Raw genomic sequence first — 42,958 nt, 5'->3', positions numbered from 1 at the left:
GCGGCCGGGGCGTCCACCGGCGCGGCCTGCTGCTGCGCTTTGCGCGCCCGGGCCTCAGCCTTACGCGCTTCGCGGGCGGCAATTGCCTCGCTGTTGTCAGGTTTGGCGCCGGCCTGGATCACGATCGGCTGCGCGGCATCGCGCTGTTTATCCCGTACCCGGGCCAGGGCGGCGCTAATCGCCTCCTGATCTTTGGCGGCAGGCTGAACGGCGGCTTTTTTATGCCGCTCGGCGCGCGCAGCTTTCTCACGCTCCAGGCGCGCCTGTCGGGCCTCGAATCGGGCTTTGGCTTCCGCAGCGCGCTGCTCTTCCTGACGAATCGCCGCGATCTCGGCCTTTTCCTGACGGAAGTACTGCACCAGCGGAATATTACTTGGACATACCCACGCGCAGGCGCCGCACTCGATGCAGTCCGCCAGATTATGGGCAGTGGCTTTATCGTGCTGCTGACCTTTGCTGAACCAGTACAGCTGCTGCGGCAGCAGATCGGCCGGGCAGGCGTCAGCGCAGGCGCTGCAGCGAATGCAGCCTTTCTCTTCCTGCGGTTCGCCCATCTCGCTGGCGGAAGGCGCCAGCAAACAGTTGGTTATCTTCACCACCGGGACGTCGAGCCACGGCAGGGTAAAGCCCATCAGCGGGCCGCCCATGATCACCATTGGCTCGGCGCTGGGGCAGAAGCCGGCATCGTTCAATAGATGGCGCACCGGCGTGCCAAGACGCGCCCAGACATTGCCCGGTCTGGTTACCGCTTCGCCGGTGAGGGTGACCACGCGCTCGGTTAACGGCTCACCGTCAATCACCGCGCGTTTCACCGCATAAGCCGTACCGACGTTCTGCATCAGCACGCCAATGTCCGATGAACGACCGCCGTGCGGTACCTGTTTGCCGGTGAGAATTTGGGTGAGCTGCTTGGCGCCACCGGAGGGATATTTGGTGGGGATCACGCGCAGCGAAATGCCATGGGCGTCGCAGAGCACCGCCCGCAGCATTGAGATGGCCTGCGGCTTATTGTCTTCAATGCCGATCAGCACTTCTTCAGGCTGCAGTATATGAGCGAGGATGCGGATACCCTCGACAATCTGCGCTGCGCAGTCCTGCATCAGGCGGTCATCCGCCGTGATATAGGGCTCGCACTCGGCGGCGTTAATGATTAGCGTTTTAATTTTATCTCCGCCACCGCGCAGTTTACTGCCGGTGGGGAAGCCTGCGCCGCCGAGGCCAGCAACGCCAAACTGGTGGATACGCTCGATCAGCGCTTCACGCGTGCGGGTCTGATAGTCGCTCCAGCCATCGCGCTCGATCCAGCGGTCTTCGCCGTCGGCGTCAATGATCACGCTCATCTCCGCCAGCGCCGACGGGTGCGCGGTAGTGTGCGGAGCGATGGCGGCAATGGTGCCGGAAGTCGGGGCGTGAACGGGCAGCATTCTTCCCCAGCCGCGGGTCAGCGGCTGGCCGCGCAGCACCCGGTCGCCCACTTTAACGCACAGTTCGCCCTCGGCGCCAATGTGCTGCTTCAACGGGATAACAAAGCGCTGCGGCAGGGAAACCTGACGCAGCGGGGTGCCGTTAGACTGGGTTTTCATTTCAGGCGGGTGAATACCGCCGTTGAAATCCCAGACCTTGTCTTTTCGGAAAGCGGAAAATAGCTTAAACATGTTGTTCCACAGGAATATTTCGCACCGGGATCGTATGCAGATCCCATTTCCAGGTCTCCGGGGTGGTGGCCACCGGAACGAGTGAAATGCACTGGGTCGGGCAGGGGGCGACGCACAAATTGCAGCCGGTGCACAGGTCGCTCATCACGGTATGCATGGCGCGGGTCGCCCCAACGATGGCATCCACCGGACAGGCCTGGATACACTTGGTACAGCCAATGCAGTTCGGCTCGTCAATTAGCGCGAGCATGCGGGCCGGCTCCGCTTCCTGTGCGTCGCCGTCGACAGGCTGCGGGTCGACGTTCAGCAAGGCGGCGATTTTTAACATCACCGCTTCGCCACCCGGCGCGCAGCGGTTTATTTTCTCACCCTGTACGCCGACTGCTTCCGCATAGGGGCGACACCCAGGGTACCCGCACTGCCCACACTGGCTCTGCGGCAATAGCTCATCAATTTTTTCCACCACCGGGTCGTCCTGCACCGCGAAACGACGCGAGGCGTATCCCAGTATTAAGCCGAAAATCAGCCCTAACAGGCTGATGGCGATCACGGCTATCCAGACTGCGCTCATTACAACTTCACCAAACCACTAAAGCCCATGAAGGCCAGAGACATTAAACCGGCGGTAATCAGCGCGATGGCATTACCGCGAAACGGCGCGGGGACATCGGCCACCACCAGGCGTTCACGGATCGCCGCGAACAGCACCATTACCAGCGAGAAGCCGACGGCGGCGGCAAAGCCGTACAGCGCCGACTGCAGGAAATTGTGGCCCAGATTAATATTCAGCAGCGCTACCCCGAGTACGGCACAGTTGGTGGTGATCAGCGGTAGAAATATCCCCAGCAGGCGATAGAGCGCCGGGCTGGTTTTACGCACCACCATCTCAGTAAACTGAACCACCACGGCGATAACCAGAATAAAGGCCAGGGTACGCAAATAAACCAAATTTAGCGGGATAAGGATCCAGGTATCAATCAGCCAGGCGCAAATAGAGGCCAGGGTCATCACGAAGGTGGTAGCGAGCCCCATCCCCATTGCGGTTTCCAGCTTTTTGGAAACCCCCATAAACGGGCACAGACCAAGAAACTTCACCAGAACGAAGTTATTGACCAGGACTGTACCAATAAAGAGCAGTAAATAATCAGCCATCATGCGACCTGAAACGAAAAAAAGCCGCTTATTATCGAATAAAACGATACCAGCGACAACAGGTTAAGTGTGGGGGTATTACGGATTAACAAAAGTCCGTTTTACCCGCTGCGAACGGCGAAAATAGGGCGCCAGCAGCGCAGCGGCCAGCAGCGGAAACAGCAGCTGACGCAGGGCAAGCACATCCGAGACCGGCGAGAAGGCAAAAGCCTTTATCGCCAGCAGCAGGGTGATGAGCAGCCAGATAATATAGTGTTTCGGCACCATCGAGCGCCGCTTGAAAAAGGCGATAGTCAGCCAGAGCGTGTAATACCACATGGCGAGGGCAAACAGCAGCGAGGCGACCCACAGCGCCATATGGCCCGCGCTCATGGCGCGCAGTAGGGTATAGGTCTGCGGCGACATCAGCGCATTGGCAAAAAACAGCAGCGATAACGAGGCGCTCAGCAGCGCCACCAGCAACCAGGCCAGCGGAGCCAGCAGCCATCCGCCGATGCGCTCTGCAGATTGAGACGTCATGTTTCTCCCCTATTCAACGCCAGTGAATAAAATCAGGCCGGGAAGTATAAGCAACTGGCGTGAAGGATGACAGCCTTACTGCACGAATCGCCAAACGGATTTAGGAACCTGGCCCACATCGAACAATTTACCACCGGAGACCAGCTCTGCGCGACGATGATCGGCGGCGCGATACATATTCACGATCTCCTGGGTGTCAGTCAGGGAGTAGTTAAGGTGATCAAATAGTTTTTCAAGGCTTTCCAGCGAACTGATTTTGCGAAATTTTAATAAGTAGTCCAGCACGGTCATTTTCGTATCCATTTTATAATCGGAATTATTGCGTTGAATATTATCAGCATTCACTAAACCTACTCTCAACCAACGGCGCCTTCTGCTGGGGCCGCGTGGAATGAATCAGGTTATATAAACCCATGACAAGGGGCAAAGCCAGCCTTGAAGAGCAGGGAGAAGTTTAAGAATATTCTAAAATCAGACCGGGCGCCGAATGGCGCCCGCAAGAGAAGATTAACGCTGTTCGCCGTGACTGGCAATAACAGATTTGTACCAATAAAAACTCTTCTTTCGTTTCCGCGCCAGATTTTGCTGGTGATCGACATAGACAAAACCATATTGCTTTTGATAGCCGTTGAGCCAGCTCAGCAGATCGATAAATGACCAGGGGTAATAGCCGCGCACATCTGCCCCCAGCGCCAGCGCTTTTTCGAGGGCGCCAATATGGCTGCTGAGATAATCAATCCGCGGGTCGTCGACCACTTCCCCGTCAATAATCGGGTCCTTCGCACCGAGGCCATTCTCGGTGATATATATCGGAATATCGCCATAGCGCGCCTTAATCATCATAATGCCGTCAGTTAGCCCCTGCGGCCAGATTTCCCAGCCCCATTCGGTATATGTACTCTGGGGATTACGCACAAAATAGAATAATCCCTCCACGCCAGGCTCGCCGCCGGTAGCGATCTCAGGCGGCTGGGCAGATACCGTTTCCCGGCGATAGTAATTCAGACCGATAAAGTCGCAGCGGTTGTCACGGAGCAGCGCGTCGTCGCCTGGAGCAAAGCGAGGTACCCCCCACAGCGCCTGGGTCTGCGCCAGCAGGTCGGCAGGATAGGTGCCTTTCAGCACCGGATCGTACAGCCAGTGAGTATGGATGGCGTCAGCCAGTTCGGTGGCCTTAATGTCCGCCTCGCTGTCGGTGAGCGGGGTATGCGGTTGCAGTACGTTGACGAAGCCAATCTCGCCGGCCACAGCCATCTCGCGAAAGGCCTTCACCGCCAGCGCATGGGCGATAAACACGTGGTGGCAGGCCTGAATAGCACGCGCCGGATCGCGGACCGCCGGGGGATGGAGGCCGTTAATGTAGCCGTGCCCAATGAAGACAATGGTTTCGTTGAAGGTAGCCCACAGCTTCACCCGTGAACCAAAGCGCGCATAGCACAGGCGGGCGTACTCGGCGAAGGCCTCGGCGGTAGTGCGCGCTTCCCAGCCGCCCTCATCCTGCAGGGCCTGCGGCAGATCCCAGTGATAGAGGGTGATCATCGGCTCAATATTGTGCGCCAGCAGTTCGTCGATCAGATCGCTGTAAAACTGGACTCCCGCTTCATTCACCTTACCGCGCCCGGCGGGCAGCAGGCGGGGCCAGGAGATGGAGAATCGATAGCTTTGCAGGCCCATCTCGGCCATTAACGCCACGTCTTCGCGAAAACGGTGATAGTGGTCGACGGCAATATCGCCGGTGGTGCCTTCAAAGGTGGTACCCGGCAGATGAGAGTAGATATCCCAGATTGACGGTCCTTTACCGTCGGCGTCGTGTCCTCCCTCAACCTGATACGCTGCGGTAGCGGCACCCCATAAGAAATTGTGCGGAAAAGCGGCCATGAAAAAGCTCCCTGTCTGATGATAAAGGGAGTGTAATAAAAGCGCGAACATATGTGCAACCGGTTTCTGAAACCGGTTGCACAGTTGCGAGGCGGGTCACTGTTTTAACGCGGAGCTACTTCGTGTGCACCACATCCGCTGGCGGTGGGGACTGATAGTTATCTATATGGTGTGCGATAACCAAAAGCAGTGCCGAAATACCAAAAACAATCCAGCCAATAAGTTCTACAATACGGGTAAAAACAGTTGTCATAACACTTCAATATCCTTTGAACACAGCGTGAAATGTTACTCGATGGTCAGCAGATCACAAGGGGTATCTGTCTGATTTCTCACACTTGCATGTAAGTCGCAAAATAAGGAATGATAAGTTTTGCTCACGGTTTGTAAAATTATTCTCATTAACCTGGTGTTGATATCAGTTGCATAAGCGAGGCGGTAAGATGAGCGATGCGATCCGGGTGGGGCTGGTGGGGTTCGGTTACGCCAGCAAAACGTTTCATGCGCCGTTGATCGGCGGCACGCCGGGTATGGCGCTGAAGGCGGTCGCCAGCAGCGACGCCGATAAGGTCCATGCCGATTGGCCTGGCGTGAAGGTAATGAGTGCGCCGGGGGATCTGCTGGACGACCCGGATATCGATCTGGTGGTCATCGCCACCCCGAACGACACCCACTTTCCGCTGGCGAAAGCGGCGTTGGAGGCGGGAAAGCATGTTGTGGTGGATAAGCCCTTTACCGTGACACTGTCACAAGCTCGCGAGCTGGAAAGCCTGGCGAAGCACTGCGGTCGGATACTTTCGGTGTTTCATAACCGGCGCTGGGACAGCGATTTCTTAACGGTCAGCGCGTTGATCAACGAAGGTCAGCTGGGGGAGGTGTGTTACTTCGAGTCGCATTTCGATCGCTTCCGACCACAGGTGCGCCGGCGCTGGCGTGAGCAGGCGGGTCCTGGCAGCGGCATATGGTATGACCTCGCGCCGCATCTGCTCGACCAGGTCGTGGTGCTGTTTGGCCTGCCGGTAAGCATCACGGTGGACCTCGCGCAGCTTCGGCCCGGCGCGCAATCCACCGACTATTTTCACGCCGTGCTGGCCTATCCGCAGCGGCGGGTAGTGCTGCATGGTACGTTACTCGCCGCCGCGGAGAGCGCGCGCTTTATCGTCCACGGCTCGCGGGCCAGCTATATTAAGTACGGTCTTGACCCGCAGGAGGAGCGGCTAAAAAACGGTGAACGGCTGCCGCAGGAGGACTGGGGATATGATATGCGCGACGGTACCCTGACCCGCGCTGAAGGGGATGAACGTAGTCAGGAGAAATGGCTGACGCTACCGGGTAATTATCCCGCCTACTATGCCGCTATCCGCGACGCGCTTAACGGCGTAGGGGAAAACCCGGTCCCGGCCAGCGAGGCGATTCAGATAATGACCCTGATTGAGTTGGGTATCGAGTCGGCCAGACATCGCGCCACGCTCAGCCTGGTCTGAGGAGGAGCCCGGCAGCACGGCTGCCGGGCCGGTTATCAGCCTTTGGCAACCCGCTGAATGAGGGCGGCTTTTTCCTGTTCGCCGAGGAACGCCAGGGTCAGGCCGTTGATCTGCGCCTGACGGATCTGCTCCCGGCTCAGCCCTGCCGCCGGCGCCGCCACGGTATACTCGTGAATGATGTCCACACCCTGGACCGCCGGATCGTCGGTGTTGAGGCTCGCCAGCACGCCGTGCTCAAGGAACTGCTTCAGCGGATGCTGGGCCAGGGAGGCCACGGTGCTGGTTTGCACGTTCGAGGTCAGGCAGGATTCAATCCCGATGCGGTGCTCGGCCAGGTAGTCCATCAGGGCTGGATCCTCTACCGCTTTAACCCCATGGCCGATGCGCTCCGCGCCCAGCTCACGAATGGCCTGCCAGATACTTTCCGGGCCGGCCGCTTCGCCCGCGTGGACGGTGATATGCCACCCGGCGTCGCGGGCCTGGTTAAAATGGTTGCGGAACAGCGTACCCGGGAAGCCGAGCTCATCGCCGGCGAGGTCGAGGGCAGTGATGCCCTCGCGGTGGGCGAGCAGCGCCGCCAGCTCTTCCTGACAGGCGGCTTCGCCGAAGGTGCGGCTCAGAATACCGATCAGCCGGGCGTCGACCTGGAAATCGCGGCATCCCTCTTGAACCCCGGCAATTACCGCCTCTACCACGCCGTCGACCGGCAGCCGGTGGGTCATCGCCATATAGCGGGGAGAGAAGCGCAGCTCAACGTAGTGCAGGCCATTTCGCGCCGCGTCTTCGACGTTCTCATACGCCACGCGGCGACAGGCTTCCAGCGAGGCCAGGACCTTTACCCCCCAGTCGAGCTTGGCGAGGAAACTAACCAGATCGGGCTCAAGGCTGGTGACCTGGACGTGCGGACGCAGCGTGTCGAGGGTGGTTGCGGGAAGAGCGATATTAAATTCGCGGCCAAGATCGAGGATGGTTTGGGCCCGGATGTTACCGTCAAGATGACGATGAATGTCGGTTAATGGCAATGAGGAATCAATCATGGTCGCACTCTTTTTTTAGTTAAAGTGCACGTCATTATACAACATGAACATAACTGTTTAAAAGCATTGAAAAAATGTATGCGATACAAATAGCTGGCAGCAATCAGGTCAGTGTTACGGTCTTTTTGACTGGCCCCTTTAAAACGCAGAACGAATATCATGATTGACGCGATCCTGACCAGATCAGAAATGCACACGCGCTGACCGCGGCGCCCGCAAGGCAGACCGCCTGCCATCCCCAGTGGGAATAAAGCTGTGTGGCAACGATAGCCCCTGCCGCGCTGCCCAGCGAATAAAAACACATGTAAGCCCCAACCAGGCGGCTTGCCGCTGCAGGCCTGGCGGCAATGATCAGGCTCTGGCTGGAGACATGAACGGCCTGTACCGCAAAGTCCAGCGCAATGACGCCAGCTATCAGCCAAAGCAGAGAGGTTTCGGCATAGCCGATAGGAAGCCATGAGATGGTCAGCAGCGCCAGCGCCAGGCCGGTAGTGCGCTGAGCCCATCCCTGGTCAGCCCACTTGCCCGCTCTGGCGGCGGCCAGCATGCCAGCGAAGCCGGCTAAGCCAAACATCCCCGTCTGGGTGTGCGAGAGGGAAAGGGCGGTGAGCGGCATGACCATGGTCGTCCATAGCATGCTGAAAGCGGCGAAGATAAATAGCGCCAGGATCCCGCGCTTTCTCAGTTGCGGCTCGGTGAGGGACAGCTGAAACACGGACTTCAATAAGGAAAGGTAAGTCGGCTTTTGCGGCTGCGGCTGCTGCGGGGGCGAAGGCATGATTTTCCAGACGATCCCGGCAATCATCAACATCAGACAGGCAGCCGTGAGATACACGGCTCGCCAGCCGGCGATATCGGCTATCGCGCCTGAGATAAACCGAGATAACAGGATACCTGAAACAATGCCGCTGGTCAGGGTACCCACCGCCTGGCCTCGTTTCTGCGGCGTCGCCAGTATTGCCACCCAGGCCACCAGCACCTGCACCACAACGGCCATCAGGCCGACGATCAGCATGGCGCCAAGCAGAGTTACTATATTGGGGGATAACCCTGCCGCGACTAACGCCGCTACTGAAAGCAACAGTTGACTCATCACCACGTATTTACGGTTCAACCAGTCCCCGAGCGGAACCAGGAACAGCAGGCCAATGGCATAGCCCGCCTGCGTAGCGGTGATGACGCTGCCAATCATGCCTGGCGACACCTTCAGGCTGACCGCCATCGAGTCGAGTAAAGGCTGTGCTGAATAAACATTGGCTACTGCCAGCGCGCAGGTTAGTGAAAACAACGCTGTTATCCCTGTGGTCAGCATCGTGTCAGGGACTGACGCAGTTTGGATCCTTTGGCCGGTACATCTACTTGCCTTACATTTCATAAGAGACCCTCTGTCTGGTTGCTTTTTAAAACTAGTGTGCCTATAGAATTAGCCTTGCTGGTTTTTTTTTGCAACTGGTAAAGGTGAGGATTAAGCTAGATCAGTAGATAAATTGATAAGGAGCGTGCAGATGGCAAAGCAGGAATCACTTAGAACCAGTGAATGTCCGGTGGCGAGAACGTTGGAATCAATTGGTGAACGCTGGTGCCTGATGATTATCCGCGAAGCATTTGACGATGTGCGGAGATTCAGCGAGTTTCAAAAAAATTTGGGGCTGGCCAAAAATATCCTTGCCTCGCGGCTGAAGCATCTGGTTGATATCGGTATTTTCGAGATTTTACCGGCATCGGATGGCAGCGCATACAAGGAATATGTCCTGACTGAAAAGGGGCGCTCCGTGTTTCCCATTGTTGTGGCGCTGCGGCAATGGGGAGAGCGTTATATGTTTGAGCAAGGGGAAACCTATTCGGTCCTGCTGGATAACGCGCACGGCCAGCCCCTTCAGTATCTGGATGTGCGTTCCGCTCAGGGGGATAAACTGCAACCAGGCGACTGTCATCGCCGGCGCATTGTGTCAGATACCCGCGCCGAATAATGGCGTGAAGAATTTGCAGGATACCAGCGAGAATACGAGCGTGCCGCTAAAGTGTCATGGAACAATCCTGACGTGTTTTTTTGCGAACTGCTTCTGATGCCAAAGCTCCGGACGCGTGAAAGTGACCCACCGCCAACCGCAGGAGGCGGTGTATAACCATTTACAATTATATTTTATTTGAATGTATTCATGTTACATATTAAATTCTGCTTACTTTATCGACGATGAGGCAAGGATGCGGATGTGGAGAGCGTAATCCATAACAATATTGAGGGTTTTCTGCTGTTGTTATTAAGCATGTGGCCGATTCTGCTGGTGGTATTCATTGGTGTCGCAATTTCATTCTATACCATGCTGTTACGCAAGACGGCGCTGGCCTGCCTGCTTTTCGCCCTCGCCATCGGCGCCGCAGGCTGGAGTCTCGCTTAGCCGCTGGCCTCAGGGTTTATCCAGCAGGCTCATACTGGAGGTGGCGGCGCCATCATTCAGATTGGCGGGCGAATGCCAGTCGCGGCCCGCCAGCGCACTGTCGCTCTGTCCGCTGCCGACGCCTTGCTGCGTCGACAGCGATGAACCTTCCAGTGCTTCATCCGCCCCTGACCGATCGGGCAGGGAACTGGTATAGCCGCCATTATTCGAGTACGTATCCATGCCGTTGACTTCGTTAGGCACCGTGTCGGTAGTCGTACCGTCATCGTTAATGCAAAACGAGCCGCCAATGCCGTTTGGCTGACAGTCTGCAGCAAAAGCCGGACTGGCCAGCGCGGTCAGTAGCAATAACGGTAAGCCGATTTCCTTCATTCTTATCTCCCAGGGCCGTGTGGTCTGCCAGACATTCTGTACTATAGCGGCGGCAGTAGCGCGGTAAGTAACAAAACTGTGTAATTTTGTAATGACCGGTGGACGGTTTGTCGTTCGGCCAGGAAAGAGCGTGCGCTAAGCGTGGCATAGCGGCTCGGCAGAAAGCGGTAATCAATTGTTAATTCTACGTAAAGGTTAATGAAAATTTAAGGGAACGCCGCTATGTTGGCAGCATCATACTTTCCATAAAGGATATGCCATGCGCGATAAATATTCCGGCCTGCAGATTGGGATTCACTGGCTGGTTTTTTTGCTGGTAGTAGTAGCCTATGCGGCGATGGAGCTGCGCGGGTTTTTCCCCCGCAGTGAGCGGCCATTGATTAATATGGTGCATGTTTCCTGCGGGATCACCATTTTCGTGCTGATGGTGGCGCGTCTGCTGGTGCGGCTGAAATCGCCGGCGCCGCCGATCGTACCGAAACCATCGCCGATGATGACCGGTTTCGCCCATCTTGGTCACCTGGCGATCTATTTGCTGTTCATTGCCTTGCCGTTGATCGGCATGGTGATGATGTACTGGCGCGGTAACCCCTGGTATGCCTTTGGTCTGACCATGCCGTATGCCCCGCAGAGCGATTTTGAGCGGGTGGATACCCTGAAGGCGATCCATGAATGGTTGGCCAATGCCGGGTACTTTGTGATTGGCCTGCATGCTCTCGCCGCGCTGCTCCATCATTACTGGTTGAAGGATAATACTCTGCTGCGAATGATGCCTCGTAAGCGCTAAATCATCCTCTTTCACTTCCTGACCCCGTCCCGCGACGGGTTTTTTTTTGCCTTCACCGCTAATAGAATATAGTATACCCCCCTATATGATACGGAGGCGTAATCGTGCCACATTCACCTGAAGATAAAAAACGGGCGCTCAGCCGCGTAAGACGCATCCGCGGCCAGGTCGAAGCCCTTGAGCGCGCGCTGGAGTCCGGCGAGCCCTGTATGACTATTCTGCAGCAGATCGCCTCGATTCGCGGGGCGGCGAACGGCCTGATGGGCGAAATGGTGGAGATCCACCTGCAGGACGAGCTGGTCAGCGGCGACACCACCCCTGAGCAGCGGGCCGCGAGAATGGCAGAGGTCGGTCATCTGCTACGATCCTATTTAAAATAACATCACGACGAGGAAGAGACAGTTATGAAATCACGCGCAGCAGTGGCCTTCGGCCCCGGTCAGCCGTTAAAAATCGTTGAGATTGACGTCGCGCCGCCGAAAAAAGGCGAAGTTCTGGTGAAAATCACCCACACCGGGGTGTGTCATACCGATGCCTTCACCCTCTCCGGTGACGATCCGGAAGGTGTCTTCCCGGCGGTGCTGGGCCATGAGGGCGGCGGGATTGTCGTGGAAGTGGGCGAGGGCGTCACCAGCCTTAAGCCGGGCGATCACGTCATTCCGCTGTATACCGCCGAATGTGGCGAGTGCAAATTCTGTAAGTCGGGTAAAACCAACCTCTGTCAGGCGGTGCGTGCCACCCAGGGTAAAGGACTGATGCCGGACGGCACCACTCGTTTCTCGTACAATGGCGAACCGATCTATCACTATATGGGCACCAGCACCTTCAGCGAATATACGGTTTGCGCCGAGATTTCGCTGGCGAAAGTCAATCCGCAGGCGCCTTTGGATAAAGTGTGCCTGCTGGGCTGCGGCGTAACCACCGGTATCGGCGCGGTGCATAACACGGCGAAGGTCAAGGCCGGGGATAGCGTCGCGGTCTTTGGTCTGGGCGGCATTGGTCTGGCGGTGATCCAGGGTGCGGTGCAGGCGCAGGCCGGGCGCATTCTGGCGGTTGATACCAACCCGGATAAGTTCACTCTCGCTAAAGAGATGGGCGCGACCGATTTTATCAATCCGAACGACTACGATAAGCCGATTCAGGATGTGATTGTTGAGCTGACCGACGGCGGGGTGGATTTCAGCTTCGAGTGCATCGGCAATGTAAATGTGATGCGCGCGGCGCTGGAGTGCTGCCATAAAGGCTGGGGTGAGAGCGTGATCATCGGTGTAGCCGGCGCCGGGCAGGAGATCAAGACCCGTCCGTTCCAGCTGGTGACCGGCCGCGTGTGGCGCGGTTCCGCCTTCGGCGGCGTAAAAGGGCGCAGTCAGCTGCCGGGAATGGTGGAAGACGCCATGGCGGGTAAAATTCGCCTCGATCCGTTTATTACCCATCGCCTGCCGCTGGAGCAGATTAACGAGGCCTTTGATCTGATGCATGAAGGTAAATCGATTCGCACCGTGATCCACTTTGGCGACCAGTAATCGCCGACGCTGAAGGCGAATCGTCACCCATAAAAAAAGGGCCCGGATGGGCCCTTTTGTGTATGTCGATCAGTGATGGTCTGGGAGCGCGTAGGCGATGATGTAATCGCCGCGATCCGGTGACTGGCGGGCGCCGCCGGCATTGATAATGATGTACTGCTTACCGGTTTTCGGTGAGACGTAGGTCATCGGGCCGGACTGGCTGCCGACCGGCAGACGCGATTTCCAGATCTCTTTGCCGTTCGCGGTATCAAAGGCGCGCAGGTAGAAATCCTGGGTGCCGGCGAAGAACAGCAGTCCGGACTGCGTTGCCAGCGATGCGCCAAGGGTCGGCATGCCGATTGGAATTGGCATGTGCATACGTATGCCCAGCGGCCCGGTGTCTTCTACGGTGCCAACCGGCACCTGCCACACCAGTTTCCCGGTTTTCAGATCCACCGCGGACATGGTGCCGAACGGCGGCTTCTGGCACGGAATGCCCAGCGGCGACAGGAAACGTTCGCGCATCGCGCCAAACGGCGTGCCTTCCATCGGCACGATGCCCATCTCGATCCCGCTGGCGTCTTTCGCCACCTTCGCGCGCGGCACCATATAGTTGGCCAGGCCCAGACGCATATCGTTGACAAACATCAGGCTGTTGTTTGGATCCAGCGAAACACTGCCCCAGTTCATGCCGCCGAGCGAGCCCGGGAACTGCAGGGAACGATCTTCACCTGGCGGGGTAAAGACGCCCTGATGGCGCATCTCTTTGAACTGAATACGGCACAGCAGCAGGTCGATCGGTGTCGCTCCCCACATATCGGACTCGGTCAACGTCTGGTTGCCGATCATCGGCATCCCTACCGAGTAAGGTTGCGTCGGCGAGTAGCGTTCACCTTTGACGTTGCCCGCCGGCACCGGACGCTCTTCCACTTTGGCCACCGGCTCGCCGGTCTCGCGGTTGAGCATAAAGATCATGCCCTGCTTGCTGGTCTGCACCAGCACCGGGGTGGTGCCGCCCTTGCCGTCAGGCAGATCGTACAGCAGCGGCTGAGACGGCAGGTCAAAGTCCCACAGATCGTGGTGTGTGGTCTGGAAGTGCCAGCGCACCTGGCCGGTGGTGGCATCCACAGCCACGATAGAGGAGCTGTATTTATCGTCCAGCGCGGTACGTTCGCCGCCAAAGAAATCTGGCGTGGCGTTGCCGGTGGGCAGATAGATCAGATTCAGCTTCGCGTCGTAGGACATCGCCGACCAGACGTTTGGCGTACCGCGCGTGTAGGTCTGGCCTTCCGGCGGAACACCGGTCAGCGCTGGATTGCCCGGATCCCACGCCCATGCCAGTTTGCCGGTGTGGACATCAAACGCGCGGACCACGCCCGGCGGTTCGCCAGTGGAGTAGTTATCCGCGACGCGGCCGCCCACCACCACCACATTGCCCGCCACCAGCGGGGTGGAGGTCTGCTGATAGTAACCCGCTTTCACTTCACCCATGCCGACGCTGAGGTCGACAATACCGCGATCGCCGAAGTTTTCGCACAGTTTGCCGGTATCGGCATCAATGGCGATCAGGCGGGCGTCGATGGTCGGCAGGAACAGACGACGGGAACAGGCGGCCGGCTGCGTGCCTGCCGCTGGCGCGGTTTGCGCCTGGCTATCTTCGTAATAGCCTAAGCCGCGGCAGCGCTGCCAGTTGGGTGAAGAGGATTTGGAGTCATAGCGCCATTTCTCTTTTCCGCTGTCCACATCCAGCGCCAGCACTTTACTGTAAGGGGTACAGACATAGAGAGTATCGCCAATCTGCAGCGGGGTGTTCTGATCTTCTGCGCCCGAGCCGTTGCTCTGTGGGATATCGCCCGTATGCGCTACCCAGGCAACCTGCAGCTGGTTGACGTTTTGTTTGTTGATTTGGTCGAGGGCGGCGAAACGGTCGCCGTGGGTGGTGTTACCCCAGTGCGCCCAGTTTTTCTGCTGTTCGCCTGGCGCGACGGGCTTGACTGGTACCGCTTCAGTCGCGCTGACCAGCGGTGCGGATTTGAACATCCAGCCAAAGCTCACCGCCAGCGCCACGGCGAGAACGGCGGCGACGCCATAGGCCGGGCCTTTTTTCGCCGGTGGGCTGGCGAGGAAAGGCCAGACCAGGGCGGCCAGGAAGGCCAGTACGCCGAGCGCAAACAGGCGCGAGAAGAGCGGCCAGTAGTTCCAGCCAGCGTCACTAATCGCCCAGATCACCGAGGCGATAAACGCCACGGCGTATAACAGAATACCGCCGCGGCGGTTGCGGAAAATCAACACCGCCGCGATGACCATGACCACGCCCATCAGCGCGAAGTACAGTGTACCGCCGACGAGGGCCAGTTTTGCCCCAAGAATACCCACAGCCAGACCGATGATGAGCATCAGTCCGGCGAGAAGCCACTGCAGGATCCGGGGGAATCCGCGCGGCGCGTTGCCAGTTGCCATGTAATCTCCTTAACCACACCAGCCACCTCACTGTGAACCAAATGAAACATGTTGCTTTTGAATCATTTTTGAATGAAGTGGTTTTAACCTTCATAAAGCTGTATTTGTTGCTTGATTAGATTTCGAGTGAACCATTTGGTGAAATCGAGACATGATAGATCTGTTAAAGAAGTTTGCGCAAATGTTAATAAATAATTTCGCACTAAATGATTATTTTGCCGAATATGTCTAACGTCATGGGGAGCGGCGTCGGCGCGTTTGCAGGTTCCCCGGCCGCTGCGGGCCGGGGAGAAAGGGGGGTCAGGCAGGCATGGACTTACGGATAGCGCTGAGCAGCGTCTGCGTACCCGGGGTCAGTGTCGCATCGACGCGGGTTAAAATGCCGATGGGCTCTCCGGCGCCCTGGGTGGCGATCGGCAGGGCGGTTAGCACGCCACGGCGAAGATCGTCTTTTACCGCCCCGGAAGGGACAAACCAGACATAGTCAAAATCCACCGTCAGCTGGCGCGACAGGGAGGCGGAGAGGGTCTCGATGCAGCCGGCGGGCATCTTACAGCCCTGGCTCTGGAGCAGCGCTTCGGCGTTTTGCCGCGGCACGGTGCCTTTAGGTGAGACCACCACCGGCCACTCCATCACCCGACTAAGGGTCACCGTCTCCTGAAGCAGGGGATGTCCCGGGCGAACCACCAGCTTCAGGGATTCAAGGAACAACAGTTCGTAATGCAGCCCGCTCATCAGCTCCGGGTCGGACATACGTCCAATGCCGATGTCGATCTCCCCGGATTTTAAGCCGGCGAGCAGCATTGTGTTGTTCATAGTGGCGACCTGCAGCGTGATATCTTTTTGCTGCTTGTGAAACTGGCCGATCACCGTCGGCAGGATCCCCAGCGCGGCGGTGGGCAGCGCGCCGATGCGCACGATGTCGTTATTCAGGCCCTCTTTGCGGTTCAGCGCCTGGCCGGCCGAATTAAGGGCGTCAAGCACCTTAACGGCATGCGTCAGAAACTGTTCGCCGACCAGGGTTAGCTGCGCCCCAAGACGACCCCGCTCGAACAGCCGGGTACCGGTCAGCTGTTCTAGCTCGTTAAGCGTTTTCGAGAGTGCTGGCTGGCTCAGATTTAATGTTTCAGCCGCGCGCCCCAGCGTTCCCTGTTGAGCGACGGCCACGAAGGTGTGTAGATGGCGCAAGCGAATGCGCTGACTGAAGAGACCATTTTTTTCCATAGTAAGATGATGTTAAAAACACAGCGGTGAAAGAGACAAGCGGACTTGTTTAAATTTGATAACCAGATAGCAAAATATTATTAACATTTGAGTTGGTTACATGACAAGATCTTTCCCTGTGGTTGAAAACGCCTTCGCCCCGCAGAACCGGGGCGAAGGTGGTGGTCACCGCGACGGCTAAATATCGAAAAAGACGGTTTCGTTCTCGCCCTGCAGATGAATGTCAAAACGATAGACCACTTCCGTACCGCGAACCTCGCGCTCGGCGATTAAGGTTTTGCGCCTCACCTCCCACTCGATGAGATTCAGCACCGGGTCGCTGGCGTTGGCTGCGTGTTCATCGGCAAAGTACATCCGCGTATTCAGGCCAATATTGATCCCCCGCGCCACCACCCACAGGTTAACGTGCGGCGCCATCAGCCGGCCATCGCGACCGACCACCGGGCCCGGTTTGATGGTTTCAAAGCGCCAAATGCCGGAGGTGAAATCAGAGCAGGTACGCCCCCAGCCGCGGAAGGCCGGGTCGACGGCTTTCTGCTGTTGACGATCGTCAGGATGGTTATAGCGACCCGCGGCGTTGGCCTGCCAGATCTCCAGCAGCACATCGCGGACCGGCGTCCCGGAGCCGTCGATAACCCGGCCTTCAATGGTGATGCGCTCCCCGGCGGTATCGGCGGTAGTGAGGACCGGGCCAAAATTTTTCTCAAAAATATGAAAGCCTGCGGCGTCCGGCGCCAGGCCGATATGAACATAGGGTCCCGCCGTCTGCGAGGCGGTTTCAGGCAGATACTCTTTCATCGGGCGGCCCCCTGAGTGCGATTTTCAAACAGCGTGGCGCGGTGGCCGCGCAGAACAAGGTCGAAGCGGTAGGCCAGACAATCCAGCGGTACGGCGGCGTGCATGTCCAGCTCGGCGATCAGCGTGCGCACGGCGTCGTCATTCTTAATAGTCCTGACGATCGGGCACTGCTTAATCAGCGGGTCGCCTTCAAAATACATCTGGGTGATCAGGCGCTGGGCCCAGGCGTCGCCTGAGAGAGAAAAATGGATATGCGCCGGACGCCAGTCGCTGGCCTGGTTGCGCCAGGGGTAGGGGCCAGGTTTGATGGTGCGAAAACAGTAATAGCCGTTTTCATCGGTAAGCACCCGGCCGCAGCCGCCAAAGTTCGGGTCAATCGGCGCCAGATACTGATCTTTTTTATGCCGGTAGCGACCGCCAGCATTGGCTTGCCAGACTTCCACCAGCGTATTTTTCATCGGTCGGCCGAATCCATCGCGCACGTAACCGTGGACGATGATCCGCTCGCCGATCGGCAGGCCTTCTTTGGCATAGTTCAGGATTAGGTCATTATCCAGAGGGCCCAGGTCGTCGCGGCTAAATACCGGGCCGGTGATCTCTGACAGCGAGTTCTGCAGAGAGATGAGGGCGTTTTTTGGCGAGCGCAGGACGCTGGTTTTATAGCCCGGCGCGTAAGCGGGCGGGTGGCTACTGTAATCGCGATGGACAACCTCACGTGGGGACCATTTGTCGTTCATAGGGTACTCCGTGTAGACGGTAGGGGGGCATATTGTTGTAATGTCGCCAGAAGCAGTGTGTGTAAATGCATTGTTAATTTAAAGTGAAATTACCGGGTGTTTTTCATAACTATGGGTTATGTTTTGCGCAATGACCTGGGCCGGCGGCAGGTTATCGCCATCACAGTTTGTAAATTCTTCCCCCCGCCGCGAGGCAGCTTTCCTACACTCCAGGAAGTATTCACTGGAGGTAACACATCATGGCGAACACCATCACGGCTGATGAGATTCGGGAGCACTTTTCGCAGGCCATGTCGGCCATGTACCAGCAGGAAGTTCCGCAGTACGGAACGCTGCTGGAGCTGGTGGCTGACGTCAACCTGGCGGTACTGGAAAATAATCCGCAGCTGCATGAACAGCTCGCTAACGCTGACGAGCTGGCGCGCTTAAACGTGGAGCGCCACGGCGCGATTCGCGTGGGCACAGCGGAAGAACTGGCGACGCTCCGTCGCATGTTTGCCATCATGGGAATGTATCCCGTTAGCTATTACGATCTCTCGCAGGCCGGCGTGCCGGTCCACTCCACGGCGTTTCGTCCCATCGACGATGCCGCGCTGGCGCGCAATCCATTTCGGATTTTCACCTCGCTGCTGCGCCTGGAGCTGATTGAAAATCACGCCCTGCGCGAGCGGGCCGAGGCGATCCTCGCGCGGCGCAAAATCTTCACCCCCCGCTGCCTGGCGCTGATTGCGCAGTATGAAGCAGAGGGCGAATTCACCTCTGCCGACGCGCGCGAGTTTGTCCAGGAGGCGCTGGAGACGTTCCGCTGGCACCGGCAAGCCACCGTCGATGAGGAGACTTACCATGCTCTGCATCGCGAGCACCGCCTGATTGCCGATGTGGTCTGTTTCCCGGGGTGTCATATCAACCATCTCACGCCGCGGACGCTGGATATTGACCGCGTCCAGTCCCTGATGCCGGAGTGCGGTATTGAACCCAAAGCGTTGATTGAAGGGCCACCGCGCCGGGAGGTTCCGATCCTCCTGCGGCAGACCAGCTTTAAGGCGCTTGAGGAGCCGGTGATGTTCGCCGGAGAACACCGAGGCACCCATTGCGCCCGCTTTGGCGAAATTGAGCAGCGGGGCGTGGCGCTGACGCCGAAAGGGCGCGCGCTGTACGATCGGCTGCTGCAGGCGGCAGGAACCGGGAAAGATAATCTCAGCCACCAGCAGCATCTACAGGAGGTGTTTAGCGAATTTCCCGACAGCGAATTTCTGCTCCGTCAGCAGGGGCTGGCCTGGTTTCGCTACCGCCTGACGCCCACGGGTGAGGCACATCGCCAGGCGTTTCGCCCGGGCGACGATCCGCAGCCGCTGATTGAGCGCGGGTGGGTGGTCGCCCAGCCGATTATTTATGAAGATTTTTTACCGGTCAGCGCGGCGGGCATTTTTCAGTCCAATCTGGGCAACGAAACCCAGGCGCGCAGGCACGGGAACGCCAGTCGCGAGGCGTTTGAGGCAGCTCTGGGCTGCCCGGTGCAGGATGAGTTTGAACTATACCGACAGGCGGAGGAGCGCAGCAAACGACGTTGCGGTCTGCTGTAAAATCAGTACCCTGCTGGCATCAGCCTTACAGGGAGCAGGTTATGCAACATCCGTCGAAACCGTTGGCGAAAACCCGTCAGGGAACGCTGGCCGGGAGCGCAGAACAGGGGATTCATATCTGGCGCGGCATTCCGTACGCCGCGCCGCCCGTGGGCCCGCTGCGCTGGCGCGCGCCGCAGCCAGCCGCCCGCTGGCAGGGGGTACGTCCAGCCGAGACCTTTTCCGCCGCCAGCTGGCAGGACATTGACTACTGCCGCGAGCTCGGCGGCGGCGATCCTGGCGCCTTCAGCGAAGACTGCTTATATCTCAACGTCTGGGCCCCGGCCAGCGCAGCGCAGCCGCTGCCGGTGATGGTCTGGCTGCACGGCGGCGGGTTTACCATCGGCGCCGGCAGCCTGCCGCCTTACGATGGCAAAGCGCTTGCCAGCCGCGACGTGGTGGTGGTGACAGTTAACTACCGGCTGGGCCATCTCGGCTTTTTCGCCCATCCGGCGCTGGAAGAAGAGGCGGGCGAACGTCTCTATAATTTCGCGTTGCTCGATCAGATTGCCGCTCTGCAGTGGGTTCAGGAGAATATCCACGCCTTCGGCGGGGATGCCGCCAACGTCACGCTGTTTGGCGAATCCGCCGGGGCGCGTAGCGTGCTGTCGCTAATGGCCTCCCCGAAAGCGAAAGGGCTGTTTCATAAAGCGATTATTCAGAGCGGGTATACGCTACCCGATCTGCCGCGGGAAAAAGCGCTGGAAAAAGGGCGCCTGCTGGCGGAACACTTCGCCTTACCGCAAGCCAGCGCTGAGGAATTGCGGGCGATCCCCGCGGAGGCCTTCTGGTCGCTCACCGCGCCGCTGAATACCGGGCCAGCGCCTATTGTCGGAGACGCGGTGCTGCCGCAGCCGATGCTGGAGACCTTCTTTGCCGGCCGCCAGCATCCGATACCGGTGATGATCGGCTCCAATAGCGATGAAGCCAGCGTGATGGCCGTGTTCGGCGTCGATATCGCCGGGCAGATCCAGAAGCTGCGCCGTGAGCGCCGTCTGGGGCTGGGGCTGATCAAACTCCTCTATCCCGGCGTGAAGGGCGATGAAGCGCTGGGGCGGGAAGTTTGCCGCGACATGGCCTTCACCACCCTTGGTTATGTAGTGATGCAGGCGCAACAGCGCGTGGGTCAGCCGTGCTGGCGCTACTGGTTTGATTATGTCGCGGAAGCGGAGCATGACGCCTACCCGCATGGGGCCTGGCATGGCAACGAGGTGCCCTACGTGTTTGATAACCTGCGGTTGACCGACCCGGTGCGGCAGTACGCCAGCGAAGCGGATCTGGCCTTCGCCGCTCAGGTCGCTGACTACTGGGCGCAGTTTGCCCGCCTCGCCAGCGGCGAGCAGACGCTTTCCGGCGCGGTGCGCTGGCCGGCGTGCCTGCGCGGGCGGGATCGCCTGTTGCGCATTGGCTTGCATAAGCGCGCCGGGTTTAAAGTGGAGAACCGCTTTATGCGCGCCAGACTGGCGCTGTTTCGCCGGGTGATGAAGCATCACGTGACGCTGGAATAAATCCCATAATGCGCAACTGTCGCCACCGACCGGTGGCGACGTTATCTCACATGACCACCACCGGCTTGATCACCTTGCCGGACGCCGAATCGGCGAAGGCCTGGTTGATATCGGCCAACGGATAGCGGGCGATAAGCTTATCGATAGGGAATTTTCCCTGTTTATAGAGTTGCACCAACAGCGGAATAAACAGCGCCGGCACGGCGTCGCCTTCTATCACCCCGACCAGCGATTTTCCCTCCGCCATCAGGTCGTTCTGCACGTTAAGGGTGATGTCTCCGGTAAAGCCCACAATCGCCACCGTTCCCAGCGGTTTCACCGCGTGTACGGCCTGCAGAACGATAGCGGAGACGCCGGTTGTTTCCACCGCGTAGTGGGCGCCTTTACCGGTGATTTGTTTAATCACGGCGACGGCATCCTGTTCCTTGCCGTTGATCTGATGGGTGGCGCCCAGTTCGCCCGCCAGGGCGAGGCGGCTGGCATGGATATCCACCGCGATAATCTGCGAACAGCCGGTTAATTTCGCTGCCATGATGGCGCTGAGCCCCACCGCGCCGCAGCCAAACACCACCAGCGATTCGCCGACCACCGGTTTCAGGCGGTTGAGCACCGTCCCGCTACCGGTCTGGATACCGCAGCCCAGCGGGCCGAGCAGGGTGAGATCAACCTCCGGGTCGACCACGACCGCGTTGCTGGCGCGGGTGACCACATACTGGCTGAAAGACGACTGGCCAAAGAACAGGGACAGATCCTGGTCTCCCAGCCGGTAGGGGGTGGTGCCATCCTCGCGTCGGCCGCCAAAATTAAGCGTATTAAAATCTTCGCAAGCCGAAGGGTGGTTGCTTAAACAATTTTCGCAGTGGTGGCAGGCGGCGTAGCTGAGCACCACGTGGTCTCCTACCCTGATGCCGCTAACCGCCTCGCCGACGCTGGCAACGATCCCGGCGCCTTCATGGCCGAGGATCGCCGGCATAGGCACCACCCCGGGGTTGTCGCGCATCACGGCGTCGGTATGGCAGACGCCGGTGGCGACAATTTTCACTAATATCTCGTCCTTCCCCGGCGGGGCGACCTCGACGTCTTTGATGACAAAAGGCTGCTGGTAGCCCAGCGTGACGGCTGCTTTCACTTGCATGGCATGACTCCTGAATGAATTCCCTGGAGAGCGTGGCGGGACAGCCCGAACGGCTCTCCCCTGTTGGCCGCTAACGTGAAGAAAGATAGCGGTTATCGGGGAAAAGTTAGCACCAGGCGCGATGGAAATTTGCGCGAATCGTGCCTAAAAAACGCGCGCGGCGAGGAGCGATACATGGGGTGAATATTCAGCACTGGAGAATAGATTTCCCTTGAATAGTCAGGGGTAAAAAGCGGCAGGCAGCGTGTATGCCCTGGCTACACGCCAGAGGAAATGAAAAAAACAGGCTGTTCCTCTGGACAGGGCTTTTTTGCCTTTTTTCTGCTGGCAACAATTGGATTATTAATCGTTTTTGTCTAGAGTGGGCGGAAATTATCACGCAGCGTGATGACGCGTTGCGAATCAATTCACCCGTGCAGAAGGACGCTTTCTCAGGCATGAACCGCAGACGTTTTCTTAAATCTTCCATGGCTGTTGCCGCCGTATGCGGAACGTCAGGAGTCGCTTCCTTATTCAGTCAGGCCGCTTTTGCCGAAGACGCGGGCATTGCCGACGGGCAAACGCGTCGTTTTGATTATGCTGTTCTGCAGGCGATGGCTCACGATCTGGCGCGCCAGCCGTGGGGCGGCGCCCCGCGCGATCTGCCGCCGACGCTCGCCAATCTCACCCCGCAGGCCTATAACAGCATCCAGTACGATGCCAACCACTCGCTGTGGAACAATATTGAAGAGCGTAAGCTGGACATCCAGTTTTTCCACGTCGGGATGGGGTTCCGTCGCCGCGTGCGGATGTTCTCTTTAGACGCCAGCACCCAGCAGGCGCGCGAGATCCACTTCCGTCCGGAGCTGTTTAAGTACAATGACGCCGGTGTGGATACCCGTCAGCTGGAAGGACAGTCTGACCTCGGCTTCGCCGGGTTCCGGGTGTTTAAAGCGCCGGAGCTGGCGCGCCGCGATATCGTGGCGTTCCTCGGCGCCAGCTACTTCCGCGCGGTAGACAGCACCTATCAGTATGGCCTGTCGGCCCGCGGTCTGGCGGTGGATACCTTTACCGATACCCCGGAAGAGTTTCCCGACTTTACGTCGTTCTGGTTCGAAACGGTCAAAGGGGACGCCACGGTGTTTACCGTTTACGCGCTGCTGGACAGCCCGAGCATCACTGGCGCCTACAAGTTCACCATCCACTGCCAGGATACCCAGGTTATCATGGACGTGGAAAACCACCTGTACGCCCGCAAGGATATCAAACAGCTGGGTATCGCGCCGATGACCAGTATGTTCAGCTGCGGCAATAATGAGCGGCGGATGTGCGACACCATCCATCCGCAAATCCACGACTCCGATCGGCTGTCAATGTGGTTGGGCAACGGGGAATGGGTCTGCCGGCCGCTGAATAACCCGCAGAAGCTGCAGTTCAATGCCTTCCAGGACAAGAACCCGCGCGGCTTTGGTCTGTTGCAGTTGGACCGTGATTTCTCCCACTACCAGGATGTGATGGGCTGGTATAACAAGCGTCCCAGCCTGTGGGTTGAGCCGCGTAACCAGTGGGGCAAAGGGGCGGTCAGCCTGATGGAGATCCCAACTACCGGCGAAACGCTGGATAATATCGTCTGCTTCTGGCAGCCGGAAAAGGCGGTGAAGGCGGGCGACGAACTGGACTTCCGCTACCGTCTTTACTGGAGCGCGCAGCCGCCGGTGAGCACTCCGCTGGCGCGCGTTCTGGCCACCCGCACCGGGATGGGGGGCTTCCCCGAAGGATGGGCGCCGGGTGAACACTACCCGGATAAGTGGGCGCGTCGTTTTGCCATCGACTTTGTCGGCGGCGATTTGAAGGCGGCCGCGCCGCGCGGTATTGAACCGGTGATCACCCTCTCCAGCGGGGAAGCGAAGCAGATTGAGATCCTCTACGTCGAGCCGTTCGATGGCTACCGGATCCTTTTCGACTGGTATCCGACCACCGACTCAACCGACCCGGTGGAGATGCGTCTGTTCCTGCGCTGTCAGGGAGAAGCCATCAGCGAAACCTGGCTCTATCAGTATTTCCCGCCGGCAGCAGATAAACGCAACTACGTTGACGACCGGATCATGAAATAACCCTGAGTCACCCGACGCCCGCAGGCAGTCCCTGCGGGCCAGAAGAGAGCGCTATGACCGCAGATATCCCAGCAGTACCTGAGTCGATCCCGGTAACCGACGCGCTGACGCTAATCGCCATTGATGAGCGCTACGTTAGCGACCTGCACCAGCTGGTGGTCAAAAACCAGCGCTGGCTACAGCAGTCGCTCAGTTGGCCCGCCGAGGTGCGCAGCGAAGACGAGACCCGACGTCATGTGCAGGGCAACGTGATGCTGCATCAGCGGGATTACGCCAAAATGTTTTTGCTGTTTCTCGATAAGCAGCTAGTCGGGGTCCTGTCGTTCAATCAGATCGAGCCGCAGAATAAAACGGCCTATATTGGCTACTGGATCGATGAAGAGCACCAGGGGCAAGGGCTGCTTTCCCGTTCATTACAGGCCTTTATCCGCCATTATGCCGCCAGCGGGCTGGTGCGCCGGTTTGTGATCAAATGCCGGGTGGCGAACACCCGCAGCAACCAGGTAGCGTTGCGCAACGGGTTTGTTCTGGAAGGCTGTCTCCGACAAGCCGAGTATCTGAACGGTAGCTATGACGATCAGAATATCTACGCCCGCATTATTGACCGCGATGAGGCATTAAAGCGCGCCTAACAGCGGCGTGCGGGTGATGTGCTGCTGGCCGTCAAGCGTTTTCGGGCCGCGCAGATGAATGGCCTCTCCCTCCTGTGCGGCAATCTGCACCTCGTCATTGATGGAGACCTGGTGCTCAACGATCACATCGCCGATGATGACTGTCCGCCCCTGGATCAGCACATCGTCGTCGAGCAGAATCGGACCACCTCGCAGCTGCGCCTCGCCGCCGACCATCGCCCGATGCTTCAGCAGGCAGTTGCCTTCAATCACCGCATTCTCTGCAACCTGCGAACTGTAGCGTACGGTGGGAATGGCATCCTCTCCACGACCGGCGATCAGGCGCGCGTGCCCGTATACCCGGGCGTTATCGCACACCCAGACGTCGTTTTCTTCGTTCCCTTCAAGTCTTGCCTGGTCAAACACTTCCGCCCGATGTTCGACAAACGCATGCTCAACGAAGGCATCGCCGTAGATTTGCGCCTGGTGGAGAATGCGCGAGGCGCTGACGGTGGCTCGCTGATAGATCTGCAGGACTTTGTCGCGATCGGCGGTTAACCCGCGCGCGGCAATCACCTGGCAGTGGGGGAGAAGACGCGCCTCGTCGGCAAGGCGACAATAACCGCGCACCTGGCTCTGCGTAACCGTGACGTTGTCACTGATCTGCGCGTGATGGCTGATCTGCGAGGCGTGAATGCAGGCCTGTCCGCAGATGGTGGCCTCATGGCTGACCACGCAGAACCCGGTTAAGCGGGCGTCGTCACGGATGCGCGCCCCGGCGAAGACCACGCTGTTGACATCGTAGATCCAGCACTCCCCCTGCTGGCTGAGAGCGCATTCCTCATCCACCCAGCCGCCTTCGCTGCCCGCTTTAACGTCAGCGAAATCAATAAGCGCCACGATCTGGCGCAGGGTGACGCTTTGTTTGCCATGCTCTTCCTCATAACAATACTGCCGGGTCTGTTCGCTGAGACGGTATTTACGCATGGCCGATCCTTATTACTTATGGTTAACATAAACATAGCAAAGATCGCCATAGCGCGCGGGATAAGGTTCCTTTAGAATGCAACTTCAAATTAAATTGATATCATCAATAAAATGAATAAAACGCAAACGCCGCGGCAGGTGCTAAACCTGCCGGCGGGTTATTTTGGCATGGTGCTCGGCACCATCGGAATGGGCTTCGCCTGGCGTTACGCCAGCACCCTCTGGCCGGTCAGCCGCAGCATTGGTGATGGGCTGGTGACGCTGGCGATGGCGATGTGGGTCCTGCTCAGCATGGCGTTTATCAGCCGGGCGATCCGCTTTCCGGCGAGCGTGCTGCGGGAGATGCGTCATCCGGTGAGCAGCAGCTTCGTCAGCCTGTTTCCGGCCACCACGCTGTTGGTGGCGATTGGTTTGGCTCCCTGGTGCCGGCCGCTGGCGATCGGGCTGTTTGTGCCGGGCGTGGCGCTGCAGCTCGCCTATGCCGCCTGGCAAAGCGGTGGGCTATGGCGAGGGAACCATCCTCGCGAGGCCACCACGCCGGGGTTGTATCTGCCGACAGTAGCCAATAATTTTATCAGCGCGATGGCCTGCGGCGCGCTGGGATTTTCCGATGCCGGACTGGTGTTCCTCGGCGCCGGGGTCTTCTCCTGGCTGAGCCTCGAGCCGGCGATCCTCCAGCGTCTGCGCAGCGCAGGCGAGCTGCCGACGCCGCTGCGCACCTCGCTGGGGATCCAGCTGGCGCCTGCGCTGGTGGCCTGCAGCGCCTGGCTCAGCGTCAACGGCGGGGAGGCCGATACCTTCGCTAAGCTGCTGTTTGGTTACGGCCTGCTGCAGCTGCTGTTTATGCTCCGTCTGATGCCCTGGTATCTTCGTCAGCCGTTCAATGCTTCTTTCTGGAGCTTCTCGTTCGGCATTTCCGCGCTGGCCACCACCGGTCTGCATCTCGGCCAGGCCAGGGGAGACGGCTTTTTTCATCATCTGGCGATGCCGCTATTTATTTTTAGCAATCTGGTTGTCGGCCTGCTGCTGCTGCGTACAGCGTTGCTGTTGGTCAGCGGGAAACTGTTGCTCCAGGTCGACCGGGAAACACTCCTGAATAAGAAGGAAGGATCATGACAAAGCGTGACGCGGATTATTTTAGTCAAAAATACAGCCTGACCCGCACCCATTCCGAGGTGCTGCATGCCGCGACGATTGTGCCGCCGGGGCGGGCGCTGGATCTGGGCTGCGGCAACGGGCGTAACAGCCTTTATCTGGCGGCGAACGGCTTCGCGGTGACGGCGTGGGATAAAAATCCGATGAGCGTCAACAATCTGGAAAGTATTCGCACCGCCGAGCGACTGGATAATCTGCAAACGGCGGTGAAAGACCTCAACAGCCTGAGCTTTGACGGCGAGTATGACCTGATCCTCTCCACCGTAGTGATGATGTTCCTCGAGCCTGACACCATCCCGGGCCTGATCGCCAATATGCAGCGCTGCACCGCCGCCGGCGGCTATAACCTGATTGTGGCGGCGATGGATACCGAAGACTATCCCTGCACCGTCGGCTTCCCGTTTGCCTTTAAACCTAATGAGCTTCGTGATTATTACCAGGGCTGGGAGCTGCTGAAATACAATGAGGACGTCGGCGAGCTGCATCGCACCGACGCCAACGGCAATCGCATCAAATTGCGCTTCGCCACCCTGTTGGCGCTCAAGCCTGCCTGATTCGCCGCGGCGTGGGAAGCTGAGCATGGCCCGCGCCGCATTCCCCGCCAGAGCCTGGGCAAGACAGAGACCCGTTGCGGCGAAAATGAGCCTGGAAAACCGCGCGATACCCCTTTTAAGTGATTATTTATTAACGTAATGTTCAGGCCATCAATATTTATAAATCTTCCTTGACGAAGCCCTTTTTTTGTCACAAAACTAGTGGGTCCTATTTGCTATAACGTCTGCCGAAAAAAAACTGCATTTACAGGGATCTCTCTATGCGTACTCGCGTTTTACTGAAAGTCGCCGCTCTGGCGGGAATATTGGCGTTGACCGGCTGTGCGGCGAAAGTGGCGCAACCGAATCAGTATTCGGGCTTCTTAAAAGATTATTCCAGTTTGAAAGAAACGACCTCTGCCTCCGGCAAGCCGGAGCTGCGCTGGATCGATCCGAACTTCAATCCGGCCAACTATGACAATATCGTTTATCACCCGGTGACCTACTATCCGGTACCGAAGCCGACCACCCAGGTAGGGGAGAAGGCGCTGCAGGATATTCTTAACTACACCAACAAAGAGCTGAAACAGGCTATTTCCGAGCGTAAACCGCTGGCCACTACCGCCGGCAAGCGCAGCCTCATCTTCCGCGGGGCGATCACCGGGGTGGACTCCAGCAAAGAGGGGCTGCAGTTCTATGAAGTGATCCCGGTCGCTATGATTGTCGCCGGCACCCAGGCCGCCACCGGCCATCGTACCATGGACACCGATCTGTACTTTGAGGCGGAGGTCATTGACGCCAGCACCAATAAGCCGGTCATCAAGGTCGTTCGGAAAGGGGAAGGCAAAACCCTGGCGAATGAGAATACACCGCTGACCGTCGATACCCTGAAGCAGGTTATCGATGATATGGCGGTCGACGCCGTTAAATTCGATCCCTCTCAGCGTTAATCGTGCCAGCGCCGTCTGACGACGGCGCTGTTTTTCTTCAGCCTCCTCAGGCCAGCCTTCGGCGCAGCAACAGCTGTTCCGGTTTGGCAAACATCACCAGGTTACCCAGCAGGATCAGCGCCAGCCCGATCACGGCGTTGCTGTGCCAGACATACCCTTCATAGACGGTGGAAATGGATAAGGCGACCAGCGGAAACAGCAGCGTACTGTAGGCGGCTTTGCTGGCGCCGATGCGCCCAACGAGAGTGAAATAGGCGCCAAAGGCGATGACCGAGCCGAACAGCGCCAGGTAAAGCAGGGCGCCCAGATAGCTGACGGTCCATTCTGGCATAAAATTATCGCCGCGCAGCAGAGCGATTGCCCCCATCACCAGCGTGCCGTAGAGCATCGCCCAGCTGTTGGTGGTCAGCGTTTCCAGCCCGCGGCGCTGGTGGCGAATACTGAACATATTGCCGAGCGAAAAACCGTAGGTACCCAGGGCGCTCAACCCGATCCCCCACAGCAGCGAGGCGTTTAGTCCGTTGGCCAGCAGGTCGTCCCAGAACAGGATGACGATACCGGCGAGACCCAGCGCGGCGGCGGCCCAGAAGCGGCCCGGCGGCTGCTGGCGGAAAAAGAGAAAGCTGTTGATGGCGTTAAACAGTACCGCCATCGAAAAGATCACCGATTCCAGACCGGTATTGATCCAGGCGGCGGCGGTATAAAAACACCAGAAATTAAAGCAGAAGACGCAGCAGCCCTGCAGCAGGCAGCAGAGATGATCTTTCGCGCCCAGCGGCCGCAGGCGTCGTGTGACAAGCAGAATCGCCAGCATCGTGACGCTGGCTACGGCGAAACGCCAGAAAATCGATACCGGCGCGGCCACCGGTCCCTGTTGTAAAAAAATCGCAATCCACGTTGTACCCCAGATCACGACAACGAGTGCATAGAGTAATGCGTTCACCCTGGTTCTCCTCTACCTGTTGATGGGAGGAGTATGCCGGCTGCCGCCTGCTGCGGCTTTCACCGGTTTGTTGTCGGCTTGCAAATTCTTGCGCTTATTTGCCCTCCGCTGGCGGTGAGGACTGGAAACCGCGCCGTAGTCTCCCTAGACTAGGGCTTTTACAGACAATGTGTGAAGACGATGGGTTACGGGACATTTGAAACATTACGGCGACAGAACGCGGTGCTGAAGGGAACCGTGGAGCTGAATTCCGGTATTCAACTGGCCGCCTGGTATAACAATTGCGATACCGTGACGGTGCGCAGCGACCATCATACTTTAAGTCTGTACGTGGCTGATGGCTACGAAAGCTATCAAAAGACGCCGCACGGCTGGAAAAATGGCGGCGGCCCGGATCGTTTTTGTCTGATGCCGAAAGGCGATGAAAGCGTATGGGATATCCGCGGCGATCTGTCGTTTGTGCATCTTTACTGTACCGATGCGCACCTGCGTCGCGTCGGCGAGGAGGTGTGGGACCGCAGCCCGGCGAACTTCACCCTGCAGGAAAAGACCTTCGCCAGCGATGATAAAATCACCGCAGTGTATCGTCAGTTTTTGCTGGCTAACGACTGGCGGCAGCCGGCGAACCAGCTGACCCTCAGCGCCGCCAGCAGCTTACTGCTTACCCATCTGATCCAGCACTATTCCACCGTGCAGTGGCGTTTGCCGACGGTCACCGGCGGGCTGGCGCCAGGCGTAAAGCGTCACGTACTGGCCTGGATCGATGCTCATCTCGATCAGCCCTTGACCCTGGCCGACCTGGCGCAGCAGGCGGGTCTGAGTGAGTTTCATTTTGCTCGTATGTTTCGTCAGTCGCTAAATATGGCTCCGCATCAGTACGTCATGCAGCAGCGAATGGCGAAGGCGCAAAACCTGATCTGCCATAGCGCGCTGCCGTTAACCGAGATAGCGCTGGCCTGTGGTTTTAGCTCCCCCAGCCATTTCAGCCATCGGGTCAAAGCCGCCACCGGGCTGACGCCCTCCCAGCTACGGGCGGCGCAGCGCGGATAGCACGCCGTAACTCACCCCGCCGAGCACCACGCCCCAGAAGGCGGAGCCAATTCCCGCCAGCGTCACCCCGCTGGCGGTGACCAGGAAGGTTAGCACCGCCGCATCGCGTTCACTGGCCTGATGCACTGCCTGAAACAGACTCCCGCCGATGGTGCCGAGCAGCGCCAGACCCGCCAGCATCTGGATCCACGCCGGCGGCAGGGCCGACATCAGGGCGGTGATTGACCCGCCGAACAGACCGGCCAGCAGATAAAAACCGCCCGCGGCTATGGCCGCCAGCCAGCGCTGGTTCGGATCCGGGTGCGCCTCCGGGCTCTGGCAAATCGCAGCGGTGATCGCCGCGATGCAGATGGAATAAACCCCAAACGGCGCCAGCAGTAGTGCCAACCCCCCGCAAACGACGATCAGTGCGGAGACCGGTACGGTATAGCCTGATGCCTGCAGGGTGGCGAACCCCGGAGCGTTCTGCGAGGCCATGGTGACGAGGAAGAACGGCAGACCGACGCTGAGCAAAAGCGCCGGAGTAAACTGCGGGGCGACCCATTCCGGCGTCACAAATGCCAGCGGCACGGGGGCGCTAGCCACATCCCCGGACGCCGCCGCAATCAGCGCTCCAATCACCAGCGCGGCCACCACGGCGAAGCGGGGCCACAGCGCTTTACACAGCAGCCAGGCGGCGAGCATCCCGCCGCACAGCGGCAGATGATCCTGTAAGCCGGCGAAGGCCTGCAAACCAAACCGTAGCAGGATCCCAGCCAGCATCGCGGCGGCCAGCGAATGGGGAATGATCTGCATCAGCCGGGCAAACAGGCCGGTGGTGCCGCAGATAACGATCAGCGCGTTGGCGAAAATAAAGATCCCCACGGCCTCGGCGAGGGTCACCCCCTGCAGGCCGCTAACTAACAGCGCAGCGCCCGGCGTTGACCAGGCGGTGAGCACAGGAACTTTCCGCCAGGCGCTCAGCGCGAGAGTACTGATGCCCATGGCGAGGCCAAGAGCCGTCATCCAGCCGGCGATCTGCCCGGGGGTAGCGCCGGCCGCGGCGGCGGCCTGCCAGATGATGGCGGCGGAGCTGGCGTACCCCACCAACACGGCGACGAAGCCAGCGAACAGAGTGGGAAGCGGAAGACTAAACGAGCGCATCGATGATTCTCATGTGCGTTATAACATCCATTCACTGTATCATTGTGCGTTATAACGCACAAGCGGTGGTTCGCGCAGCTACCCTGGGAGAAAAACTCGCCGCCAGTGGCGTACGATGCCGTTAAACGTCCTGAAAAAATCAGACAAATGGCGGTATACTTTGCGCAGTAAAAACAGGAGGAAGGATGAATATTGCGCAACATCTGGCGGCAACGCTTAAAACCCTGCGCCAGCAGCGAGGCTGGAGCCTGTCGCGACTGGCGGAAGAGACCGGGGTGTCGAAAGCCATGCTCGGGCAGATTGAGCGGAATGAATCAAGTCCAACGGTGGCGACGCTGTGGAAGATTGCCACCGGGCTGAACGTACCGTTTTCGGCGTTCATCGTCCCGGACGCCAGCGCCGCGCCCTCCGCGTTTGATCCGCAGCAGCAGGCGATGGTGGTGACGCCAGTATTCCCGTGGGATCCCGAGCTGCGCTTTGACCATTTTTCGATAACCCTTGCCCCCGGCGCGCTGAGCGAATCAACGCCGCATGAGAAAGGGGTGATTGAGCATGTGGTAGTGATAAGTGGTACGCTGGATTTGTGCTTACAAGGGGAGTGGCACTCGCTGCAGGCGGGTGAGGGTAGGCGTTTCGCCGGCGACGCGACGCATGCGTATCGTAACCGCGGCGCCCAGGCGGCCCATTTCCATTCTCTTATCCATTATCCAAAAGAAAAAACCGCGAGCGAACCCGCGGCCAGACAAGATGACTGATGATAACCACTCACAACGTGACGAGGAAAATCCGGAATACGTGATGACAGTACTCTTCGCCGTGATTTGAGGGAAATATCTTTTCCGTCAATACTTTGTTGAAAAGTGAAAATTCGTCGTCGCGCGACGGCGGAAAAGGTTTTCGTCTGCGCCCGGTTCTGACTACAATAGCCGCCATTTCGACCCCCTTATACTGGATAACAACACGCGTATGCGCCTGCACAATCATCGTCTTGAACTTCTTAGTCCTGCCCGCGACGCCGGTATCGCTCGCGAAGCGATCCTTCACGGCGCCGATGCCGTTTACATCGGTGGACCTGGCTTTGGCGCCCGCCACAACGCCAGCAACAGTCTGAGCGATATCGCCGGGCTGGTGCCTTTCGCTCATCGCTTTGGCGCAAAGGTATTTGTGACGCTGAACACCATTCTGCATGACGATGAACTGGAGCCGGCGCAGCGGCTGATTACCGATCTCTACGACGCAGGCGTCGATGCGCTGATCGTCCAGGATATGGGGATCATGGAGCTGGATCTGCCGCCGATTGAGCTGCACGCCAGCACCCAGTGCGATATTCGCAGTGTGGAAAAAGCGAAGTTTCTCTCCGACGCCGGCTTCAGTCAGATCGTGCTGGCGCGCGAACTGAACCTCAGTCAAATCAAAGCCATTTACGACCACACTGACGCCACTATCGAATTCTTTATCCATGGCGCGCTGTGCGTGGCCTATTCCGGGCAGTGTTACATTTCGCACGCCCAGACCGGACGCAGCGCCAACCGCGGCGACTGCTCGCAGGCTTGCCGCTTGCCGTATACCCTGAAGGACGATCAGGGGCGGGTGGTGGCCTATGAGAAACATCTCCTGTCGATGAAGGATAACGATCAGACCGCCAACCTGGCGGCGCTGATCGACGCTGGCGTACGCTCCTTCAAAATTGAAGGCCGTTACAAAGACATGAGTTATGTGAAAAACATCACTGCGCACTACCGTCAAATGCTGGATGCCATTATCGAAGATCGCGGCGACCTGGCGCGCGCCTCGGCTGGACGCACCGAGCATTTCTTTATCCCGTCCACGGATAAAACCTTCCACCGGGGCAGCACTGACTACTTTGTTAATGCCCGCAAAGGCGATATCGGCGCCTTTGATTCGCCGAAATTTATCGGCCTGCCGGTGGGTGAAGTTCTGAAGGTAGGCAAAGACCACCTCGACGTTGAAGTCAGTGAACCGTTAACCAACGGCGATGGTCTCAACGTGATGATTAAGCGCGAAGTGGTGGGCTTCCGTGCTAATACCGTGGAAAAAACCGGCGAAAACCGTTATCGGGTATGGCCGAACGAGATGCCAGCGGATCTGCATAAAGTGCGCCCCCATCAGCCGCTCAACCGCAACCTCGATCATAACTGGCAACAGGCGCTGCTAAAGACCTCCAGCGAACGCCGCATCGCGGTAGATGTGACGTTGAGCGGCTGGCAGGAGCAGCTGGTTCTCACCATGACCTGTGAAGATGGCGTCAGCGTGACCCACACCCTTGACGGGGAGTTCGCCGAAGCTAACCAGGCGGAGAAAGCGTTGGCCAACCTGCGTGACGGTGTCACAAAACTGGGGCAAACCATTTACTATGCGCGCGAGGTGCAGGTTAATCTGCCGCCGCTGTTTGTGCCCAACAGCCTGCTCAACCAGCTGCGTCGGGAAACTGCGGAGATGCTGGATGAAGCGCGCCTCAACGCCTGGCAGCGCGGCACCCGCAAGCCGGTCTCCGTACCGCCGCCGGTCTACCCGGAGACCCATCTCTCCTTCCTCGCCAACGTCTATAACCACAAGGCGCGGGCGTTCTACCAGCGCTATGGCGTACAGCTGATCGACGCCGCCTATGAAGCGCACGAAGAGAAGGGCGATGTGCCGGTGATGATCACTAAGCATTGTCTGCGGTTCGCCTTCAACCTCTGCCCGAAGCAGGCGAAAGGCTCCATCAAGAGCTGGAAAGCCACGCCGATGCAGCTGATCCATGGCGATGAGGTCCTGACCCTGAAGTTTGACTGCCGTCCGTGCGAAATGCACGTGGTCGGCAAGATCAAAAACCATATCCTCAAAATGCCGCACCCGGGCAGCATTGTGGCCTCCGTCAGCCCGGACGATCTGATGAAGACGCTGCCGAAGCGCAAAGGGGCCTGATTCGAGTCGATGCTATTGGCAGGATGCCCGCGGTTTACGGTCGTCCTGCCAGCGGTGATGTTCGCGCAGGTCTGCGGCGGCCTCCTCGTGCTGGCTGCGAAGCTCATCGCTATCCGCTTCGTGCAGCAGCTGCTGTTCGAGACTTTGCACCGGAAAGTACTCATGTCCCTGACGATGGGCCAACAGATGCCCGGAAAATAATGCGCACAGCAACAGCAGGGCGCTTATGCTTCTCTTTAACATACCTTTTCTCGACGGAACAATGGCGTGGACATACTATGTCAGGCGCAATGCAGGCTTTTTTCCGGGCATCTCAAAGAACGGCAAGAGTTTGTCAACGATGGCTGACGAAGGATGAAAAAAGGCCTGACGCGGAAGGCCAGGCCAGAGTGTTACGCTTTCGGCGGCAGCGGTTTACCGCTGTGCTCGCTCCCTTTTGGCGGCTGCTTGCCGTTGTGCGGCGGTTGTTTACCATCGTGTTGCGGCTGTTTACCGTCGTGCTGCGGCTGTTTGCCGTCTCGTTGTGGCTGTTTGCTGTTGTATTGCGCTTGCTTACCTTCGTGTTGGCCGTTTTTCACCGGCGGTTTACCCTGATGCTGCGCGCCTTTTTCCGGCGGCGGCGGCGGGTTGTCGGCAGCAAAAGCCCATGACGACATTCCCAGCGTCATTACGGCGGAGAGTAAAGCTAACTTCTTCATAGCAATATCCTTTCTTCAGATGTATCGCCGTATTTCATCAGGCAAAAGTGAAGATAAGATGGAGAAGTCCCTTTTCGGACCTCTCTGCATCCACCCTCAGACTTTTAGCCCTGCGGCGGTCATCAGCAGGCGAAACAGCAGGCTTATGGCGGCCAGCGTCAGTACGCTACCTCCCCAGAGCGCGATCAGCCACAGCAGACGTTTAGGCCAGGCAGTACGCATCAGTGATATCCCTCCCCAGGCTGAACTTTGCCGCGGAACACGTAATAGCTCCAGCAGGTGTAGCCAAGAATGACCGGAATAATCAGCAGGGCGCCCACCAGCATAAAGCCCTGGCTTTGCGGGGGAGCGGCAGCCTGCCACAATGTGATGGCCGGCGGGATAATATGCGGCCAGATGCTGATCCCTAGTCCGCTGAAGCCGAGAAAGACCAGGCCCAGCGTCAGCGTGAAGGGCGAAACATGGCGGTCGCGCTGATGCAGCGTGCGCCACAGCCAGCCGCTAACGAGGATCACCAGCAGCGGTACCGGCAGCAGGAAATAGAGATTCGGCAGGCTGAACCAGCGGGCAGCAATCGCCGGGTGCGCCAGCGGAGTCCACAGGCTGATGACGGCAAACACCGCCAGCAGGGCACCCAGCAACTGCCGCGATGCGCTGCGCATTCTCTGCTGCAGCGCGCCTTCACTTTTCATCACCAGCCAGGTGGCGCCGAGCAGCGCATAGGCCACGCATAGTCCGAGTCCGCAGAACAGGCTGAACGGGGTCAGCCAGTCAAACATGCCGCCGCTGAAGGCGCGACCGCTGACGGTGAAACCGTTGATCACCGACCCGACCACCACGCCCTGGCTGAAGGTTGCCAGCAGGGAGCCGCCAAAAAAGGCGCGATCCCAGAATGGCCGGTGCGACGGCGTGGCCTGGAAGCGAAACTCAAAGGCGACGCCGCGAAAAATCAGGCCGATCAGCATCAGGGTCAGGGGGATCGACAGGGCGTCGATGATCACCGCGTAGGCGAGGGGAAAGGCGCCAAACAGGCCGGCGCCGCCGAGCACCAGCCAGGTTTCATTGCCATCCCATACCGGCGCGACGCTGTTGACCATTACGTCGCGATCCCCGCCGCCCCGCACCGTGCTGAACAGCAGGCCGATGCCCAGATCAAAGCCATCCATGACGATGTACATCAGCGTGGCAAAGACGATAATCACGAACCAGATCACCGATAATTCGATACCCATTAGCGGGACTCCTTCTGCAGATAACCTTCAGTGGCGGCGGACAGCGGGCGGGCTGGCGTACCGGTTGTCGCCGGGAGCATCTCCTGCGGCCCCTTGCGGATCAGGCGCAGCATATAGCTGTAGCCGACGCCGAAGACGGCGCTGTACACTACGATAAAGGTCAATAAACTGACCGACATATGCAGATCGCCATGAGCGGAAACGGCATCGGCGGTGCGCTGAACGCCATACACCACCCAGGGTTGGCGGCCCACCTCGGTGGTCACCCAGCCGGCGAGAATAGCGATCAGGCCGGATGGCCCCATCCATAGGGCAAAACGCAGAAACGGCCGCGAGTGGTATAGCCGGTCGCCGCGACGCAGCCACAGGGCCAGCACGCCCAGCAGCAGCATCAACATGCCCAGCCCGGCCATCAGGCGAAATGACCAGAACACCACAGTAGAATTCGGGCGCTCCTCAGGAGCGAACTCTTTCAACGCCGGCACCTGTTTATCAAGACTGTGGGTGAGGATCAGACTGCCCAGGGCCGGTATCTCAAGCCCGTAGCGGGTGCGCTCCTGGTCCATATCGGGCCAGCCAAACAGCAGCAACGGCGTTGGCTCACCCGGCGGATTTTCCCAGTGCCCCTCAATGGCGGCGATTTTCGCCGGCTGGTGCTTCAGGGTATTCAGGCCATGCATATCGCCGATCAGCGCCTGGACGGGGGCGACCAGCAGCGTCATCCATAGCGCCATCGAGAACATCTTACGGATCGCCGGCGACTGATTGCCGCGCAGCAGATGCCAGGCCGCCGAGGCGCCGACAAACAGCGCGCTACTGAGAAATGCCGCTACTGTCATATGCAATAATCGGTAGGGGAACGACGGATTAAAGATCACCGCCAGCCAGTCGACGGGCACGACCTGGCCATCAACGATCTCAAACCCCTGCGGGGTCTGCATCCAGCTGTTAGAGGCGAGGATCCAGAAGGTGGAGATGATAGTACCCAGCGCCACCATGCAGGTGGCGAAAAAGTGTAGCCCCGGCCCCACGCGGTTCCAGCCGAAAAGCATCACCCCGAGGAAGCCCGCTTCCAGAAAAAATGCCGTCAGGACTTCATAGGTCAGCAGAGGGCCGGTTATGCTGCCTGCAAACTGTGAGAAACCGCTCCAGTTGGTGCCGAACTGGTAGGCCATCACCAGCCCGGAAACGACCCCCATACCGAAGTTGACGGCGAAAATCTTCGACCAGAAATGGTACAGCGAGCGCCAGACGGGATTTTTGGTTTTTAGCCATAAGCCTTCGAGCACCGCCAGATAGCTGCCCAGTCCGATGGTAATGGCGGGGAAGATAATATGAAATGAGACCGTAAAAGCGAATTGAACTCGCGCCAGATGGAATGCATCAAGACCGAACATGCAGGACTCCACAACAAAATTGATTCAGCGCAATTTTAGGTGGGGTGACGACTGAGGGGCAGAGGCAGTCACGCCATTTTTTATCATAACAGTTGGCCGCTGTTATGATTTTTCAGCTGTTGCCAGGGCGAGAAAATATCCTTGCGCAACCTTGATTAATCCCTGCGGAAGGTGATTAGGCGTCTATTCCGCTGTCTGTCATATTATTGCTAACGGCTGGCTACGCGGCCCTGCCGCCGGTATGGCGTAGTCACCTGGTCGGCATAATATATCCTTACCACCCGCCGTAGCTCATATTTTGGCTTACGAAATCCGCCACGGATTTTTACTCTGATTTATTGTCACTCATTAGTATGAGAATAAGTAAAAACGCTGAGCCGGTTAATCGTAAATTAAATAATAATAAATTGTCGGCTCCGCGGCTAATTTGTACTGTATGAGCTCGGGAATAAATAAAAGGGAATGCCAATGTCTGAAAAAGGATTACAGAGTCTGTGCATTACGCTTGGCGTAATGATTATCTTCTGGTTTGTTTTAATCTCGCTATTCTGGGTGGTGATATTTTAAACCCATCCCGTGCTATCACGGCGACGCGGCCGCCGCTGCAGATATAACAGTTACAGGAAACTATGATTTTTTTATAACTGATATATGATAATGGGACGTTATCGTACGGGGACGGCCGCAATGAAAAAGTATCAACAGTTGGCGCAGCAACTGACCGAGCAGATCGCCCTTGGCGTCTGGTTGCCTGGCGATCGGCTGCCGTCGCTGCGCGAGCAGGTGATCAGCAGCGGCATGAGCTTTATGACCGTCAGCCATGCCTATCAGCTGCTGGAAAGCCAGGGGCGCATCGTCGCCCGTCCGCAGTCGGGTTATTATGTTGCCCCCCAGCCGGTGAAGCTCCGCCAGCCGGCGCCGCCTGCCCAGGTCACTCGCGATGAAGCCGTCGATATCAATACCTATATCTTTGAGGTGCTCCAGGCCAGCCGCCAGGCGTCGATGCTGCCCTTTGCCTCGGCCTTTCCGGACCCGCGTCTCTTCCCGCTGCAGCAGCTCAACCGCTCGCTGGCGCAGGTAAGTAAAACCGCCACCGCCATGAGCGTCATTGAGAATCTGCCGCCGGGCAATGCAGAACTCCGGCATGCCATTGCCCGTCGCTATGCCCTACAGGGGATGAACGTCTCGCCGGACGAGATCGTCATCACCGCCGGGGCGCTGGAGGCGCTTAACCTCAGCCTGCAGGCGGTGACCGAGCCGGGAGACTGGGTGGTGGTGGAAAACCCCTGCTTCTACGGCGCCCTGCAGGCGCTGGAGAGGCTGCGTTTGAAAGCATTGTCGGTAGCCACTGACGTCAGGGAAGGCATTGATCTGACGGCGCTGGAGGCGGCCCTGCAAAACTATCCGGTGAAGGCCTGCTGGCTGATGACCAACGGCCAGAATCCGCTCGGCTTCACCCTCAGCGCTGAAAAAAAAGCGGCGCTGGTGGCGCTGCTGACGCGCTATAACGTGATGTTGATCGAAGATGATGTCTACAGCGAGCTCTATTTTGGCCGCGAAAAGCCGTTACCGGCGAAGTTCTGGGATCGCCAGGAGATGACGCTGCACTGCAGCTCGTTCTCAAAATGTCTGGTACCCGGCTTTCGTATCGGCTGGGTGGCGGCCGGCAAACAGGCGCGGCGGATCCAGCAGCTCCAGCTGATGAGTACGCTTTCCACCAGTTCGCCGATGCAGTTAGCCCTGGTGGATTACCTGTCCACCAAGCGCTATGACGCCCACCTGCGCCGTCTACGTCGTCAGCTGGCGGAGCGTAAACAGCAGGCCTGGCAGGCGCTGCTGCGCCATCTGCCGCCGGAGGTCATCGTCCACCACAGCGACAGCGGCTACTTTCTGTGGATCGAACTACCGGAAGGGGCCGACGCTAGCGCACTTAGCGCCCGGGCGCTGGCGTCGCACATCAGCATTGCCCCAGGGAAAATGTTCTCCACCTCCGACAGCTGGACCTCGTTTTTCCGTTTTAATACCGCCTGGGGCTGGGGGGAACGCGAAGAGCAGGGGGTGAAGCGCCTGGGGGAGCTTATTCGCGAACAGCTTGCCTGACCCTGTCGTTTATTTTTCTCATCATAAACATTCTGCGAAAATAAGCGAAAGAGGATTTTTATCGAGGCCGGTCATTATTTTACCGGCGCTCACCATAGGAAATATGCATACCCCTCCTCATTCCCTAACTCGTTGTCTATAATCCATAAAGTCCTGCTTGTGTTGGCGATTTTTACGTAATGCGTCCCGGGTCACAACCTGAATAAATTCCCCTGGGGGCGTTAATCCGCTGACTACCCTTATTTCAGGAGATATTTTTACGGCACGGCTGCCGCTAATTCCTTTGTGACAGGAGTAACACCTGATGAGCAAAAAAATTGCCCGTTGCAGCCTTTATGTGCTGGGTATGGCTTGTTTGACCGTTCAGGCGGCAGAGCCGCTCACCTCGCTGGATAAACCGGAAGGGCGGCTCGATATTATTGCCTGGCCGGGATATATCGAACGCGGTCAGACCGACAAACAGTACGACTGGGTGAGTCAGTTCGAAAAGGACACCGGTTGCCAGGTTAATGTCAAAACCGCTGCCACCTCTGACGAGATGGTCAGTCTGATGGCCAAAGGCGGCTACGATCTGGTCACCGCCTCGGGTGATGCTTCGCTGCGCCTGATCATGGGCAAACGCGTGCAGCCGATCAACACGGCGCTGATTGCCGGCTGGGGCTCCCTTGATCCGCGTATTGCGAAGGGGGCGTGGTTTAACGTCGGCGGTAAAGTCTATGGCACGCCGTATCAGTGGGGGCCGAACCTGCTGATGTACAACACCCGCGTATTCCCGACGCCGCCGGACAGCTGGCGCGTGGTGTTCGTCAAGCAGGATCTACCGGATGGTAAAACCAACCAGGGGCGGGTGCAGGCCTATGATGGCCCGATCTATATCGCCGACGCCGCGCTGTTTGTCAAAGCCACCCAGCCGCAGCTGGGGATCGAAGACCCCTATCAACTGACCGAAACCCAGTACAACGCGGTGCTGAAAGTCCTGCGCGACCAGCAACCGCTGATCCATCGCTACTGGCATGACGCCACCGTACAGATGAACGACTTCAAAAACGAAGGGGTAGCCGCCTCCAGTTCGTGGCCCTATCAAGCCAACGGCCTGAAGGCGGAAGGCCAGCCGGTCGCCACCGTGTTCCCGAAGGAGGGGGTAACCGGCTGGGCGGATACCACCATGCTGCACAGCGAGGCGAAGCACCCGGTCTGCGCCTATAAATGGATGAACTGGTCGCTCACGCCGAAGGTGCAGGGCGATGTGGCGGCCTGGTTCGGTTCGCTGCCGGTGGTGCCTGAGGGCTGTAAAGCCAGCGCGCTGCTCGGTGATAAAGGCTGTGAGACCAACGGCTATGAGCAGTTTAACCGCATTCACTTCTGGAAAACGCCGGTTGCGGAAGGCGGGAAATACGTGCCCTATAGCCGCTGGACTCAGGACTATATTGCGATAATGGGCGGCCGCTAAGAATCGGAGGCAAACAATGACGTACGCGGTCGAGTTCCAGAATGTATCGCGCCTGTATGGCGATGTGCGGGCGGTGGATGGGGTTAGCATTGGCATACGCGATGGAGAATTTTTCTCGATGCTGGGTCCGTCCGGCTCGGGTAAAACCACCTGCCTGCGGCTGATTGCCGGTTTTGAGCAGCTCTCCGGCGGAACCATCCATATCTTTGGTCAGCCGGCCAGCGAACTGCCGCCCTGGCAGCGGGATGTGAATACCGTGTTCCAGGACTACGCGCTATTTCCCCACATGTCGATCCTTGACAACGTAGCTTACGGCCTGATGGTCAAAGGCATGGCGAAGAAAGCGCGCCATGCCCGCGCCCAGGAGGCGCTGGAGAAGGTGGCCCTTGGCTTTGCTCATCATCGCAAGCCCTCCCAGCTCTCCGGCGGCCAGCGGCAGCGGGTCGCGATTGCCCGGGCGCTGGTGAACCAGCCGCGGGTGCTGCTGCTCGATGAGCCGCTGGGCGCCCTGGATTTGAAACTACGCGAGCAGATGCAGGTGGAGCTGAAAAAGCTGCAGCAGTCGCTGGGGATCACCTTCATCTTCGTGACCCACGACCAGAGCGAAGCGCTGTCGATGTCGGATCGCGTGGCGGTGTTTAACAACGGGCGCATTGAGCAGGTGGATGCCCCGCAGGATCTCTATCTGCACCCCAGGACCGCGTTTGTGGCCGGTTTTGTCGGCACCGCCAACGTTTTTGCAGCCGAGGCGGCCCGACGATTGTGCGGGATGGCGGGCAGCTGGTCGCTGCGTCCGGAGCATGTTCGCCTGCAGGGCGGTGGCGAGGTGCAGGTGCAGGGTGTGGTGCAGGCGGTGCAGTATCAGGGGGCGGCGACGCGGATCGAGCTCCGCCTCGCGGATGGCGACAAACTGCTGGTCAGCCAGGCCAACATCGATGGCGCGGCGGCGGCCAGCGTTCCGCGAACCGGGCAAATAGTACAGGCGTCATGGTCGCGTTCGGCGATGACTCCGCTGGAAAGCGGAGGCTGAGATGACCATGGCAATAATTCCTGCGCAGACCGGGCGCATATCGGGGATCTTCTGGCGCCGACCGGCGCTGGGCCTGTTTTTACTGCTGCTCGGGCCGCTGATGTGGTTTGGCATCGTCTATCTGGGATCGCTGCTGACCCTGCTGTGGCAGAGCATTTATACCTTTGACGACTTCACCATGTCGGTGACCAGCGACTTCACGCTGGCTAACCTGCGGGCGCTGTTCAACCCTGCCAACTACGACATTATTGTGCGGACCCTGGTGATGGCGCTGTGCGTCACGCTGGCCAGCGCGCTGCTGGCGCTGCCGATGGCCTGGTATATGGCGCGCTACACCAGCGGCAAAATGAAGGCCTTCTTTTATATCGCGGTCATGCTACCAATGT

General features: G+C 58.5%; 44 protein-coding genes (1 of these 44 running past the window's edge). 20 read left to right on the top strand and 24 right to left on the bottom strand.

Annotated features, from left to right (window positions below):
- From rsxC to blr, 7 genes are all read right to left on the bottom strand, one after another.
- Positions 1–1,655 (bottom strand): electron transport complex subunit RsxC (gene rsxC / locus HMPREF3140_RS20790; protein WP_070553087.1); only part of this gene is annotated, 1,655 nt, incomplete at its 3' end.
- Positions 1,648–2,226, bottom strand: a complete 579-nt coding sequence (gene rsxB / locus HMPREF3140_RS20785) for an electron transport complex subunit RsxB (protein WP_032411614.1) — start codon at positions 2,224–2,226, stop codon at positions 1,648–1,650. The genes rsxB and rsxC, both read right to left, overlap by 8 nt.
- On the bottom strand, positions 2,226–2,807 hold the full coding sequence (gene rsxA, locus HMPREF3140_RS20780; protein ID WP_002907658.1) for an electron transport complex subunit RsxA: 582 nt from the start codon (positions 2,805–2,807) through the stop codon (positions 2,226–2,228). Before rsxA ends, rsxB begins: the two co-directional genes overlap by 1 nt.
- Positions 2,808–2,885: 78 nt before the next feature.
- Positions 2,886–3,326: a DUF2569 domain-containing protein gene (locus HMPREF3140_RS20775; protein ID WP_032411611.1), complete on the bottom strand. Its 441-nt coding sequence runs from the start codon at positions 3,324–3,326 to the stop codon at positions 2,886–2,888.
- Between the two features lie 75 nt (positions 3,327–3,401).
- Positions 3,402–3,617: a transcription modulator YdgT gene (ydgT, locus tag HMPREF3140_RS20770; RefSeq protein WP_002907652.1), complete on the bottom strand. Its 216-nt coding sequence runs from the start codon at positions 3,615–3,617 to the stop codon at positions 3,402–3,404.
- 216 nt (positions 3,618–3,833) lie between these two features.
- Positions 3,834–5,204: a GH1 family beta-glucosidase gene (locus HMPREF3140_RS20765; protein ID WP_004180160.1), complete on the bottom strand. Its 1,371-nt coding sequence runs from the start codon at positions 5,202–5,204 to the stop codon at positions 3,834–3,836.
- A gap of 115 nt (positions 5,205–5,319) precedes the next feature.
- Entirely contained in the window at positions 5,320–5,457 is a 138-nt protein-coding gene (gene blr / locus HMPREF3140_RS27730; protein WP_004227851.1) for a division septum protein Blr, read from the bottom strand.
- Between the two features lie 190 nt (positions 5,458–5,647).
- Between blr and HMPREF3140_RS20760 the strand changes: the two genes are divergently transcribed.
- Complete coding sequence (locus HMPREF3140_RS20760) at positions 5,648–6,688, top strand: oxidoreductase (protein ID WP_032411609.1); 1,041 nt, start codon at positions 5,648–5,650, stop codon at positions 6,686–6,688.
- Positions 6,689–6,723: 35 nt separating this feature from the next.
- On the opposite strand, the gene add is transcribed toward HMPREF3140_RS20760, so the two are convergent.
- Together add and HMPREF3140_RS20750 are read right to left on the bottom strand one after the other, a co-directional pair.
- Positions 6,724–7,725 carry an adenosine deaminase gene (gene add, locus HMPREF3140_RS20755; protein WP_004151209.1) on the bottom strand — a complete coding sequence of 334 codons (1,002 nt, stop codon included), beginning with the start codon at positions 7,723–7,725 and terminating at the stop codon, positions 6,724–6,726.
- 157 nt (positions 7,726–7,882) lie between these two features.
- Entirely contained in the window at positions 7,883–9,037 is a 1,155-nt protein-coding gene (locus tag HMPREF3140_RS20750) for an MFS transporter (protein ID WP_070553086.1), read from the bottom strand.
- Between the two features lie 193 nt (positions 9,038–9,230).
- Here HMPREF3140_RS20750 and HMPREF3140_RS20745 point away from each other — a divergent pair, with 193 nt between their 5' ends.
- A complete protein-coding gene (locus HMPREF3140_RS20745; protein ID WP_004180158.1) occupies positions 9,231–9,695 on the top strand; it encodes a winged helix-turn-helix transcriptional regulator in 465 nt (154 codons plus the stop codon).
- 243 nt (positions 9,696–9,938) lie between these two features.
- Positions 9,939–10,124 carry a hypothetical protein gene (locus HMPREF3140_RS20740; RefSeq protein ID WP_002907644.1) on the top strand — a complete coding sequence of 62 codons (186 nt, stop codon included), beginning with the start codon at positions 9,939–9,941 and terminating at the stop codon, positions 10,122–10,124.
- Between the two features lie 9 nt (positions 10,125–10,133).
- On the opposite strand, the gene HMPREF3140_RS20735 is transcribed toward HMPREF3140_RS20740, so the two are convergent.
- Positions 10,134–10,496, bottom strand: a complete 363-nt coding sequence (locus tag HMPREF3140_RS20735) for a hypothetical protein (protein ID WP_004143806.1) — start codon at positions 10,494–10,496, stop codon at positions 10,134–10,136.
- Between the two features lie 259 nt (positions 10,497–10,755).
- On the opposite strand from HMPREF3140_RS20735, the gene cybB reads away from it, so the two are divergent.
- The 3 genes from cybB to HMPREF3140_RS20720 all read left to right on the top strand — a co-directional run bounded on the left by cybB (position 10,756) and on the right by HMPREF3140_RS20720 (position 12,806).
- Complete coding sequence (cybB, locus tag HMPREF3140_RS20730) at positions 10,756–11,283, top strand: cytochrome b561 (protein WP_032411604.1); 528 nt, start codon at positions 10,756–10,758, stop codon at positions 11,281–11,283.
- Between the two features lie 104 nt (positions 11,284–11,387).
- On the top strand, positions 11,388–11,663 hold the full coding sequence (locus HMPREF3140_RS20725; RefSeq protein WP_002907563.1) for a metal/formaldehyde-sensitive transcriptional repressor: 276 nt from the start codon (positions 11,388–11,390) through the stop codon (positions 11,661–11,663).
- Between the two features lie 24 nt (positions 11,664–11,687).
- The gene (locus HMPREF3140_RS20720; protein ID WP_004143804.1) at positions 11,688–12,806 is read left to right on the top strand and encodes an S-(hydroxymethyl)glutathione dehydrogenase/class III alcohol dehydrogenase; all 1,119 of its coding nucleotides are present in this window, start codon (positions 11,688–11,690) and stop codon (positions 12,804–12,806) included.
- A 69-nt stretch (positions 12,807–12,875) separates the two neighbouring features.
- On the opposite strand, the gene HMPREF3140_RS20715 is transcribed toward HMPREF3140_RS20720, so the two are convergent.
- The 4 genes from HMPREF3140_RS20715 to pcaH all read right to left on the bottom strand — a co-directional run bounded on the left by HMPREF3140_RS20715 (position 12,876) and on the right by pcaH (position 18,007).
- Entirely contained in the window at positions 12,876–15,248 is a 2,373-nt protein-coding gene (locus HMPREF3140_RS20715; RefSeq protein WP_004184259.1) for a membrane-bound PQQ-dependent dehydrogenase, glucose/quinate/shikimate family, read from the bottom strand.
- A 300-nt stretch (positions 15,249–15,548) separates the two neighbouring features.
- Positions 15,549–16,472, bottom strand: a complete 924-nt coding sequence (locus tag HMPREF3140_RS20710; RefSeq protein WP_004143800.1) for a LysR substrate-binding domain-containing protein — start codon at positions 16,470–16,472, stop codon at positions 15,549–15,551.
- A gap of 177 nt (positions 16,473–16,649) precedes the next feature.
- Complete coding sequence (gene pcaG / locus HMPREF3140_RS20705; protein ID WP_004143799.1) at positions 16,650–17,270, bottom strand: protocatechuate 3,4-dioxygenase subunit alpha; 621 nt, start codon at positions 17,268–17,270, stop codon at positions 16,650–16,652.
- Positions 17,267–18,007: a protocatechuate 3,4-dioxygenase subunit beta gene (gene pcaH / locus HMPREF3140_RS20700; RefSeq protein ID WP_004214973.1), complete on the bottom strand. Its 741-nt coding sequence runs from the start codon at positions 18,005–18,007 to the stop codon at positions 17,267–17,269. The genes pcaG and pcaH overlap by 4 nt, the downstream gene beginning before the upstream one ends.
- 239 nt (positions 18,008–18,246) lie before the next feature.
- On the opposite strand from pcaH, the gene HMPREF3140_RS20695 reads away from it, so the two are divergent.
- Positions 18,247–19,590, top strand: coding sequence for a 2-oxoadipate dioxygenase/decarboxylase HglS (locus HMPREF3140_RS20695; RefSeq protein ID WP_023301028.1), 1,344 nt, complete (start codon positions 18,247–18,249; stop codon positions 19,588–19,590).
- A gap of 41 nt (positions 19,591–19,631) precedes the next feature.
- Positions 19,632–21,137 carry a carboxylesterase/lipase family protein gene (locus HMPREF3140_RS20690; RefSeq protein WP_020324754.1) on the top strand — a complete coding sequence of 502 codons (1,506 nt, stop codon included), beginning with the start codon at positions 19,632–19,634 and terminating at the stop codon, positions 21,135–21,137.
- A 46-nt stretch (positions 21,138–21,183) separates the two neighbouring features.
- Here HMPREF3140_RS20690 and HMPREF3140_RS20685 read toward each other — a convergent pair whose 3' ends face one another.
- Positions 21,184–22,272, bottom strand: coding sequence for an NAD(P)-dependent alcohol dehydrogenase (locus HMPREF3140_RS20685; RefSeq protein ID WP_002907491.1), 1,089 nt, complete (start codon positions 22,270–22,272; stop codon positions 21,184–21,186).
- A gap of 437 nt (positions 22,273–22,709) precedes the next feature.
- On the opposite strand from HMPREF3140_RS20685, the gene HMPREF3140_RS20680 reads away from it, so the two are divergent.
- A complete protein-coding gene (locus tag HMPREF3140_RS20680) occupies positions 22,710–24,365 on the top strand; it encodes a glucan biosynthesis protein D (protein ID WP_002907489.1) in 1,656 nt (551 codons plus the stop codon).
- Positions 24,366–24,418: 53 nt separating this feature from the next.
- Positions 24,419–24,997 carry a 50S ribosomal protein L7/L12-serine acetyltransferase gene (gene rimL / locus HMPREF3140_RS20675; protein ID WP_002907487.1) on the top strand — a complete coding sequence of 193 codons (579 nt, stop codon included), beginning with the start codon at positions 24,419–24,421 and terminating at the stop codon, positions 24,995–24,997.
- Here rimL and ydcK read toward each other — a convergent pair.
- Positions 24,983–25,963, bottom strand: coding sequence for a YdcK family protein (ydcK, locus tag HMPREF3140_RS20670; RefSeq protein ID WP_032411599.1), 981 nt, complete (start codon positions 25,961–25,963; stop codon positions 24,983–24,985). The genes rimL and ydcK overlap by 15 nt on opposite strands.
- Positions 25,964–26,074: 111 nt before the next feature.
- On the opposite strand from ydcK, the gene tehA reads away from it, so the two are divergent.
- The 3 genes from tehA to HMPREF3140_RS20655 all read left to right on the top strand — a co-directional run bounded on the left by tehA (position 26,075) and on the right by HMPREF3140_RS20655 (position 28,601).
- Positions 26,075–27,079, top strand: coding sequence for a dicarboxylate transporter/tellurite-resistance protein TehA (gene tehA, locus HMPREF3140_RS20665; RefSeq protein ID WP_002907483.1), 1,005 nt, complete (start codon positions 26,075–26,077; stop codon positions 27,077–27,079).
- On the top strand, positions 27,076–27,672 hold the full coding sequence (gene tehB / locus HMPREF3140_RS20660) for a tellurite resistance methyltransferase TehB (RefSeq protein WP_032411597.1): 597 nt from the start codon (positions 27,076–27,078) through the stop codon (positions 27,670–27,672). Before tehA ends, tehB begins: the two co-directional genes overlap by 4 nt.
- A gap of 260 nt (positions 27,673–27,932) precedes the next feature.
- Positions 27,933–28,601, top strand: coding sequence for a DUF3313 domain-containing protein (locus HMPREF3140_RS20655; protein ID WP_004143788.1), 669 nt, complete (start codon positions 27,933–27,935; stop codon positions 28,599–28,601).
- Positions 28,602–28,647: 46 nt separating this feature from the next.
- On the opposite strand, the gene HMPREF3140_RS20650 is transcribed toward HMPREF3140_RS20655, so the two are convergent.
- Positions 28,648–29,544 carry a DMT family transporter gene (locus HMPREF3140_RS20650; RefSeq protein ID WP_004175913.1) on the bottom strand — a complete coding sequence of 299 codons (897 nt, stop codon included), beginning with the start codon at positions 29,542–29,544 and terminating at the stop codon, positions 28,648–28,650.
- A gap of 180 nt (positions 29,545–29,724) precedes the next feature.
- Here HMPREF3140_RS20650 and HMPREF3140_RS20645 point away from each other — a divergent pair, with 180 nt between their 5' ends.
- Positions 29,725–30,594 (top strand): AraC family transcriptional regulator, encoded by an 870-nt coding sequence (locus HMPREF3140_RS20645; protein ID WP_004151213.1) that lies wholly within the window; start codon positions 29,725–29,727, stop codon positions 30,592–30,594.
- Here the strand turns inward: HMPREF3140_RS20645 and HMPREF3140_RS20640 are convergent.
- Entirely contained in the window at positions 30,571–31,737 is a 1,167-nt protein-coding gene (locus HMPREF3140_RS20640) for a benzoate/H(+) symporter BenE family transporter (RefSeq protein WP_032411594.1), read from the bottom strand. The two genes, HMPREF3140_RS20645 and HMPREF3140_RS20640, sit on opposite strands and share 24 nt — an antisense overlap.
- Before the next feature lie 185 nt (positions 31,738–31,922).
- On the opposite strand from HMPREF3140_RS20640, the gene HMPREF3140_RS20635 reads away from it, so the two are divergent.
- The gene (locus tag HMPREF3140_RS20635; protein ID WP_002907473.1) at positions 31,923–32,492 is read left to right on the top strand and encodes a helix-turn-helix domain-containing protein; all 570 of its coding nucleotides are present in this window, start codon (positions 31,923–31,925) and stop codon (positions 32,490–32,492) included.
- Between the two features lie 10 nt (positions 32,493–32,502).
- On the opposite strand, the gene HMPREF3140_RS20630 is transcribed toward HMPREF3140_RS20635, so the two are convergent.
- Complete coding sequence (locus HMPREF3140_RS20630) at positions 32,503–32,670, bottom strand: hypothetical protein (protein ID WP_014343127.1); 168 nt, start codon at positions 32,668–32,670, stop codon at positions 32,503–32,505.
- 33 nt (positions 32,671–32,703) lie between these two features.
- Between HMPREF3140_RS20630 and HMPREF3140_RS20625 the strand changes: the two genes are divergently transcribed.
- Entirely contained in the window at positions 32,704–34,665 is a 1,962-nt protein-coding gene (locus HMPREF3140_RS20625; RefSeq protein ID WP_002907469.1) for a peptidase U32 family protein, read from the top strand.
- Positions 34,666–34,677: 12 nt separating this feature from the next.
- Here HMPREF3140_RS20625 and HMPREF3140_RS28425 read toward each other — a convergent pair whose 3' ends face one another.
- The 5 genes from HMPREF3140_RS28425 to HMPREF3140_RS20600 all read right to left on the bottom strand — a co-directional run bounded on the left by HMPREF3140_RS28425 (position 34,678) and on the right by HMPREF3140_RS20600 (position 37,992).
- On the bottom strand, positions 34,678–34,908 hold the full coding sequence (locus HMPREF3140_RS28425) for a DUF2554 family protein (RefSeq protein WP_004143781.1): 231 nt from the start codon (positions 34,906–34,908) through the stop codon (positions 34,678–34,680).
- A gap of 149 nt (positions 34,909–35,057) precedes the next feature.
- Entirely contained in the window at positions 35,058–35,363 is a 306-nt protein-coding gene (locus HMPREF3140_RS20615; protein ID WP_029602933.1) for a hypothetical protein, read from the bottom strand.
- A gap of 96 nt (positions 35,364–35,459) precedes the next feature.
- Entirely contained in the window at positions 35,460–35,585 is a 126-nt protein-coding gene (locus tag HMPREF3140_RS20610; RefSeq protein WP_004180143.1) for a DUF2474 domain-containing protein, read from the bottom strand.
- The gene (gene cydB, locus HMPREF3140_RS20605) at positions 35,585–36,595 is read right to left on the bottom strand and encodes a cytochrome d ubiquinol oxidase subunit II (protein WP_002907458.1); all 1,011 of its coding nucleotides are present in this window, start codon (positions 36,593–36,595) and stop codon (positions 35,585–35,587) included. The genes HMPREF3140_RS20610 and cydB overlap by 1 nt, the downstream gene beginning before the upstream one ends.
- Complete coding sequence (locus HMPREF3140_RS20600) at positions 36,595–37,992, bottom strand: cytochrome ubiquinol oxidase subunit I (RefSeq protein ID WP_070553085.1); 1,398 nt, start codon at positions 37,990–37,992, stop codon at positions 36,595–36,597. Before HMPREF3140_RS20600 ends, cydB begins: the two co-directional genes overlap by 1 nt.
- Before the next feature lie 687 nt (positions 37,993–38,679).
- Between HMPREF3140_RS20600 and HMPREF3140_RS20595 the strand changes: the two genes are divergently transcribed.
- The 4 genes from HMPREF3140_RS20595 to HMPREF3140_RS20580 form a co-directional block, all read left to right on the top strand.
- Positions 38,680–40,092 carry an aminotransferase-like domain-containing protein gene (locus HMPREF3140_RS20595; RefSeq protein WP_004898563.1) on the top strand — a complete coding sequence of 471 codons (1,413 nt, stop codon included), beginning with the start codon at positions 38,680–38,682 and terminating at the stop codon, positions 40,090–40,092.
- 304 nt (positions 40,093–40,396) lie between these two features.
- Positions 40,397–41,542 (top strand): putative ABC transporter substrate-binding protein YdcS, encoded by a 1,146-nt coding sequence (gene ydcS, locus HMPREF3140_RS20590; RefSeq protein WP_002907384.1) that lies wholly within the window; start codon positions 40,397–40,399, stop codon positions 41,540–41,542.
- A 16-nt stretch (positions 41,543–41,558) separates the two neighbouring features.
- Positions 41,559–42,572 (top strand): ABC transporter ATP-binding protein, encoded by a 1,014-nt coding sequence (locus HMPREF3140_RS20585; protein ID WP_004151215.1) that lies wholly within the window; start codon positions 41,559–41,561, stop codon positions 42,570–42,572.
- 1 nt (position 42,573) lies between these two features.
- Positions 42,574–42,958 carry the 5' end (the start) of an ABC transporter permease gene (locus tag HMPREF3140_RS20580; RefSeq protein WP_004189770.1) on the top strand. The gene runs 545 nt beyond the window's last position, so only the first 385 of its 930 coding nucleotides appear in the window; the start codon lies at positions 42,574–42,576; the stop codon falls past the right edge of the window.

This window comes from Klebsiella sp. HMSC16A12 (genome assembly GCF_001808265.1).
Taxonomy (GTDB): Bacteria; Pseudomonadota; Gammaproteobacteria; order Enterobacterales; family Enterobacteriaceae; genus Klebsiella; species Klebsiella pneumoniae.
This window is presented reverse-complemented; position numbering and strand designations above follow the sequence as displayed.

Excerpts from the sequence above, each read along its gene's own strand:
- rsxB (WP_032411614.1), bottom strand. The coding sequence starts at position 2,226 with ATGAGCGCAGTCTGGATAGCCGTGATCGCCATCAGCCTGTTAGGGCTG.
- rsxA (WP_002907658.1), bottom strand. The coding sequence starts at position 2,807 with ATGGCTGATTATTTACTGCTCTTTATTGGTACAGTCCTGGTCAATAAC.
- HMPREF3140_RS20775 (WP_032411611.1), bottom strand. The coding sequence starts at position 3,326 with ATGACGTCTCAATCTGCAGAGCGCATCGGCGGATGGCTGCTGGCTCCG.
- ydgT (WP_002907652.1), bottom strand. The coding sequence starts at position 3,617 with ATGACCGTGCTGGACTACTTATTAAAATTTCGCAAAATCAGTTCGCTG.
- HMPREF3140_RS20765 (WP_004180160.1), bottom strand. The coding sequence starts at position 5,204 with ATGGCCGCTTTTCCGCACAATTTCTTATGGGGTGCCGCTACCGCAGCG.
- blr (WP_004227851.1), bottom strand. The coding sequence starts at position 5,457 with ATGACAACTGTTTTTACCCGTATTGTAGAACTTATTGGCTGGATTGTT.
- HMPREF3140_RS20760 (WP_032411609.1), top strand. The coding sequence starts at position 5,648 with ATGAGCGATGCGATCCGGGTGGGGCTGGTGGGGTTCGGTTACGCCAGC.
- add (WP_004151209.1), bottom strand. The coding sequence starts at position 7,725 with ATGATTGATTCCTCATTGCCATTAACCGACATTCATCGTCATCTTGAC.
- HMPREF3140_RS20750 (WP_070553086.1), bottom strand. The coding sequence starts at position 9,037 with ATGCTGACCACAGGGATAACAGCGTTGTTTTCACTAACCTGCGCGCTG.
- HMPREF3140_RS20745 (WP_004180158.1), top strand. The coding sequence starts at position 9,231 with ATGGCAAAGCAGGAATCACTTAGAACCAGTGAATGTCCGGTGGCGAGA.
- HMPREF3140_RS20735 (WP_004143806.1), bottom strand. The coding sequence starts at position 10,496 with ATGAAGGAAATCGGCTTACCGTTATTGCTACTGACCGCGCTGGCCAGT.
- cybB (WP_032411604.1), top strand. The coding sequence starts at position 10,756 with ATGCGCGATAAATATTCCGGCCTGCAGATTGGGATTCACTGGCTGGTT.
- HMPREF3140_RS20720 (WP_004143804.1), top strand. The coding sequence starts at position 11,688 with ATGAAATCACGCGCAGCAGTGGCCTTCGGCCCCGGTCAGCCGTTAAAA.
- HMPREF3140_RS20715 (WP_004184259.1), bottom strand. The coding sequence starts at position 15,248 with ATGGCAACTGGCAACGCGCCGCGCGGATTCCCCCGGATCCTGCAGTGG.
- HMPREF3140_RS20710 (WP_004143800.1), bottom strand. The coding sequence starts at position 16,472 with ATGGAAAAAAATGGTCTCTTCAGTCAGCGCATTCGCTTGCGCCATCTA.
- pcaG (WP_004143799.1), bottom strand. The coding sequence starts at position 17,270 with ATGAAAGAGTATCTGCCTGAAACCGCCTCGCAGACGGCGGGACCCTAT.
- pcaH (WP_004214973.1), bottom strand. The coding sequence starts at position 18,007 with ATGAACGACAAATGGTCCCCACGTGAGGTTGTCCATCGCGATTACAGT.
- HMPREF3140_RS20695 (WP_023301028.1), top strand. The coding sequence starts at position 18,247 with ATGGCGAACACCATCACGGCTGATGAGATTCGGGAGCACTTTTCGCAG.
- HMPREF3140_RS20690 (WP_020324754.1), top strand. The coding sequence starts at position 19,632 with ATGCAACATCCGTCGAAACCGTTGGCGAAAACCCGTCAGGGAACGCTG.
- HMPREF3140_RS20685 (WP_002907491.1), bottom strand. The coding sequence starts at position 22,272 with ATGCAAGTGAAAGCAGCCGTCACGCTGGGCTACCAGCAGCCTTTTGTC.
- HMPREF3140_RS20680 (WP_002907489.1), top strand. The coding sequence starts at position 22,710 with ATGAACCGCAGACGTTTTCTTAAATCTTCCATGGCTGTTGCCGCCGTA.
- rimL (WP_002907487.1), top strand. The coding sequence starts at position 24,419 with ATGACCGCAGATATCCCAGCAGTACCTGAGTCGATCCCGGTAACCGAC.
- ydcK (WP_032411599.1), bottom strand. The coding sequence starts at position 25,963 with ATGCGTAAATACCGTCTCAGCGAACAGACCCGGCAGTATTGTTATGAG.
- tehA (WP_002907483.1), top strand. The coding sequence starts at position 26,075 with ATGAATAAAACGCAAACGCCGCGGCAGGTGCTAAACCTGCCGGCGGGT.
- tehB (WP_032411597.1), top strand. The coding sequence starts at position 27,076 with ATGACAAAGCGTGACGCGGATTATTTTAGTCAAAAATACAGCCTGACC.
- HMPREF3140_RS20655 (WP_004143788.1), top strand. The coding sequence starts at position 27,933 with ATGCGTACTCGCGTTTTACTGAAAGTCGCCGCTCTGGCGGGAATATTG.
- HMPREF3140_RS20645 (WP_004151213.1), top strand. The coding sequence starts at position 29,725 with ATGGGTTACGGGACATTTGAAACATTACGGCGACAGAACGCGGTGCTG.
- HMPREF3140_RS20640 (WP_032411594.1), bottom strand. The coding sequence starts at position 31,737 with ATGCGCTCGTTTAGTCTTCCGCTTCCCACTCTGTTCGCTGGCTTCGTC.
- HMPREF3140_RS20635 (WP_002907473.1), top strand. The coding sequence starts at position 31,923 with ATGAATATTGCGCAACATCTGGCGGCAACGCTTAAAACCCTGCGCCAG.
- HMPREF3140_RS20630 (WP_014343127.1), bottom strand. The coding sequence starts at position 32,670 with ATGGCGGCTATTGTAGTCAGAACCGGGCGCAGACGAAAACCTTTTCCG.
- HMPREF3140_RS20625 (WP_002907469.1), top strand. The coding sequence starts at position 32,704 with ATGCGCCTGCACAATCATCGTCTTGAACTTCTTAGTCCTGCCCGCGAC.
- HMPREF3140_RS28425 (WP_004143781.1), bottom strand. The coding sequence starts at position 34,908 with ATGTTAAAGAGAAGCATAAGCGCCCTGCTGTTGCTGTGCGCATTATTT.
- HMPREF3140_RS20615 (WP_029602933.1), bottom strand. The coding sequence starts at position 35,363 with ATGAAGAAGTTAGCTTTACTCTCCGCCGTAATGACGCTGGGAATGTCG.
- HMPREF3140_RS20610 (WP_004180143.1), bottom strand. The coding sequence starts at position 35,585 with ATGCGTACTGCCTGGCCTAAACGTCTGCTGTGGCTGATCGCGCTCTGG.
- cydB (WP_002907458.1), bottom strand. The coding sequence starts at position 36,595 with ATGGGTATCGAATTATCGGTGATCTGGTTCGTGATTATCGTCTTTGCC.
- HMPREF3140_RS20600 (WP_070553085.1), bottom strand. The coding sequence starts at position 37,992 with ATGTTCGGTCTTGATGCATTCCATCTGGCGCGAGTTCAATTCGCTTTT.
- HMPREF3140_RS20595 (WP_004898563.1), top strand. The coding sequence starts at position 38,680 with ATGAAAAAGTATCAACAGTTGGCGCAGCAACTGACCGAGCAGATCGCC.
- ydcS (WP_002907384.1), top strand. The coding sequence starts at position 40,397 with ATGAGCAAAAAAATTGCCCGTTGCAGCCTTTATGTGCTGGGTATGGCT.
- HMPREF3140_RS20585 (WP_004151215.1), top strand. The coding sequence starts at position 41,559 with ATGACGTACGCGGTCGAGTTCCAGAATGTATCGCGCCTGTATGGCGAT.